Raw genomic sequence first — 57,671 nt, 5'->3', positions numbered from 1 at the left:
TTCCACTGGTCAAACTCACCGGCAGCCCCGCGGTGATGGGCGGCGACACCAACCATCGCGCCACGACTTGGGTTGGCTGGGTGGTCGCGGTGATGGTTAGTCTGCTCAACGTGATGCTGATCTATCTCACGGTGACCGGCTGAATGCCGGACCGCCGGCATCCCTACTTCGCCTACGGGTCCAACCTGTGCGCCCACCAGATGGCGTCGCGCTGTCCCGACGCCGGTGCTCCGCGGCCGGCAGTGCTCAGCGATCACAACTGGCTGATCAACCAGCGCGGCGTGGCCACCGTCGAACCCTTCGCCGGAAACAAGGTGCATGGCGTGCTATGGCAGCTCTCCGAGCGCGACCTGGTCAGGTTGGACAGCGCCGAAGGCGTGCCGGTGCGCTACCGGCGCGAACGGTTGACCGTGCACACCGACGACACAGCGTTGCCGGCCTGGGTCTACATTGACCACCGGGTGATGCCGGGCCGGCCGCGGCCGGGCTATCTACCGCGCGTCATCGACGGCGCTCGACACCACGGGCTGCCGCAACGCTGGATCGACTATCTGCACCGCTGGGACCCCGCGCGGTGGCCCCTGCCAGTGTTACCGTCATCGAGATCTGGGCCTGCGCCACAATCACTTTCGGAGTTGCTAAGCCAGCCCGGCGTCATCGAGACGAGCCAGCTGCGGTCCCGCTTCGGCTTCCTCGCCATCCACGGGGGCGGCCTGGAGCAGGCGACCGACCTGATCGCCGAACGCTCCGCCGAGGCTGCGGGCGCTTCGGTGTACCTGCTGCGTCATCCGGACAACTACCCGCACCACCTGCCGTCGGCCCGGTTCGACCCTGCGGAATCGGCGCGCCTCGCCGAATTCCTTGACCACGTTGACGTCGCCGTGTCGCTGCACGGCTACGACCGCATCGGGCGCAGCACCCAGCTGTTGGCCGGGGGCCGCAACCGCGCGCTTGCCGCCCATCTCGCGCGGCACATCCAGCTGCCCGGCTATCGGGTAGTCACCGATCTGGCCGCCATCCCGGAGGAGCTCCGCGGCCTGCATCCAGACAATCCGGTCAACCGGGTCCGCGACGGCGGGACCCAGCTGGAACTATCGATTCGGGTAAGGGGTCTGGGCCCACGCAGTACCCTCCCCGGCGTCGGCGGCATGTCACCGGTCACCGCTACCCTGGTACAGGGCCTGGTAACTGCGGCCCGTTCCTGGTAGCTGTCTGGCGATTTTGGACCGGAAGCGGCCGCACGCAGCTCGTCAACCATCTGCATGATGCCGCGGCCGCCAATGAGCGGCCGATCACCTGATCGATCTCGATCAAGTGAAGATGCGTGGGCGGCGCTGGCATCCCGACGACACCGTTGCCGTTGAGTGTGTTTTAGTTGCACTCTCATGCGGCGTCCCCTTGCGGGGTTTGGGTTTTGGCCTCGCCGCGTCCGGCCCTGCGTGGGCGGGGTCTTACGGATGCTCCGCCGGCGCCGGATGATCCGGTGTCCGCGCCATGGCCTGTACCAACCGTGGTGGTTGGCCCGGGTGCCGATGGGGCCGTGGTCCCGACTGGACCACGACTGGCGTTATCCGGCCAGTCACGGAGATTCAAAGCAGCGTTTCTGTCGCGGTCGACTACCTCGCCCGTTACAGGGCAGAGCAGGTGTTTGTCGATGCGGCCCTTGCCTTGCAGCCGGCACGGTGTGCCGTCGGGGCTGGTGCAGCCGTGGTGGATTTGGCTGGAGGCAAACCAGCGGTCCGCCACCGTCAGCACGCCGCTGCACTTGGCCGTTTTGTAAGCCAGCTGCGGCGCGACCAAACCCATTGCGGCATCGGAGACCGATCGGCGAAACGCCCGCCGGCGCATGCTGCGTTTCATCGCGGCCACGTCGAGGTCTTCGATCACGACCTGGCCATAGGTGCCCGCCAACTCGGTGGTGAGCTGGTGGGCTGCTTCCCGCCGTAGGTGCACGCACCGGCGATCCAGGCGGGCCAGCTTGGCTTTCACTGCCCGATGCCCATGGGAGCCGGGGATGCGGCGGGAAAGTTCTCGGCCGGCCCTGCGACGGGCGACGAGTGTCGCCTTGAGCGGGGCCGGGTTTGGGTATTCGATGATGGTCTGCTCGCCGGTGGCGGTGTCGAGGGTGGCGACCGTGGCCAGGGTCCGGACTCCCAGGTCCATTCCGGCGCGCACAGTCGGCTGGGTGAGCGGTGATCTGGTGGTCGGGGTGCGCAGCGCGTAGCAGACCGCCACGAATAACCGGCCCCACCGCTGCGACAAGGTCATGTTCAGGATCTGCGCGCGCCCGCTCACGAGGTGGCGTTGCACCCGGCGGGTGTTCTCCTTGGCCCGCAGCGGCCCGATCACCGGGACCGTGATCGTGCGCCGGTCATCCTCTATGCGCATGGTGCCGGTGGTGAACCGCACCCTGCCAGGATCACGCCGCCCGGATTTGAATCGCGGGAAGCCCACCCGCCGGCCTTTGCGGGTCCCGTTCTTGCCAGCTTTCCAATTAGCCAGGCCCTGGGCCAGATCGGCCAACCCCGACGAGTAGCACTCCTTGGAATTCTCGGCCCACCACGGCGCCACGTCATCTTTGGCTCGGTTCCACGCCCATCGCAGCGACTTCAAGTCCCAGTCCACCGACTCATGTGCCGGATCAGCGGCTTTGGCGTCGAGGTCGGCCTTCACCTGGGCCAGGCCCCAGTTGAAAGCTTTGCGGCGGGCGCCGAAATGTGAACGCACCAAACCCGCCCGCTGCGGGTCGGCGGGCCACTCGACCTCGAATTTCGCCGCCGTGACCATCCAGCCCGACGGCAGTTGGGCACCCGGCCCCCCGGTCGCGGCATAACTGTTGGCGTCGCCGTCATAAAGCTCGAACAGCACCGAAACCGACTCCACCACCGGCCGGTGCGCCTCAAAATCCACGCCGATCTCCACATACCGGGAGAACGTCGGTGTCCCATCGGGTTTCGGCTTGCCCGCCAGCTGCACACCACCGGTGGCCTCGGGCACCTTCGCGGCCTGAGCGCAGCTACGCATCCTGACGATCATCACCCCGCCCCCGGCTCACGCTTGGCCTCCGTGACCGCACGCATCGCCCGGTTGCGCGCACCGCGACGCCCGTACAGCCGCGCGCACATACCGGTCAAGACCTCGATCATGTCACACACCAGATCATCGGTCGTCTCACCAGGATCGGCGACCACAATCCGCCGGCCCTGAGCAGACAGCGCCGCCTCGAGGTGCTCCACCCCGAAACGCGCCAGCCGATCCCGATGCTTCACAACGATCACTCTCGCATCGGGGTCCGACAAGATGCGCCGCAGCTTGGGTCGCTTGCCGTTCAGGCCGGAACCGACCTCGCACACCACTTGCCCCACCCCCAAGTCACGCTCGGTGGCCCACGCGGTTAGACGCGCGACCTGCCGATCCAGATCCGAACGCCTATCATGGCTTGACACCCGCGCATACAGCACCACTCCCGCCGCTGCGGCCGACGCCGAGGCGGCCGTCTTGACCAGGATCAACCGGCCAACCCGCTCCGCGGGCACCGGCAACGTCCCCTCCCGAAACCAGCGATAAGCGGTATGTCGATTCACCCCCACCGACTCCGCCCAATCCGCCAGATTCACGCCGCCAATTAGAACACACTAACGCACACTAAAACACACTCAACACGCAACAGCTCTGAACCCCAGAGCGTTGGCCGACAAGCGCCCACCACACACGCCCGAGCGTCAGGTGGCCCTCGTTGCGCCCGCTACACTCACACCCGCCGCACCCCGACGACCGGACGCCACAAACACCGCCAACCCCCCCGCCGCCGGAGGGGTCTATCGCTGATTCGGTGTAAGTGGTTCTGACCGCCCCCGGCGTGGGGCAGAAGGAATCACTGCTATGACCAAACACACTCAAGGGCATGGATGCTGCTCAGGTGATAGAGCCGGCTCACGCCGGCCAGGACGTGGATGAGGCGGCCGTTGCGGCCCGTGAGCTCTCCGGTGCCGAGCGGGCGCTGGTGGGTGATCTGGTACGCCAGGCACGCGCTGAGGGGGTCGCATTGACCGGCCCTGACGGGTTGCTCAAGGCGCTGACCAAGACGGTGCTCGAAGCCGCCCTGCAAGAGGAGATGACCGAACACCTCGGCTACGACAGGCACGCCGCAGCCGGGCGTGGAAGTGGAAACTCACGCAACGGATCTCGTAACAAGAAGGTGATAACCGATGCGTGCGGACAGGTCGAGATTGCGGTGCCCCGTGACCGCAACGGCACCTTCGAGCCGGTGATCGTGGGCAAACGTAAGCGCCGGGTCACCGATGTGGACCGGGTGGTGTTGTCGCTGTACGCCAAAGGCCTGACCACCGGCGAGATCGCGGCTCACTTCGCCGACGTTTACGGGGTGTCGGTGTCCAAGGACACCATCTCGCGGATCACCGACCGGGTCATCGAGGAGATGCAGGCGTGGTGGTCCAGGCCGCTGGAGAAGGTCTACGCCGCGGTGTTCATCGACGCGATCATGGTCAAGATCCGCGACGGGCAGGTCCGCAACCGGCCGGTCTACGCCGCGATCGGCGTCGACCTCGACGGCCACAAGGACATCCTGGGGATGTGGGCCGGCGAAGGCGACGGTGAGTCAGCCAAATTTTGGCTGGCAGTGCTCACCGACCTGCGCAATCGTGGGGTCAAAGACATCTTCTTCCTGGTCTGCGACGGCCTCAAAGGGTTGCCCGACAGCGTGTCCGCGGCGTTCCCGTTGGCCACGGTGCAGACCTGCATCATCCATCTGATCCGCAACACTTTCCGGTATGCCTCCCGCAAGTACTGGGACAAGATCAGCGTCGACCTCAAGCCGATCTACACCGCAGCCAGTGCCGCTGAGGCCAGGTTGCGCTACGAGGAGTTCGCCGAGAAATGGGGTAAGCCTTACCCGGCGATCACACGGCTGTGGGACAGCGCGTGGGAAGAGTTCATTCCGTTCCTGGACTATGATGTCGAAATACGGCGAGTCCCGTGTTCTACCAACGCAATTGAAAGTCTCAATGCGCGCTACCGGCGGGCGGTGCGGGCACGTGGACACTTCCCGAACGAACAGTCAGCACTCAAGACGCTCTACCTGGTCACCCGCTCCCTGGATCCCAAGGGCACCGGGCAAACCAAGTGGGCCGTACGCTGGAAGCCAGCGCTCAACGCCCTGGCGATCACGTTCGCCGATCGCATGCCAGCCGCCGAAGAACGCTGACCGAAAGAAAAATCCCGAGAAACGCCACTTACACCGAATATCGGACAGTCCCGGCCGGCGCGGCGAACGGCTAGGTTTTAGTCAGGTATTCAAAGGCGTCCCCGCCCTCGTAGCTCAGGGGATAGAGCACGGCTCTCCTAAAGCCGGTGTCGCAGGTTCGAATCCTGCCGGGGGCACTCTGTGTTTGCGCAGTTCAGCCATGGTTTTCAGGTGTCAGCCGAGTGGTCGTGGCTTGTTCTGGTCGGTGCTGTGGTCGGTGATTGGTTGGTATCAGATGACGTAGCCTGGCTCTCGATAGTCAATCGCGTAGCATCAGTCGCCAATTAGCGCGCGAGCGTCTTTCATCAACAGCATTAGGTGCAGCGGATCGGTCGGCGAGATCTCGAAGTCGAAGTGGACGTAGAACGCGCGGGCCTCATCGTGCAACGCATGAACAAGAATCGCCCGCAGCCCGATCGAGTCCGCAGCCTGGACACAGCGACCGATCGCATCACGCAGCAGATGACTGCCCAGGCCCCTGCCCTGTTCTTTGCGATCAACCGCCAACCGCGACAGCAGGATCACCGGCACGGGGTCAGGCATATTGCGGCGCACCCGTCCCGGAGCATCAGCGTGTGCGACCGACCCTGACGCTAGCGCATAGAAGCCGACTACCCGACCGTCACGGCACGTCACGAAACAGCGCGACCCTCCCTGCACATGGTTGGCCAACGCCCGCTTGCGCAAGTAATCGTCCAGACTGGGCTCGCCGCTGCTGAAGCTCGTGACGTCATCGGCGTCGCTGATACGTCGCGGCGCGCTGTAGCCGCTCACCCCTCGGTGTCGAAAATGGACCGCGCGGCGAACAGCTTCTCCAACCGAGGCTTGTGTGAGACGGGCCGGTCCAGCGCGGCGAGGAACTCAGTCCACGCGGCATCGGTGAGTACGAAGAGCCGGCGGTCGGCCAGCACGTCGCGCGCGTGCGCCAACGCCGCTGTAACCGTGAAATTGGTGAGGTCAGTCCCCTCGGCCTCGGCAGCACGACGAATCAGCGCGTCCTGCTCAGGGGTCAGGCGCGCTGCAAGACGCTCGGTCTTCCGCTCAGGCTTGGTAGCCATGACATCAATTGTGTGCCTGATAGGCGTACAATTCAACGCTGGCAAGCCGCTACCACCCAGGCTCTGGCGATCCGCCTGCCGCCGCAGGCGCTGCTGCGTAGCCACCGGGATGACCGGCCGTGGCGCCATCCGAATGCCGCCCGCACGACACCACACGTTGGCCGTCACCGCCGCTCCCGCTCGGTGCAACTTGGGGCCGATTTGAGGATTTGCCGACCGAGCCTGCCGCGGACCAACGCGAGGGGCCAAGCTCCTCCGATAAGGACTTGATGTCGGGTCACGCCGTCGCGCGCCGCGCGACCTGTGCTATGGACGCGACCGTGGCGTGGTCGCCGGCCGCGGAGATCGACCCGGTCAGTGGCACACCAAAGGCCATCGGCTGACCAGCACCCTGGAGCATGACATCGTGCGCGACGATCCCGGCACCACCGTCGAGCTTCTCATGCCGCGGCGATTCATCCAGCGGTGCGCGTTTACCGGAAGTAGCCGGCTCCGGTCCAGGCAGCGGCGACCCGGCAGGTCGATAACACATCATCTCGATGATGTTGTGTTTCTTCGCGTTACGTGCCGATCAGACTCAAAAACATGATCGTCCAACGGATCTGGTGGTGCAGTGACGGTGAGAGCGCCGGTGTCGGGGTGGACTATATATGTGCCGCTATCGACATCACGGACGGCAATGAGCCCCGACAGCGTCGCCGAGATATCGTGGCGTCGCCGGTTTCCTGCCGCAACCACGTCAGGCACGGTGACGTGCAGCAGCCTAGGTGTGGCGGCCAGGTCGAAGTGGAACGCTTTGGTCATCGCATAGCACGCCACCACCATGACGATTGAGAACGGCAGGGCCGTGGCAATAGCGGCCGTCCGCAACGCGGTCAGTGACCCAGCACCTCCGATCAGGAGCAAAACGGCCGCGGCTACCCCCTCCAACACCGCCCAGTAGACCCTGGTCAGCTTGGGCGGGTCCAGCTCACCACCCGCTGACAAGATGTCGATGACCAACGAACCGGAGTCCGACGACGTAACGAAGAAGAACACGATCACCAGCACAGCAAGAACGCTGGTAATAGCCCCGATAGGCAAACCGTCCAGCAATCGGAAAAGCGATGTGTTGGTGTCTACCGCCCCGTTGACGAGCATGTCGCCGTTGTTGCGTTGCCGCAACAACGCCGAGTCACCGAAGATCGTAAACCATAGCGAGGCGATCACGGTGGGAACGAGCAGCACCGCCCCGATGAACTCCCGGATCGTCCGTCCCCGCGAAATCCGCGCGATGAACATCCCGACAAACGGAGCCCAGCTGATCCACCAACCCCAGTAGAAGATAGTCCAGTCGCCGAGCCAGCCGTCGTGCGAGAACGGCGCGGTGCGCAGCATGAATTGCGGAAGCGACTGGACGTAGCCTCCCAAATTTTGCACCCACGACTGCAGCAAGAAAAGTGTCGGCCCGAGCAACAACACGAACAGGGCCAATGCGGCGGCCAGCGCCATATTGATGTTCGACAGCCACTTCAAACCCTTGCTGACCCCACTGACCACCGACGCCGTCGCAGTGGCGGTGATGGCGGCGATCATGCCGACCATCCACCAGTTGTCCACCCGGATCCAGCCGAGATATTCCAGGCCGGAGGCGATCTGAGTGATACCGAAGCCCAGTGACGTGGCGACACCAAAGAGTGTTCCGACAATGGCGATGACGTCCACCGCGTGCCCCAAGGCGCCCTCTACACGGCCCCGACCCACGACCGGCTCCAGCAGCCAGCGCACCGACAAGGGGCGACCCCGCTGATAGGTCATGTACGCCATACCGAGGCCAACCACGACATAAATTGCCCAGGCGTGCAGGCCCCAGTGGAACACTGTCAGCGCCATCGCCTGGTTAGCCGCCGCATCAGTAAGCGCGGGCACGCCGCGTGACCGCGGTGGCCGCAGGTAGTGGCTGAGCGGCTCGGCCACCCCGTAGAAGACCAGGCCGATACCCATACCGGCACTAAACAGCATTGCCAGCCATGCCCAGAAGCTGAACTCGGGGAGCTCATCGTCGCGGCCCAGCCGGATAGTGCCAATCCGGGAAATGCCGCAGTACAGCGCGAATACCACAAACCCGGTGGCAACCAGGATGTACCACCACCCGACGCCGCCGGTGATCGCGGAGTTCAGCCGAACGAACGCATTCTCGGCGACGCTCGAGTACACCACGGAAACGACGATCATGGCGACGATGACCACTGAAGCCGGAATGAAGACTGCGGGCTGAATACTCCGCAGGGCGTCGACGACGGCGTTCTGGTCACCGCGTTCTTTCGCTGACATATCTTCAAGCTCCGTTTCTCACCGCGTCCTCATCACGGCCACCGCAACGCCAAATCACCATCAACCAGACAAGCACAGACCTGTGCACCATGCTGAGTAACTACCGTCTCGGACAGCAAATGGCCAGGTGGAGCCGCGTTTGCCTGATCCAGGCTCACGCGTGGCGAGCGTAACGCCACTGCGAACAATCGAGCCAAATCTCGCCACGGCGTTACGCTAGGCGACAAAGTTCGCAGGTCGTTCGGGAATGGCGAATCATGGTTGTCAGCACGGTTTTTCAGCTACCGCCGACACCCGCATCTCAGACGTTTACCCATGCCGTCGGTGCAGAGCAACGCCAGACAACACAAAGTAGTCTAATTCCGTTATAAAGCAGACATTTCCGTGGTTATGTAGAAGATGTCGACCGATCAGATGAAGCGATCCGCGTCAGGTGGTATCCGATGTCTTTTGTGACCATCCAGCCGGTGGTCTTGGCAGCCGCGACGGGGGACTTGCCGACGATCGGTACCGCCGTGAGTGCTCGGAACACAGCCGTCTGTGCCCCGACGACGGGGGTGTTACCCCCTGCTGCCAATGACGTGTCGGTCCTGACGGCGGCCCGGTTCACCGCGCACACCAAGCACTACCGAGTGGTGAGTAAGCCGGCCGCGCTGGTCCATGGCATGTTCGTGGCCCTCCCGGCGGCCACCGCCGATGCGTATGCGACCACCGAGGCCGTCAATGTGGTCGCGACCGGTTAAGGAGGTTGCTGGCAATGGATTTCGGGCTTTTACCTCCGGAAGTGAATTCAAGCCGAATGTATTCCGGTCCGGGGCCGGAGTCGATGCTAGCCGCCGCGGCCGCCTGGGACGGTGTGGCCGCGGAGTTGACTTCCGCCGCGGTCTCGTATGGATCGGTGGTGTCGACGCTGATCGTTGAGCCGTGGATGGGGCCGGCGGCGGCCGCGATGGCGGCCGCGGCAACGCCGTATGTGGGGTGGCTGGCCGCCACGGCGGCGCTGGCGAAGGAGACGGCCACACAGGCGAGGGCAGCGGCGGAAGCGTTTGGGACGGCGTTCGCGATGACGGTGCCACCATCCCTCGTCGCGGCCAACCGCAGCCGGTTGATGTCGCTGGTCGCGGCGAACATTCTGGGGCAAAACAGTGCGGCGATCGCGGCTACCCAGGCCGAGTATGCCGAAATGTGGGCCCAAGACGCTGCCGTGATGTACAGCTATGAGGGGGCATCTGCGGCCGCGTCGGCGTTGCCGCCGTTCACTCCACCCGTGCAAGGCACCGGCCCGGCCGGGCCCGCGGCCGCAGCCGCGGCGACCCAAGCCGCCGGTGCGGGCGCCGTTGCGGATGCACAGGCGACACTGGCCCAGCTGCCCCCGGGGATCCTGAGCGACATTCTGTCCGCATTGGCCGCCAACGCTGATCCGCTGACATCGGGACTGTTGGGGATCGCGTCGACCCTCAACCCGCAAGTCGGATCCGCTCAGCCGATAGTGATCCCCACCCCGATAGGGGAATTGGACGTGATCGCGCTCTACATTGCATCCATCGCGACCGGCAGCATTGCGCTCGCGATCACGAACACGGCCAGACCCTGGCACATCGGCCTATACGGGAACGCCGGCGGGCTGGGACCGACGCAGGGCCATCCACTGAGTTCGGCGACCGACGAGCCGGAGCCGCACTGGGGCCCCTTCGGGGGCGCGGCGCCGGTGTCCGCGGGCGTCGGCCACGCAGCATTAGTCGGAGCGTTGTCGGTGCCGCACAGCTGGACCACGGCCGCCCCGGAGATCCAGCTCGCCGTTCAGGCAACACCCACCTTCAGCTCCAGCGCCGGCGCCGACCCGACGGCCCTAAACGGGATGCCGGCAGGCCTGCTCAGCGGGATGGCTTTGGCGAGCCTGGCCGCACGCGGCACGACGGGCGGTGGCGGCACCCGTAGCGGCACCAGCACTGACGGCCAAGAGGACGGCCGCAAACCCCCGGTAGTTGTGATTAGAGAGCAGCCGCCGCCCGGAAACCCCCCGCGGTAAAAGTCCGGCAACCGTTCGTCGCCGCGCGGAAAATGCCTGGTGAGCGTGGCTATCCGACGGGCCGTTCACACCGCTTGTAGTAGCGTACGGCTATGGACGACGGTGTCTGGATTCTCGGCGGCTATCAGAGCGATTTTGCTCGCAACCTCAGCAAAGAGAACCGCGACTTCGCCGACCTGACTAGGGAGGTCGTCGACGGCACGCTCACCGCGGCCAAGGTGGACGCCGCCGACCTAGCCGCTGCGGGAGTCGTCCACGTCGCGAACGCCTTCGGCGAGATGTTCGCCCGTCAAGGCCACCTCGGCGCGATGCCGGCCACTGTCTGCGACGATCTCTGGGACACGCCGGCCACCCGGCACGAGGCCGCGTGCGCATCCGGCAGCGTGGCGACGCTCGCGGCGATGGCCGACCTGCGATCAGGCGCGTACCGTGTCGCGCTCGTCGTGGGCCTAGAGCTGGAGAAGACCGTGCCCGGCGACACCGCGGCCGAGCATCTGAGTGCCGCGGCCTGGACCGGGCACGAAGGAGCCGAGGCCCGCTACTTATGGCCGTCGATGTTCGCTCAGGTCGCCGACGAATACGACCGGCGATACGGTTTGGATGACACTCACCTGCGGGCCATCGCTCAACTCAACTTCGCCAACGCGCGCCGCAACCCCAACGCGCAGACCCGCGGCTGGACGATCCCCGACCCGATCACCGACGACGACGCGACCAACCCTCTTACCGAAGGCCGGCTGCGACGGTTTGATTGCAGCCAGATGACCGACGGCGGCGCGGGATTGGTCCTGGTCAGCGATGCCTATCTGCGCGACCATCGCGACGCGCGCCCGATCGGCCGCATCGACGGCTGGGGACATCGCACCGTCGGGTTGGGTCTGCGGCAGAAACTGGACCGCGTCGCCCAGGGCGACTCGGCCCCCTACCTACTGCCGCACGTGCGGGCCACAGTGCTGGACGCCCTGCGCCGCGCCCGGGTGACCCTCGACGATCTGGACGGGATCGAGGTGCACGACTGCTTCACCCCCAGCGAATACCTGGCCATCGATCACATCGGGTTGACCGGCCCCGGGGAATCTTGGAAGGCCATCGAGAACGGAGAGATCGAGATCGGCGGGCGGCTACCCATCAACCCCAGCGGAGGACTGATCGGTGGCGGACATCCGGTCGGGGCTTCCGGTGTGCGGATGCTGCTCGACGCGGCCAAACAGGTGAGCGGCATTGCCGGTGACTATCAGGTCGAGAACGCCGAAGCGTTCGGCACGCTGAATTTCGGTGGCAGCACGGCCACCACGGTCAGTTTCGTTGTCAGCACCACACGAGGATCGTGAAATGGACATCACGATTGTCGGCAAGTACTTGTCGACCCTTCCCGAAGACGACGACCACCCCTATCGCACCGGTCCGTGGCGACCACAGACCACCGAATGGGATGCCGACGACCTGACCACCGTGACAGGCGAAGTCCCCGCCGACCTGGACGGCATCTACCTGCGCAACACCGAGAACCCGCTACACCCGGCATTCGCGACCTACCACCCCTTCGATGGCGACGGCATGATCCATGTCGTCGGCTTCCGTGATGGAAAAGCCTTCTACCGCAACCGATTTATTCGCACCGATGGATTCTTGGCCGAGAACGAGGCCGGCGGGCCGCTGTGGCCGGGTCTGGCAGAACCGGTGCAACTGGCCAAGCGGGAACACGGCTGGGGCGCTCGTGGCCTCATGAAGGACGCGTCGAGCACCGACGTCATCGTCCACCGAGGTATCGCGCTGACTAGCTTCTACCAGTGCGGCGATCTGTATCGGATCGACCCGTACTCGGCCAATACGCTCGGCAAGGAGAGCTGGCACGGAAGGTTTCCGTTCGACTGGGGCGTGTCGGCACATCCGAAGGTAGACAACAAGACCGGCGAACTGTTGTTCTTCAACTACAGCAAGCAAGAGCCGTATATGCGCTACGGCGTTGTCGACCAGAACAATGAGCTTGTGCACTATGTCGATGTTCCGCTGCCCGGGCCGCGGCTACCGCATGACATGGCGTTCACCGAAAATTACGTAATCCTCAACGATTTTCCACTGTTCTGGGATCCCAGGCTGCTCGAGCGCGACGTGCACCTACCACGCTTCTATCCGGAGATTCCATCTCGGTTTGCGGTTGTTGCTCGCCGAGGCAACGACATTCGCTGGTTCGAAGCCGATCCAACGTTCGTGTTGCACTTCACCAACGCCTACGAGCAGGGCGACGAGATCGTGCTCGACGGCTTCTACGAAGGCGATCCGCAGCCACTTGACACCGGAGGAACGAAGTGGGAGAAGCTGTTTCGGTTCCTGGCTCTGGATCGGCTGCAGTCCCGGCTACATCGGTGGCGGCTCAATATGGTGACCGGGGCAGTCCACGAGGAGCAACTGTCCGAGTCCATCACCGAGTTCGGAACCATCAACGCCGATTACGCGGCCAGCAGCTACCGTTACACCTATGCCGCTACCGGCAAACCGAGTTGGTTCCTGTTCGACGGACTGGTTAAGCACGATCTGCTCACCGGCAACCACGAGTGTTACTCGTTCGGTGACGGCGTCTACGGAAGTGAGACCGCGATGGCTCCACGGGTGGGCAGCAGCGCCGAGGACGACGGCTATCTGGTCACCCTCACCACCGACATGAACGACGACGCATCGTATTGCCTGGTTTTCGACGCGGCGCGCCCCGGCGATGGCCCGATATGCAAGCTTGCACTGCCGGAACGTATTTCCAGCGGCACGCATTCGGCGTGGGTGCCGGGCGCCGAGTTGCGTCGCTGGGATCACGCAGAGTCGCCGGCGGCTGCCGTTGGGCTATGAATTGCACCGAGCCGGAAAATCCGCAGCAAAACTGCGAGTAGCGGCCTGCAGAAGTGCAGCCTCGGCGAAACGGAGTAGCGGTGGACAACGAAAAGCGCCGCCGAACAACGCACTGGCCCGAGGGATTGGCGTCAATCGGCCCCGCCCGTCGAACTTGGAAGAGACAGTGCGGTTCTACCGTGATCTGGTGGGAATGCTCGACCAGACCTTCGCCGAAAGCTACGGAAGCAACGGCGCGATATTCGGCCTTCCCAGCTCGAGCCTGACGCTGGAAATCGTCAAAACAGACCATCACGAACAGCTGTGCCGGTATTGCTCGGACAAGCGGGGGCAGCAAGCCGCACTTACTGGCCTGCAAGAGGTGGCGACCCAGCCGGTGGAACAACGCCCCCTTTGAGAAGCTACCGGAGCCGTCATCTATCGCGACCCGGATGGCCGCGAGGTTGTGTTTGCGCCTTTCGTGTACGGGGCTACCCAATCGGGAGCCAGCCCCGCACGGGGAAAACACGAGTTCCGCCGGGCTGAAATGTTCTACCGCACCACTTCACGATGGCGACGACGCCCAGGCGAAGCGGCCGACACCGCAGCCCACAACGAGCAACCCACCGCGCACACCCCGCCGGCGGCACCGAAGTACAGCCCGTATTCGGCTGACACGGGTGGGTTGACGTTGAGCTTGTAGTACCACACCGTGAGTGCCACGATGAGCAGCGAGACGACCAGCGCGGCAATCGAGGAAAGCTTCACCGACAGGCCGCGTCCCGCCATCGCGCCAACCACCAGCAGCGTCGAGGAAAGCAAGACGATGAGCTGACCCGGGCCGAACCCGTGCGGGAGCTCCAGGCTGCCGTGTGTGCCCCCAATGGCGTTGACCCAGCCTCCACCGCCGACGGTCGTCGTCAGCCAAGGCATCCAGGTGCTGGCCGCGATGACCGCGGCGGAAAGTGCCACGAGCCAACCAGGGCGCAGGCGGCGCGTCATGGTTGTGACACTAATACTGCGCATGGGCGGGTCGCCGCGCGCCACGCGGCAGCCCGATTCGCCATTACGCCTGCAGAGACGACAAATTGAAGACAACGCCCATCGGGTCGGCTGCCGCGGCCAATCGGCCATACGGGGTGTTCTCGGCGGCCCGCACCACACTTCCGCCGTTGTCGCAGATCACCCGCAACGTCTCGTCAACGTCCTCGGCACCAAAGAATATGGTCCAATTCGACGGAACGCCTTCGGGGAGACAGGAGCTGCCGTCCATCACACCGAGCAATTGCTGATCGTCGAACCATGCTGTGGTGTAGCAGAATTCGTCAGTGTCGGAAATCTGTTCGGTGCGCCACCCGAAGACCTGGCGGTAGAAGTCTATGACGGAACGGTAGTCGCGCGTCGTCAGCTGATGCCAGACGGGCGAGCCGGCTTCACCGATCACCTCGAAGCCGTGGTGCTGCAGCGGCTGCCACAGGCCGAAGGCCGCACCCGACGGATCGACCGCCAGGCTCATGAAGCCCTTGCCGGGTACTTCCATCGGGTCCAGGCACGACGAACCGCCCGCGGCAGCCAACTTGGCCACGGTCGCACCGATGTCGACGGTATGAAAGTAGGTGGCCCAGCCGTCGGGAGACTGAAACTCGGGCCGATTGGCCATCAGGCCGGCGACCGGGTGACCGCCCTTGGCGGCATTGATGTATCCGCCGTAGTCGGGTCCCGCGGACTCGAACGCCCAGCCGAACACCGTGCCGTAGAAATCTTGGGCACGGTCGACGTCCGAAGTCGTCAAGTCGATCCAGCAGGGTGCGCCCAGCGGCGCGCTACTACGAGTAGGCACGGATGACCTCCTAGTCTGTGTCGGGCCCTGGATCAGGGTTCACAGGTACCGACCGCCCCGGAGTCTGAAACTCATCGACACCGATCACGTTCGCCGGTCAGCCGGCAAACACCGTGACGAAGTTCTGCAGCGATTCGCGGATGTCGGCTCGCAATGCAGCGGCGACGATCATGCCGATCGGCCCGAGCAGGGCCGGGCCGCCGAGGTGCACATCGAAGCTGACGACGGAGCCGTGCTCTTTCGGCGCTACCTTAGCGATCAGCTTGACTTTGACACCACCCACACCGTCGCCGTTGAGCGTCATGCCCTCCGGGGGTTTGTACCGCACGATCGTCCACTTGATCCGGTTGGGCATGCCCTTGACCTCGACATACGACTCGACGACCGTGCCCTTCTCGAGCACTTCGGGCAACTTGCTGCGCCATACCTTGTGGATGGTCAGCCACTCTCGGTAACGAGTCAGATCGGAGGCGTGCATCCAGGCTTCCTCCGGTGGCAGCGGTACGTCGATGGATCCGGACAGTTTCGCCATGCGTGCTAGCTCTGCTGGTCGCTCATGCCGACGACGTTGCTGGCCGCGTCCTGCAGCTTGTGGATGGCGTCAGAATAATTGCCTTGCGTCTGCTCGTCGACGAATTCGCCCGCTTTGTTGATCACCGTCTCGACCTTGTCGGCGTTCTGCGACAGCAGGTTCTTTACCTTGTCCAGGATTCCCATGCGTACCGTTTCTTGCCACGAGCTTGGCCCCAGTATCCTCTGGTGAACCCTACTTGTCGCGGTGCGGTTGACTGCAACCAGCCCTTAGAGCCGGTCGGGAAAAGCCCGAAAGCTGGCTGCCGGTGTTACCCACCCGCGAGAGCGGCGTCGAGCAGTGTGGTGTCGCTGCCCAGCCTGAGGCCTAGGGGGATCTCACCGATGTTGATTTCCCGGACCATGATGGGAGTAATCGCGGAGTCGGTCGGTGCTGTGGTCTCGATCGACAGACCGACGATATGCACCACCAACCATCCAACAGCTCACGGGCGGTCACCGGGGCCGCGCGGAGATCCGCTCTACCGAGTACGACACACCCCGCGCACGCGCTACCCACCGCTCAACACACGGCAAAATGTGCTGGGGCTTCTCCCAGCGCCTGATCGCCGCCTACGCCCACCCCGACCGGCGCCGCGGCAAGACCAGCCCTACCGAAGCCATCAATGGCCGCCTGGATGCACTACGCCGCAACGCCCTCGGATTGCCCGAACTGCGGGCGCTAATGCGCGGCGATTCGCGGTTATCGCCACACTCTCGGTTTCACACCGAGCATCCTGCTTCGGATCCACCACATCGCCTCAATGGTCGCCGCACCCACCACGCCAACCGCCAGCGCGATTGACGTCGTCGCCAGGTTCGAGGCATCCAGCAGGAACTTCTCCCGCGCCAGCGGAAGGCTGAAGATCACCACATAGGCCAGTCCGGAGGCAAGCACCAGCGCCAGTCGCCACCACTGATAGGGGCGTGCGATCACCGCCAGCACCCATAACGCGGTCATCAACAACGTGATCAGCGCAGCGGTCGACGCCTGTTCCTGCTCCTGCCACGAGGCGTAGCGACCCTGGTAAGCGGCCAGATAGGTGACGAAAGTCGCGACACCGATGACTAGTCCGAACGGCACCGCAGACGTCATAACTCGCCGAACGAAGCCCGGATAGGCCCGCTCGTTGTTGGGCGCCAAGGACAGGATGAACGCTGGGATCCCGATAGTGAACCAGGCCGCGATGGTGACGTGGATCGGCTGGAACGGGAACAACAGCGGATCACGCCGCAGCGGTATGGCAATTAAGCACTCAATACCCACCAGCAGCGCCAGCAACACGGAATACACCGTCTTAGTCAGGAATAGATTGGCGACCCGTTCGATATTGCCGATGACCCGACGCCCCTCGCCGACCACATGGGGCAGCGTGGCAAACCGGTTGTTCAGCAACACGATCTGTGCCACCGCACGCGAGGCCGGGCTGCCCGAGCCCATCGCCACACCGATATCAGCGTCCTTGAGGGCAAGCACGTCGTTGACGCCGTCGCCGGTCATCGCCACGGTATGCCCGTGTGATTGCAGAGCATGCACGATCGCACGCTTCTGGTCCGGCCGCACACGGCCAAAACTGGTGTAAGAGTCCAGTGTGTCGGCCAGTTCTTCGCGGCCCGTCGGCAGCGCACGCGCATCCATCGCCTCGCCATGCAGCCCGAGCCGGTCGGCGACCGCACCAACCGACACCGCGTTGTCACCGGAGATCACCTTGACCGAAACATTCTGAACAGCAAAATAATCCAGCGTTTCACGGGCGTCGGGCCGCACCTTCTGCTCCAGCACAACCAGCGCTACCGGGGTGACCTGACCCGGCGCTTGGGCATGGTCGACGGCCACACTGCCAGCAGCCAGCAGCAGCACCCGCAATCCCTGCGCTCCGATCCGCTCGGCCTGTCTGGCCGCCACCGAAGCCGGATCGAGCAGCACGTCGGGCGCGCCGATCACCCAGTTACCGTGATCGCGAAAGGAGACGCCGCTCCACTTGGTGGCCGACTTGAAAGGCGCGTTCGCGGCCACGACCCAGCCCGGCGGCGAGTGAAAGGCCTCGGCGATTGCCTGCATGCTCGCGTTGGGACGGGCGTCGGCGGCGGCCAGGGCGGCCAGCACATCGGCGACACTTTCCTGTCGACCAGCCCCGTCGAGCTCTTCGACCTCGCAGACCCGCATGCCACTTTCGGTCAGTGTGCCGGTCTTGTCGGCGCAGACCACGTCCACCCGCGCCAACCCCTCGATGGCGGGCAACTCTTGCACCAGGCATTGACGCTGGCCGAGCCTGACCACCCCGACGGCGAAGGCGATCGAGGTCATCAGCACCAGGCCTTCGGGAACCATCGGCACCAGCGCGCCCACCATCCGCAACACGGATTCCCGCCATCCCACGTGTGTGGTGAACAACTGGGTGTAGATGGTCAGCAGGCCGGCCGGCACCAACAAGTAAGTGATGAACTGCAGAATCCTGTTGATGCCGTTGCGCAATTCGGATTTCACCAGGGTGAACTTGCTGGCCTCGGCGGCCAGTTTGGCTGCATATGCTTCGCTGCCGACCTTGGTGGCGCGGTAGGCGCCGGCACCGGAGACGACGAAACTGCCCGACATCACGGTATCGCCAGCGTCTTTGGCAATCGGGTCGGCCTCGCCGGTCAGCAATGATTCGTCGATCTCCAAGTTTTCCTCCTCGACGACCTCGCCGTCGACGACAACCTGGTCCCCGGGCCCAAGTTCGATGATGTCGTCCAGCACCACCTCGTTGGTCGACCGCGTGCGCGTTCCGGATTGCCTGCGCACCAACGGTTTCGCCTGTCCGATGATCGCGAGTTTGTCCAGCGTCTGCTTGGCACGGATCTCCTGGACCATGCCGATGACGCTGTTGGCGATGATGAGCAGGCCGAACATCCCGTTGATCAACGAGCCCGTCGCCAAGACGATGAGCAGCAAAACGCCCAGAATCGCGTTGATCCGCGTGAATACGTTGGCCCGGACGATCTGCCCGACGGTGCGGGTGACCCGTTCCGGGATATCGTTGCTCTTGCCTTCGGCGACCCGTTGCGCCACTTCGGCATCGGTCAAACCGGCTGTCGCCGAAGCCGAACGGGTCATCGGGTAAACGTTCCCAGCTTGTCGGCGTCGTAGTATTCCAGGTTTAACGTGTCGCCGGCGAAGGTGGCCTTGGAAATCGATCCGGGCAATGCGTTTTCGGTCGACAACGTGAACGTGAAAGTGTCGCCGTCCCAGTGCGTCAAATCGAACGTCTGGTTCTTCGGCCCCAGCGACAGGCGCAGTTGGCCGTCGTGGTAGGTCACGGTGGCGGGCCCCCAGTAGTCGTTGGCGTACACGCCGACGTAGTCGTTCAGCGGTCTGCTCGGCGCTGGGTTGGCCGGGGATTGCTTGCCGACCAGCGAGCCCGCGAGCTCGTTCAGCGGGGCAAATGCCTTCTTGTACAGGGCCGCCCAGTCCTCGCGTACCTGGCCGTACTGCACCAAGTCCATGAATTCGGCGGTCAGCGTCTCCGGCACGCCGATGGGCCCGGCGTTGGTCAGCGCGATGATGGCCAGGTCTTCGGAGGGCAGCACCACGAAATTCGCCGCGGCACCCAGCCCGAAGGCGCCGGAATGGCTGTACTCGGTGCGTCCCGAAGAGGTTACCCCCACGTTGAATCCGTAGCCATAGAAGCTGGCCCGCGCTCTCGGTGACACCGGGTGTCGAGAGATCACCTGCGGCGTGTAGACGGGGAGCAGGGCCTCCGGCGACGTGATCCGACGGCCGTTGTACACGCCGTCGGCCAGCACCATGGCCAGCCAGTGCGTCATGTCGTTAAGAGACGAACTCACCCCGCCCGCAGGTGATTGGGCGTCGGGATCGCGCTGGTAGCGCGCCTCCCATCGGTCTGCGACCTTGACGTGGTTGACCGCATGGTTGGGCCTGGCCAGAAAGTCGGTGAACCGGGAACTCGTAGACCCCATCCCCAACGGGCGGTAGAGCACCTCGTCGGACAGGTCCTCCCAGGACTGGCCGGCCGCGGCCGCGACCGCTTCGGCCGCCGCGGTCACACCAAAGTTGGTGTAGGCATAGCTGATTCGAAACGGTGCCAGCGGCAGGTATTTCAGCCGCTGCAGTACCTGTCGACGGTCATAACCCAAATCCTCCAACAGATCGCCCGCATGGTCGGGCAGGCCGGAGCGATGCGAGTAGAGGTCAGCAATGGTTACCTGGCCGGTGACGTAGGGATCGCGAAGGGCAAACCACGGCAGCTTCGATACGACGGGCGTATCCCAGGTCACGACGTTGTCGGTTACCGCATGCGCCACCACCGTGGCGCCGACCGATTTGGACACCGACGCCAACTGAAAGACGGTGTCGGCGTCCACCTTGTTGTCCGGACCACCACCTTTGCCCACGTCTCTGACACCGAACCCTTTGGCATACAACGTCTTTCCGCCATGGACTATCGCCACTGCCATTCCGGGTATGCCGGTATTCTGCATCAGCTCGCCGACCAGGCCGTCGACCTTTGCCACGGCATCGTCGATGCGGCCAGCGGGGATCTGTATCGCTGACCTCTCATTGGGAGAGGCATCGGGCAACCCGGACGGCGGGCCAAGTGCCTGGTGCGTGGATCCGCAACCCGTTAACGTCAGCAACATCACCATGGCGGCCGTTGCCGCTCGTTTGGTCATGGCCGCAGATAGTAGCCAACGCGGCCGGAACACTCGGTGGTTTGATCGCCTCGGCTCGCCCCCTAGCACCATTAGCCGGGCGCTGCGGGGAATTACAGCCGCCACCATGGGTGCAATCTCATGGGCCCGGTCGGGTCGACCCGCTGACCGGGTAGCGGCACGGCTACCGTGACGTGCTCGGGTTCAGCCGCCGCGAGCAGCCGCTCGACCGGCTCGCCCCACGGATGGGGGGCCAGCCGGAAGGTGCCCCAGTGCACCGGCACCAGCATTCCCGAGCCCGAATCGGTGACGTCCAGGTGCGCCCGGACCGCCTCCTCGGGGTTCATGTGGATGTCCGGCCACGCCGTGTTGTAGGCCCCGATGGGCAGCAGGGTCAGGTCGAACGGTCCGTGGTCCGCGCCGATCTGGGTGAAGCTCTTGGTGTATCCGGTATCACCGCCGAAGTAGGCGCGATGGTTCGGCCCAACAAACGCCCACGAGGCCCACAGTGTGGTGTTGCGGCTCAGGAACCGTCCCGAGAAGTGCCGTGCCGGCACGCAGACCACGGTGAGCTCATCGACCTGAGCGCTCTGGTTCCAGTCGAGCTCAACAATGCGATCCTGCGGAACACCCCACGACCGAAGGTGGGCGCCGACCCCGAGCGGCACAAGGAACGGGGCCCGTTACATGCCGACCAGCGCAACCACGGTGTCGATATCGAGATGGTCGTAGTGGTCGTGGCTGATGACCACGGCGTCGACGGCCGGGAGAGCTGCCAGTTGCACCGGCGGCGGATGCAGGCGCTGGGGGCCGACGACGTCGGACGGTGAGCACCGATCGCTCCACACCGGATCGGTAAGCACCCGGTAGCCGTCGATTTCCAGCAGCGCCGTCGAGTGACCGAACCAGCTGACGGCGAGCCGGCTGGCGTCACCCCGGTAGATATTCGGCGAGGCCAACGGGATCGGCGCCGCCGGCCGGCTCGCACTGTGTCTGGCCACTAACTCCCACACGATGAGCCGAAGCTCCTCGCGATCCAGGGTGAACATCGACGCGGGATCCAGGTTGACGAAGGCGCCGTCACGATAGTTCGGCGATTGCTCCGACACAGCCCTGATCGACGCCGCGTCGGCACCGAGCGCGGCCGGCGTGCCGTGCAGCGCACGCAACAGCCACGTGCCGGCGGCCAGCGAGGCGGTGCCGGCCGCCAGTCGTAGCGCTCGGCGCACCATGACGGTTAAGCCCCTTGGAACTTCGGCGGCCGCTTTTCCATCCGGGCAACCTGCGCTTCGATGACATCCTGGCTGCCCCAGGCTTTGTCGAAGAGTTCCTTATGGGCCGGCCACGCTTCCTCGATAGCGCCGTCGTCGTTGAGCACCCGCTTGGCGTGCTGGATAGCCAGTGGTGCCAGCCTGGCGATCTCGGCGGCCCAGGCCTGGGCGTCGGCCAAAGTGCCAATGCGATTCGCCATTCCGGTGTGCAGTGCGATCTCGGCGGTCAGCTTTTCCGCGCTGAGCAGCATCGCGCGGGCACGTCCGTGCCCAACCAACGACGACAGCCGGCGGATGCTCCAGTTATCCAGGGCCAGACCGTATTTCGACGTCGGAAACTGGAAGAAGGCATCGGGCGCGACAACCCGCAGGTCGCATTGCATGGCAAGCTGCAAGCCGGCGCCGATGGCGGGACCGTTGATCGCGCCGACCACTGGCATCGGGGAGGCGTCCATCGCCTTGTGCAGCTCGATGAGCCGGTCGGGATAATCGGCGGCGAATGCGTCTCCGCTCAGGTCCGCGCCAGCGCAGAACGCGGTGCCTTGGCCGGTCAGCACGATCGCCCGAGCCGATCCATCCCCGGCTTTCCGGATGGCCTGCGTAAGCTCCTCGACCAGCTGGGAATTTAAGGCGTTGCGGCGCTCCGGGCGTTGCAGCTCAATGGTCAGCACGGCTTCTGCCTGGGTGATACCGATCATTGGGTCAGCCTATATAGCCTCATCGCGTGAGTCGTATCACGACCGACCAACTGCGGCACGCGGTGCTAGACCGGGGATCTTTCGTCAGCTGGGATAGCGAGCCGCTGGCGGTGCCGGTAGCCGACTCCTATGCGCGGGAGCTGGCCGCCGCTCGGGCGGCCACCGGCGCGGACGAATCGGTGCAGACCGGTGAGGGACGCGTATTCGGGCGGCGGGTGGCCGTGGTGGCCTGTGAGTTCGACTTCCTGGGCGGCTCGATTGGGGTGGCAGCGGCCGAACGGATCACCGCCGCCGTCGAGCGGGCGACCGCCGAGCGGCTGCCGCTACTGGCGTCACCAAGCTCGGGAGGCACCCGCATGCAAGAAGGCACGGTCGCGTTTCTGCAGATGGTGAAGATCGCTGCGGCCATCCAGCTGCACAACCAGGCGCGCCTGCCCTACCTGGTCTATTTGCGCCATCCGACCACGGGTGGAGTTTTCGCGTCGTGGGGCTCGCTGGGGCATCTCACCGTCGCCGAGCCGGGCGCCCTGATCGGCTTTCTGGGACCACGGGTCTATGAGTTGCTCTATGGCGACCCCTTCCCATCCGGCGTCCAAACCGCCGAGAATCTACGGCGGCATGGGATCATCGACGGCGTCGTTGCACTGGACCGGCTACGACCGATGCTGGATCGTGCGTTGACGGTGCTCATCGACGCTCCCGAACCGCTTCCGGCACCGCAGACGCCCGCGCCCGTACCCGATGTGCCCACGTGGGACTCGGTGGTGGCATCGCGCCGGCCGGACCGGCCGGGCGTCAGGCAGCTACTGCGACACGGCGCCACCGACCGGGTGTTGTTGTCAGGAACCGATCAAGGCGAAGCGGCGACCACGCTGCTGGCGCTGGCCCGCTTTGGCGGCCAACCCACGGTGGTCCTCGGCCAGCAAAGGGCAGTAGGCGGCGGGGGAAGCACTGTCGGGCCCGCTGCGTTACGCGAAGCCCGACGCGGGATGGCGCTCGCCGCCGAGCTGTGCCTGCCGCTGGTGCTGGTCATTGACGCGGCCGGACCCGCGTTGTCGGCCGCAGCCGAACAGGGCGGGCTGGCCGGCCAGATCGCGCATTGCCTGGCCGAGCTCGTCACGCTGGATACCCCGACCGTGTCGATCCTGCTGGGCCAGGGCAGCGGCGGGCCGGCGCTGGCGATGTTGCCCGCCGACCGGGTGCTGGCCGCACTCCACGGCTGGCTGGCGCCCTTGCCTCCCGAAGGAGCCAGCGCGATCGTGTTCCGAGACACTGCTCATGCCGCCGAACTCGCTGCCGCCCAAGGCATCCGGTCGGCCGACCTACTGAAGTCGGGGATTGTCGACACCATCGTGCCGGAGTACCCCGACGCCGCAGACGAGCCGATCGAGTTCGCCCTACGACTGTCGAACGCCATCGCCGCCGAAGTGCACGCGTTACGGAAGATACCGGCCCCGGAACGCCTCGCGACTCGGTTGCAACGCTACCGCCGGATCGGGTTGCCCCGCGACTAACCCGCGCGCACCCCGCGAGCAGACACAGAGTCGCACAAAATCGGCGGTTTTGATGCGACTCTGTGTCTGCTCGCCCAGCACGCGACCCGGCGGCTCACCCTCCCACCCTGCTGGACGGTAATCAGGCAAAATGGGCGGCATGGACACTGGTGTGACCTCACCTCGGGTGTTGGTCGTCGACGACGACTCCGATGTGCTCGCCTCGCTGGAACGCGGCTTACGGCTGTCCGGATTCGAGGTAGCGACCGCGGTGGACGGCGCCGAGGCCTTGCGCAGCGCCACCGAGAACCGGCCGGACGCGATCGTGCTCGACATCAACATGCCAGTGCTCGATGGAGTCAGCGTCGTGACGGCACTACGCGCGATGGACAACGACGTCCCGGTCTGTGTGCTATCCGCACGCAGCTCTGTCGATGACCGAGTGGCCGGATTGGAGGCCGGCGCCGACGATTACCTGGTGAAACCGTTCGTGCTGGCCGAGCTGGTGGCACGGGTGAAGGCGCTGCTGCGCCGCCGCGGCTCCACTGCAACGTCGTCCTCGGAAACCATCACGGTGGGCCCGCTGGAGGTGGACATCCCCGGCCGGCGGGCCCGGGTCAACGGCGTCGACGTCGACCTGACCAAGCGCGAATTCGACCTGCTCGCGGTGCTGGCCGAGCACAAGACCGCGGTGCTCTCCCGAGCGCAACTCCTGGAATTGGTGTGGGGCTACGACTTCGCCGCCGACACCAACGTGGTGGACGTCTTCATCGGGTACCTGCGGCGCAAACTGGAGGCCGGCGGTGGCCCTAGGCTGCTGCATACCGTCCGCGGAGTCGGATTCGTGCTGCGTATGCAGTGACGGGGCATGCATGAATATTCTGTCGCGGATCTTCGCCCGTACGCCCTCGCTGCGAACCCGGGTGGTGGTCGCGACGGCGATCGGCGCCGCGATCCCGGTACTCATTGTCGGCACCGTCGTCTGGGTCGGGATCACCAACGACCGCAAGGAGCGGCTGGACCGCCGGCTCGACGAGGCCGCGGGTTTCGCGATCCCGTTCGTGCCGCGTGGCCTCGACGAGATCCCGCGCTCACCGAACGACCAGGACGCCCTCATCACGGTCCGCCGTGGCAACGTGATCAAGTCGAATTCCGACATCACGCTGCCCAAACTGCAAGACGACTACGCCGACACCTACGTCCGCGGGGTGCGCTACCGCGTGCGCACGGTGGAGATCCCCGGGCCCGAGCCGACGTCGGTGGCGGTGGGCGCGACGTATGACGCCACCGTAGCCGAGACCAACAACCTGCACCGCCGGGTGCTGCTGATCTGTACCTTCGCCATCGGCGCGGCGGCGGTGTTCGCCTGGCTGTTGGCCGCGTTCGCGGTACGCCCGTTCAAGCAGCTCGCCGAGCAGACCCGGTCCATCGACGCGGGCGACGAGGCGCCACGCGTGGAAGTACACGGCGCCAGCGAAGCCATCGAGATCGCCGAGGCGATGCGCGGCATGCTGCAGCGCATCTGGAACGAGCAGAACCGAACCAAGGAGGCGCTTGCGTCGGCGCGTGACTTCGCGGCGGTGTCCTCCCACGAGCTGCGCACTCCGCTGACCGCGATGCGCACCAACCTGGAGGTGCTGTCCACCCTGGATCTGCCCGACGACCAGCGCAAAGAAGTGCTCAACGACGTCATCCGCACCCAGTCGCGCATTGAGGCCACCCTGAGCGCGCTGGAGCGGTTGGCCCAGGGCGAACTGTCGACCTCGGACGATCACGTGCCGGTCGATATCACCGACCTGCTCGACCGCGCCGCCCACGACGCGGCCCGGATCTACCCCGATCTCGATGTATCGCTGGTGCCGTCGCCGACCTGCATCATCGTGGGTTTGCCGGCCGGGTTGCGCCTGGCCGTCGACAACGCCATCGCCAACGCGGTCAAGCACGGCGGCGCCACCCTGGTTCAACTCTCCGCGGTCAGCTCGCGGGCCGGCGTGGAGATCGCCATCGACGACAACGGCAGCGGAGTGCCCGAAGGTGAGCGCCAAGTGGTGTTCGAGCGGTTCTCCCGCGGGTCCACGGCATCTCATTCGGGGTCGGGTCTCGGGCTGGCGTTGGTGGCCCAACAGGCCCAGTTGCACGGCGGCACCGCGTCGCTGGAGAACAGCCCGCTGGGTGGCGCGCGCCTCGTGTTGCGCCTTCCCGGGCCCAGTTAGCCCTGCGGCCCTGACCTCATGTCCGCCGTGTGCTCTTGCGCCACGGCGTGAAAAACGCCCGCGCTGCCGACTCCTCGTCCTGGAACCAAACCTGGGCGACAGTAGGGTCGTACGTCGGATCTTCGGGAGTGTAGTAGAGCCTGGTGTCCGAGCGGCCCTTCACCAGCCACCCCTGCGGTCCGCTGCCATCGGCACCAGCGCGCGCCGAGCCCGGGCCGTACGGCGCGTACGGAACCACCGGAATACGCGCCGCCGGCTCGCCGGCGACCGGGATCGGCTCCGCCGCGGGCTCCCCGGCAACCGGGATCTGCTCCGCAGCAGACTCCGTTGCCACCTTGGTCTTCGCCGTCGGCGACTCCTCTCTCTTGGTGCCCGACTTGACGGCGGGTTTTCTCGCCGTTGGCGGCTTGGACTTAGCGCTTGACCCGCGGACCGATTTCTTTACCAGCACTTGATGTTCGACGGGCCGGACCATCAGCGTCGACGTCAGCACCATCCCGAGCGTGAACGCCAGGCCCGCCAGCCACCAGTGCACGTGTTCCATCACTGTGCGCCTGTCTCGGCTGCACTGGGCGCCTCCGCAGCACCCTCATCACGGCTGGCGCGCTTGATCGACAGAGTGACGACTACCCAGGCAACAGCCGAGCCCCCCAGGAACGCCAGCAGGTAGCACGACCACTGGATCACAAAATCCATGCTGGGTTCTCCTTAGTTGACCACGATCTCGACGCGACGATTCTTGGCGCGCCCCTCGGGTGTGGCGTTGCTGGCGATCGGATTCACCGAACCGAGACCCACGGTGGCAATGTGATCGCCGGCAACTCCGCGGGCAACCAGGTAGTCGGCGACTATCTTGGCTCGCTGAGCGCTCAACGGGATATTGATACCTTCGCTGCCGGTGTTGTCGGTGTAGCCGTTGATCGTCACCCGAGCGTCCGGACATGCCTTGAGCTTGTCGGCTACCCGGTTCAGGATTTCATAGTCGGCTGGGATCAGACTAGCCCCGTCGTTGCCAAACGCGATGGGTCCACCCGTCACGGCATTGATGGCTGATTGCAGGTCGGCACATGGGCCGGAGGCCGGGGGTCCTGGCGGTGCCTGCCCCGTAACCTCAATATTGTTAACGATTTTCATGTCAGGCCAGGTGCTGGTCGCCGCGCGCTTCACTGCGTCCTTGTGCTCGGATGAAGGGGCAGTTCCGGTCAAGGTGACGGTGTCCCTTTCGACTTTGAGGCCAAAATCAGGAATCGGCACGCTGGCGGTGAAAACTGGTTCCGCACTTGAGAAATCAAGTGATCGCACAACGGGATCGACGTGAATCTGGTCGATGACGTTCACGCCCGGAGCAAGCAAGCCGTTGAGCGCCGTCATCAAGGCCGCCTTGGCGGCCTCATCGGGGAAGTCACCGATCAGAGTAACGGTGTTGCCGCTGCGGCTAATTGACAGCAAAGACAAGGACAACGCAGAAGCGCCCCGGGTGCTGGTCGGTGTCAGTGTCGGCAACACACCGGTCGGTCCGGTAACGGACTGGGGCCGCTCGAATGCACCGTAACCGATTGCCGCTATCAGCAACGGAATAACCACCGCGCCAATCAGCCACGGACGGCCCGGCGAGCCCCGGTAGAATTTCTGAGTTCGTCGCGCGTCGGTGGTCGCGGGTGTTTGGCCCAAACCCGCCTTAGAAGCCACTACGCCACTCCCTCAGGTCGTCGAACGCGTCTCGTCCGTGCTGCAGGCGATATGCAGCCTACCGAGTCGGTGCCGGGACACCGCGTCAAATCGGGCACACTGGAGCCATGGGCAAGGGACGCAAACCGACAGACAGCGAGACCCTGGCACACATCCGTGACCTGGTGGCCGAGGAGAAGGCGTTGCGAGCGCAGCTGCGGCACGGTGGCATCAGCGAGTCCGAGGAGCAGCAGCAACTGCGCCGCATCGAGATCGAACTCGACCAGTGCTGGGACCTGCTCCGACAGCGACGGGCATTGCGCCAAACCGGTGGTGACCCGCGCGAAGCAGTCGTGCGTCCCGCCGACCAAGTCGAGGGGTACACCGGCTAGATCCGTCTCGATAGCCGCCGTCACTATGAGCGATCACGACAGGGACTTCGACGTTGTCGTGGTTGGCGGCGGTCACAACGGCTTGGTCGCGGCCGCCTGCCTGGCCCGGGCCGGGCTTCGAGTGCGACTGCTCGAGCGGCTGGCACAGACTGGGGGGGCCGCGGTGTCGATACAGGCCTTCGACGGTGTCGAGGTCGCGCTGTCACGCTACTCGTACCTGGTCAGCTTGCTGCCGTCGCGCATCGTCGCCGACCTCGGCGCTCCGGTGCGGTTGGCGCGGCGGCCATTTTCCTCATACACCCCTGCCCCAGCCACGGCCGGGCGCTCTGGCCTGCTCATCGGGCCCACCGGCGAACCACGCGCAGCGCACCTCGCGGCGATCGGCGCCGCGCCGGATGCGCACGGCTTCGCCGCGTTCTACCGGCGCTGCCGGCTGGTGACCGCACGGCTGTGGCCCACCCTGATCGAGCCGCTGCGCACCCGCGAGCAGGCCCGCCGCGACATTGTGGAATACGGCGGCCACGAGGCGGCCGCTGCCTGGCAAGCCATGGTCGACGAGCCGATCGGGCATGCCATCGCCGGCGCGGTGGCCAATGACCTGCTACGCGGGGTGATCGCCACCGACGCGCTGATCGGCACCTTCGCCCGCATGCACGAACCGTCGCTGATGCAGAACATCTGCTTCCTGTATCACCTGGTCGGTGGGGGCACCGGAGTCTGGCACGTCCCAATCGGCGGCATGGGGTCGGTGACCTCGGCCCTGGCCACGGCAGCTGCCCGCCACGGCGCCGAAATAGTCACCGGTGCAGACGTTTTCGCCCTTGATCCAGACGGTACGGTGCGCTACCACAGCGACGGTAGCGACGGTGCCGAGCATTTGGTCCGGGGCCGGTTCGTTCTGGTCGGGGTCACACCGGCGGTGCTGGCCAGCCTGCTCGGTGAACCGGTTGCGGCACTGGCCCCGGGCGCACAGGTCAAGGTCAACATGGTGGTGCGCCGACTCCCCCGGTTGCGCGACGACAGTGTCACACCGCAGCAAGCATTTGCCGGGACGTTCCACGTCAACGAGACATGGAGCCAATTGGATGCCGCGTACTCGCAAGCAGCCAGCGGGCGGTTGCCGGATCCCCTACCCTGCGAAGCCTACTGCCATTCGCTGACCGACCCGAGCATCCTGTCCGCCCGGTTGCGCGATGCCGGCGCTCAGACGCTGACGGTGTTCGGCTTGCACACACCGCACTCGGTGTTCGGCGACACCGAAGGCTTAGCCGAACGGCTGACGGCAGCCGTCCTAGCGTCGCTGAATTCCGTTCTGGCCGAACCGATTCAGGACGTGCTTTGGACCGATGCGCAGAGCAAGCCATGCATCGAGACGACGACCACCCTGGACCTGCAGCGGACGCTTGGGATGACCGGCGGCAACATCTTCCACGGTGCGTTGTCCTGGCCGTTCGCTGACAACGACGATCCGCTGGACACACCGGCACGGCAGTGGGGCGTAGCCACCGACCACGAGCGGATCATGCTGTGCGGCTCGGGTGCCCGTCGCGGCGGGGCGGTGTCGGGCATCGGCGGTCACAACGCCGCGATGGCAGTGCTGGCTTGCCTGGCGAGCAGACGCAAAAGCCCCTAATACCTGCCGGTTTAGGGGGCTTTTGCGTCTGCTCGCCGGCCTACCGCGCGTCTATGGTGACGTAGTCGCGCTCCGTGTAGCCGGTGTAGATCTGGCGGGGCCGGCCGATCTTGCTGTCGCCCTCGTCGTGCATCTCACGCCAGTGCGCGATCCAGCCGGGAAGCCTGCCCAGGGCAAACAACACGGTGAACATCCTGGTCGGGAAGCCGAGGGCCCGGTAGATCAGGCCGGTGTAGAAGTCGACGTTGGGGTAAAGCTTGCGTTCGATGAAGTAGTCGTCGGTCAGCGCCGCCTCTTCGAGCTCCTTGGCGATGCCCAGCAAGGAGTCATCGCCGCCGAGCTTGGCCAGGATCTTGTCGGCCTGTTCCTTGACGATGCGGGCCCGCGGATCGTAGTTCTTGTAGACACGATGACCGAAACCCATCAATTTGACCCCGGCCTCGCGGTTCTTGACCTTGCGTACAAACTCGCTGACGTCGTCGCCGCTGTCGCGAATGCCCTCGAGCATCTCCAGGACAGCCTGATTGGCGCCGCCATGAAGCGGACCCCATAGTGCGTTGATGCCACCCGAGATCGAGGTGAACAGGTTGGCTCGCGACGAGCCAACCAGCCGAACCGTCGACGTCGAGCAGTTCTGCTCGTGGTCGGCGTGCAAGATGAACAACATGTCCAGCGCCCGCACCACCTCGGGGTCGGCCTGGTAGGGCTCGGCGGGAAATCCGAACGTCAACCGTAGGAAGTTCTCCACCAGCGTCAGTGAGTTATCTGGGTAGAGGAAGGGCTGGCCGACCGATTTCTTGTAGGCGTACGCGGCGATGGTGGGCAGCTTGGCCAGCAGCCGAATGGTCGACAGCTCGACTTGACCGTTGTCCATGGGGTCCAGAGCATCCTGGTAGTACGCCGACAGCGCATTGACCACGCTGGACAACACCGGCATCGGGTGGGCATTGCGCGGAAAGCCGTCGAAGAACCGCTTGAGATCCTCGTGCAGCATGGTGTGGCGCTGGATCCGGCCGGTGAACTGGGCAAGCTGGTCGGTATCGGGCAGCTCGCCGTAAATCAACAGGTAGCAGACCTCGATGAAGGTTGACTTCTCCGCCAGTTGGTCGATCGGGTAGCCGCGATAACGCAGAATGCCGGCATCTCCGTCGATGTAGGTGATGGAGCTTTTAGCGGCGGCCGTGTTGGCGAAGCCGACGTCGAACGTGGTGTGCCCGGTTTTTGCCAGCAGCGGCCCGAGCGCAATGCCGTCGGCGCCTTCGGTGGCGTGCACGATCTGCAGGTCGATCTCGCCTCCCGGGTAACGGAGGGTTGCGGTGTCGTCGGTGTCGGCCACGAGAACCCCTTCGCGCTTTGGCTGATATGGCTGCCCCACTAAGTGCTTATAGCTGAAGGTAGTCGCTATCGGGATGACCCGCCTGCCCGGGGTGGGGTCTCTGGCACCATGGGCGGCCGCGCGTAAGGTAAGCCGCTGCGCGCTCGGCCGGGTGATGACTCGCGGCGTCCGTTTAACGGCGCCCTGCGATCCTTCGAAGTCTGGTCCCTGGGCCGGCTTCACTGACGCCAACGAGTAGCTCGAGTTCGTGGGCGAGCTGGTCGGTCAGGATGCTCAGCGCGGGGACGGCACGACGGCAGCCCGTCAAACCGAAAGTGATCTGCTCATTGGTGCCGCTACAGGTGATGTTCAACGCCGCGCCATCGACAGGTGCCGAGAGCAGGTAGAGCGCGTCCAGGCGAGCGCCGTTCCAGTACAGCGCGCCCTGCGGGCCCGGCACGTTGGAGATCGTCACATTTGGTGGGCGCAGCGGCGCGGGCACGCGCCCCAGGGCCATCGCAAGGGCGAGCGGGGCGGCGCCCAATGCGCTCATAGCCAGCGCCTGGTTTCGGCTTCGGCCGGCGATCGCGGCTTTGCCGTCGCGCATACTTGCCCGTATCGCCGACAGCCGTTCGACCGGACTGGCCAGGTGCGTCGCCAGCGAACACATCAACGTACCGATCTTGTTGCCTGGACCCTGGCCGAACACGTCGATAACTGCGGTATCGCGCAGCGAAACCGGCACCATCGCTATCAGCGGCGCACCCGGTAACGCTCCCCGGCTGATCAGGTACGCACGTAACGCCCCGCCGCACATGGCCAGCACGACATCGTTGATGGTGGCATCGGCGTGTTCGGCGACCTGTCGCAGCCGCTCGATCGGAAAGGAACAACCTGCCACGGACCGGGCCCCGGCGATCGGCTCGTTCAGCGGGGTGTGTGGTGCGGCCAGTGTCAGCGGCCCGCTGCGACATTGCGCTGCCCGCCACGTGGTATCGGCCACTACGCGCACCATGCCCGGGACGCCCCTGGCTTGACCCAGCACCCCCTTGGCCAACGTCAGTGGTCTCGACGAACCGCGCGGTGCCGTGTGTTTGGCCACCGACGCCTGCGCTGGCACCTCCCACAAGGTGGGCATCTGACGCTGATGCGGGTCCGCGGTGACGATCCGTTGTAAAAGCCGCATCACCGAGACTCCGTCCGCCAGCGCATGGTGGACCTTGACGTAGACCGCGCACCGCCCGCCAGGTAGACCCTCGATCAGGTCCACCTGCCATAGCGGGCGGGAGCGGTCCAGCATGCCGGCGTGTAGTTCAGAAACCAACGCCCACAGCTCGGCGGTACCGGCCCGTGGCGGCAATGCGCTAAGCCGCACGTGGTAATCCAGGTCCACCTCGGTCTCGGTGCGCCAAGACCACTGCCCGAGCGAGGTGAGCGACCGGTGCGGGCGTCGGCGCCACCACGGCGCCACCTGCTGACGGGCCACCGCGGCGGAGAACACCTTGCGCAGGTAACGCCCGGTCCCGTTGTCGGGCTGACTCAGCACGGCCAACGCGCCGACATGCAGCGGCCGCGTCGGCGTCTCGGCCCATAGGAATAAGGCATCGGCGGCTGCCATCGGAAGATCCATTGCACGGAACCTTTCCGGCACACATAGCAGCCCTGGCTTTCGACCCAGGGCAACGACGTCAGCCTCCTGTTGTTGGCGCACTTTGCTGCGGGTGTTCCTCTCGACTGCTATGGGTGGCGCGGTCAATTCCCACCGACGGTTAAGCTACGTTCACGCATCAGTACCGAACCCCGCCTGACCCAGCACGCACTACCTGGTTGGGTTGTTTGAGGTGCTTGCGGTAACGCGCAAGCACGGCGTCGGCCTCTCCCGACTCACTGAGCTTCTCCAACGCGTACTGACGCACCGAATACAGCAACCGGTATCCCGCTCGGCCCCTGTTGTTTTCGACGACGACAAATGCCTTGTCCACCAACTCGGCAAACCGGCCGAGTGTCTGGTAGCCCTCGAAGTCCTCGTCATTGGCACCGACCGCCTGGGCGCCGTCAAGGTCGAACCCGCCGGCGAAGACTGCCAACCGGTGCAACAACGCACGCTCAGGTCCACTCAACAGAGCATGCGACCATTGCACCGTGGCACACAGCGTCTGTTCGGGGCGCACCGCGTTGCCCGCAGCACCGGCCACCAGCCGGAATCGGTCATTTAGACCAGCAAGGATCTCCACCGGCGACAAGGTGTCCGTTCGCGCCGCGGCCAGCTCGATCGCCAGTGGCACACCGTCCAAGCGTCGGCAGATTTCCCCGACCGTCACCGCGGTATCGGCATTAATCGCAAAATCCGACCGCACTCGGCGTGCCCGGTCGACAAACAGCTCGATGGCATCGTTGGTCAGCGACAACGGGGGCACCCGCCAGGTCAGCTCGCCCGCCAACCCGATCGCTTCGGTACTTGTCGTCAGGATCGTCAATCTCGGACAGGAACGTAACAGCGAATCAATTATTGCGGCACACGCGTCCAGCAAATGCTCACAATGGTCCAACACCAGCAGCACCCGAGCATCATTGATGACACCGACGAGCGTGTCGATCGCAGACAAACCCGGCTGGACAGGCAAGCCCAAGGCATTCAGCATCGAGATGGACACGCAGTCTCGGTCAGTGACCGTAGCCAAGTCGCAATCCCAACGGCCATAAGTGAATTCGTGTGCAATCTGGGCGCCGATCTGCAGCGCGAGACGGGATTTCCCCATCCCATCCGGACCGGTAAGCGTCACCAGTCGTTTGTCGGACAGGAGCCGCCGCACGTCGTTCAGCTCAGCCTTGCGACCGACAAAGCTCGTCAAGTGGCGGCGAGTGGAATGTTGGACGGAGACGATCTTTGGCATCATGATCGGCCGGAATCCATTGTGGCAGAACGGATAACTGTCTGAGAATTCCTGGACCGTCGCCCTACTGGGCATCCACCGCCGGCATAAGCGAGCCCTCTCACGTCACGACCCCTCGCTTCGCGACGTTGTTATTGAAGACCGATCCTGGCACATAAATGGCACCATAGACCCGCCGCGGATCGCAAAACATCGGCGAATGCGCGTAGAAGTACCAAGTCCACCGCGCAGATATGTGTGCACGGCCGACTGCGCTGGGATACCGACAGCGGTGGGCGGACTGGAGCAACTAGAGTTCGATGAATGCGGACCGAGGACGATAGCTGGGATGTCACCACGAGTGTTGGTTCGACAGGACTATTGGTAGCCGCCGCAAGAGTATTGGAGACGCAGAAGGCCGATCCGCTGGCCATCGATCCCTATGCCGAGGTTTTCTGCCGTGCCGCAGGTGGTGAATGGGCCGACGTATTGGACGGCAAGCTGCCCGATCACTATCTGACAACCGGGGACTTCGGTGAGCATTTCGTCAACTTCCAAGGTGCCCGCACCAGGTATTTCGACGAGTATTTCTCCCGGGCAACGGCCGCCGGCATGAAGCAGGTGGTCATCTTGGCTGCAGGATTGGATTCCCGTGCATTCCGATTGCAATGGCCAATCGGGACAACAATCTTCGAGTTGGATCGACCTCAGGTCCTCGACTTCAAGAACGCGGTGCTCGCCGACTATCACATACGGCCGCGAGCCCAACGTCGGTCGGTTGCTGTCGATCTGCGCGATGAGTGGCAGATAGCCTTGTGTAACAACGGATTTGATGCCAACCGGCCGTCGGCTTGGATCGCCGAGGGCCTGCTGGTCTATCTCTCGGCCGAGGCCCAGCAGCGCCTGTTTATCGGCATCGACACCTTGGCTAGCCCCGGTAGCCACGTTGCTGTCGAGGAAGCAACTCCACTGGACCCTTGCGAATTCGCAGCGAAGCTCGAACGAGAACGCGCCGCGAACGCCCAAGGCGACCCGCGCAGGTTCTTTCAAATGGTCTACAACGAGCGGTGGGCGCGGGCCACGGAATGGTTCGATGAGCGAGGCTGGCGCGCGACCGCTACTCCATTGGCCGAGTATCTGCGCCGCGTCGGCCGAGCGGTGCCCGAAACCGATACCGAAGCTGCGCCAATGGTCACCGCTATAACCTTTGTCAGCGCCGTCAGAACGGGATTAGTGGCCGATCCCGCGCGAACGTCACCGTCCAGCACCTCGATAGGCTTCAAGCGCTTTGAGGCCGACTAGTTGCGCGCACCGCAGCATAGCGTCGCAGGTCGTATTCTTCGGGATGTAGGTTAGCGAGCATGGCGCGGTGTTTGGCCGGTGCAAATGGCCAAACCTCAGGAATACCGTCTTTGTTCAGGTACCAGCTGTCGCAGCCGGTGGTCCAGACGGTGTTCGGCATCGCGGCCCGCAACACCGTGTTATATGCTTCGGTAGCAGCTGACTTCGGTTCCATGGTGTCGAATTCACCATGGCGCCATCGCTTTATCCACTGCACTATGTGTTCAGCCTGAGATTCGGCGACCGCTGTCAGCGGGAAGTTTCCCACTGGGCTGTGTGGCCCCAACATCATAAAGAAGTTCGGAAATCCAGGTATTGCGACGGTTTGATGAGCATGCGGACCGTCTTGCCACACATCGTCGATCCTGATGCCGTCGCGACCGGTCAGCTGCATCGGCCGGAAAAATGCATGAGAGTCAAACCCCGTGGCAAGCACGATGACGTCCACCTCGTGCAACACACCATCATCGGTGACGATGCCCCGATGTTCGACGTGATCGATACCGGCGGTGACTAATTCGACGTCGTCACGCTGAATCGCCCGATAGAATCCGCCGGACATCACTAGCCGTTTGCACATCGGCTCGTAATCAGGCGTCAGTGCCCGACGCAGTCGGGGGTCACGCACCCGACGTAAGCTGGCGCGACACACGGCCCCTACCAGCTTTCGGTGCAAACCTGGATTGCTGAGCGCAACCGCGAACGTTTCGAAGGAAAGGCTATATGCCTTATAGGCCAGCGAACCCAGACACGGAAAAGCGCGGTGGAAAACACGCGCCAGCTTCGAGTATCGAGGGTTAGGCCACGGCAGCACCCATTGTGCGGTGCGCTGGAACATGGTGACTTTACCCGCGACCCCAGCCAGGCCGCAGACGAGTTGTACGCCCGTGGACCCGGTACCGATCACCGCGATTCGGCGTCCCAGCAGCGGAACCGTGTGATCCCAGCGAGCCGAGTGAAACACCGTCCCCCTGAAGTCGTCCAAACCAGCGATCGGCGGTATTCGGGGATGATGTAAAACGCCGGTGGCCGAAATCAAGAAGTCTACTGTCGACTCCGTTCCGGAATCGGTGCGCAACACCCACCGGCCGTCGTCGAATCGGGCGCTGACAACCGTGGCGCCAAACCGAATCCGGTGCCTCAGCCCGTAGCGCTCGGCGATCCCACGCAAGTAATCTTGGATTTCGCCTCCGCGTGAAAACATCTGGGTCCAGTTCGGATTCTTGGCAAAGCTGTACTGATAGAGCCGGGACGGCACATCACATGTCAGACCTGGATAGGTGTTATCGCGCCACGTTCCGCCAACATCGTCGGCCTTTTCATAGATGCAGACATCAGTAATCCCTGCGCTCAGCAACGTAATTGAGACGCACATTCCGGACATACCCGCTCCGACCACGGCAACCGTCGGACATCGCCCGGTCATCGCTCCGACCCCCCAGAACAGCCCAAAATCACCCTCCCACATGCGGTTAAGCAACGCATACTATACAGAGCAGCTACCGAGACAAACACGCGACGCTGTTCTATAGTCGACGCATCTCGCGTTCTAGGCAGGAGTGCTCCAGGAATCGGTAGCGCTTCGGGTAGCGCTGACGCTGCGGTGGGCTGTCGGTCGTGGGCCGCGGTAGCATCCCGCGGGCCGCCGCGAGCGCCCACCGTGCAGCGCCGAAGACAATCTCTTTGGGCGGTAATGAACATCGCTGCGAGAGGCCTGTTTCGAGGATGGGCCAGGTGTCTTCCCCGAACTGTAGTGTGCTTATTGGCTTCGCGGCGCCGCGAAGGTGTTGCGATGACGTGATAGCAGTGGTCAGACACGTATCGTGCTCTTCAACGCAGTTCATAACAGCCTTCCTCCCAACATCGACATCGACCATGCGATCCTGCGGGGCGAAGATCATCCGCCAACATGCGCAAAGTGCGTCGCCAGGGGTCGTATATCTGCGCTAGGATCGCTGGATCTCCGGTACCATTCGCTCCGCTGCTATGCGGCTCCACCAGATGTTGGCCGATGTGAGTTCGTTCCCCCACGCAGACGCGTCCTTATAGCCAACCAGGGATTAGACGTGAGCAGATTGCCGCCGACGGGCACGGTGACATTGCTCTTAGCCGACGTCGAGGAATCGACCCACCTATGGCAAATGTGCCCAGAGGACATGGCGACCGCCATCGCGCACTTGGATCACACTGTGTCGGAAGCTATCACGAATCACGGTGGGGTGCAGCCGGTCAAACGGTACGAGGGTGATAGCTTCGTTGCGGCTTTCACTCGCGCTAGCGATGCCGCTGCATGCGCGCTGGATCTGCAGCGGACCTCGCTCGCGCCGATCCGACTACGTATAGGTCTTCATACAGGCGAGGTACAGTTGCGCGACGAACTCTATGTCGGCCCCACTATCAACCGGACGGCGCGTCTCCGCGATTTGGCACACGGGGGTCAGGTTGTCCTGTCAGCTGCGACAGGTGATTTAGTGACTGGCCGGCTCCCAGCCGATGCATGGCTTGTCGATCTCGGCCGCCACCCGCTGCGCGGTCTACCTCGTCCCGAATGGGTCATGCAGTTGTGCCACCCCGACATTCGCGAAAAGTTTCCCCCACTGCGCACGGCCAAATCCAGCCCGACATCGATTCTCCCGGCGCAGTTCACCACATTTGTGGGCCGCCGTGCGCAAATAAGCTGAGGTGCGGGCACTGTTGGCGCAGAACCGGCTCGTGACGCTATGCGGAACCGGCGGTGTCGGCAAGACCCGTCTGGCAATCCAGATCGCGAGTGCATCCGAACTTCGCGACGGTTTGTGCTTTGTCGATCTGGCCCCGATCACTGAATCCGGGATCGTCGCAGCCACGGCTGCGCGCGCCGTGGGTCTGCCCGATCAGCCGGGCCGTTCAACCATGGATAGTCTTCGCCGATTCATCGGCAATCGCCGCATGCTCATGGTGTTGGACAACTGTGAACATCTTCTCGATGCGTGCGCAGCGTTGGTCGTTGAGCTATTGGGGGCCTGTCCGGAGCTGACGATCTTAGCGACTAGCCGGGAGCCGATCGGGATGGCCGGCGAGATCACCTGGCGCGTACCGTCGATGTCGATAACCGACGAAGCAGTCGAATTGTTTGCTGACCGAGCCAGCCGAGTTCAGCCCGGGTTCACCATCGCCAATCACAACGCCGCGGCCGTCGGCGAGATCTGCCGGCGGCTAGACGGCATACCGCTGGCGATCGAGTTCGCTGCCGCACGGGTGCGGTCGATGTCACCGCTCGAGATTGCCGACGGTCTGGACGACTGTTTCCGGCTGTTGGCCGGCGGTGTGCGGGGCGCGGTGCAGCGCCAGCAGACACTTCGCGCCTCGATCGATTGGTCGCATGCACTGCTGACCGAGACCGAGCAAATCTTGTTTCGGCGACTGGCGCCATTTGTCGGCGGGTTCGACCTCGCCGCGGTGCGGGCGGTCGCCGCCGGTAGCGACCTGGATCCGTTTTCGGTGCTTGATCAGCTGACCCTGCTGGTAGACAAGTCGCTGGTGGTGGCCGACGACTGCCAGGGCCGCACGCGGTACCGGCTGCTGGAAACGGTGCGTCGGTACGCGCTGGAAAAACTGGGCGACTCCGGCGAGGCCGATGTGCACGCACGTCACCGTGACTACTACACGGCGCTGGCCGCCTCACTCAACACTCCTGCGGACAACGATCACCAACGGCTTGTCGCCCGGGCTGAGACCGAGATCGACAACCTGCGCGCCGCGTTCGCCTGGAGCCGGGAAAATGGCCATATCACCGAAGCGTTACAGCTCGCATCTTCGCTGCAACCAATCTGGTTCGGGCGGGCGCACCTGCGCGAGGGGTTGTCCTGGTTCAACTCGATCCTGGAAGACCAAAGGTTCCACCGGCTCGCTGTGTCAACAGCAGTACGGGCGCGAGCGCTCGCTGACAAGGCAATGCTCAGTACCTGGCTGGCCACCAGTCCGGTAGGCGCCACCGACATCATCGCTCCCGCACAACAAGCGCTGGCGATGGCACGTGAGGTGGGCGACCCCGCCGCGTTGGTGCGGGCGCTCACCGCCTGCGGCTGTAGCAGTGGCTACAACGCGGAGGCCGCTGCGCCCTATTTCGCCGAAGCGACCGACCTGGCACGCGCTATTGACGACAAATGGACGCTGTGTCAAATCCTCTACTGGCGGGGGGTGGGGACCTGCATATCAGGTGACCCGAATGCTTTGCGAGCCGCGGCAGAAGAATGCCGCGACCTGGCCGACACCATCGGCGACCGGTTCGTCTCACGTCACTGCAGCTTGTGGCTTAGTTTGGCGCAGATGTGGGCTGGCAATCTGACCGAAGCCCTCGAGCTATCCAGGGAAATCACTGCCGAGGCCGAGGCATCCAACGATGTGCCGACAAAGGTTCTCGGCCTATATACCCAAGCCCAGGTGCTGGCGTATTGCGGCGCCAGCGCGGCCCACGCCATAGCCGGGGCGTGCATTGCAGCCGCGACGGAGTTAGGCGGTGTGTACCAAGGCATTGGTTATGCGGCGATGACGTACGCCGCGCTGGCCGCCGGTGATGTCACGGCAGCGCTCGAGGCCAGCGACGCGGCGCGGCCGATTCTTAGGGCCCAGCCCGACCAGGTGACCATGCACCAGGTCCTGATGGCGCAGTTAGCCCTGGCAGGAGGTGATGCGATCGCCGCACGACAGTTCGCCAACGACGCCGTCGATGCGACCAATGGGTGGCACCGAATGGTGGCGTTGACAATACGCGCGCGCGTAGCCACCGCACGGGGCGAACCAGAACTGGCGCGCGATGATGCTCATGCTGCGCTGGCGTGCGGCGCCGAGCTGCACATCTACCAGGGCATGCCAGATGCCATGGAACTCCTCGCCGGCCTGGCCGGCGAGGTCGGCAGTCACTCCGAAGGTGTCCGCCTTCTCGGTGCCGCAGCCGCCCTTCGGCAACAGACACGTCAGGTCCGCTTCAAGATTTGGGATGCCGGCTACCAGGCCTCGGTGACGGCGCTTCGTGAGGCGATGGGTGATGAGGATTTCGACCGCGCCTGGGCCGAGGGGGCCGCCTTGTCCACCGACGAGGCGATCGCATATGCACAACGCGGTCGCGGTGAACGCAAGCGACCGGCCCGCGGGTGGGGCTCGTTGACCCCGACCGAACGCGACGTCGTGCGGTTGGTCAGCGAGGGGTTATCCAACAAGGACATTGCAAAACGGCTTTTCGTCTCGCCGCGCACTGTGCAAACCCACCTCACCCACGTCTACGCCAAACTTGGCTTGGCCTCCCGAGTACAACTGGTAGACGAGGCGGCACGCCGCGGCTCACCCTCGTGACGATTCTCGCGGCACGCTCATCGCCGGCACCGTGATTGGCACCAGCCGGTAGCGTCGTTGCCGGGGCCAGGTGTGAGAATTCTCGTATGACAGTGGTCCCGGAGAATTTCGTCCCCGGCCTCGACGGCGTGGTGGCCTTTACGACCGAGATCGCCGAGCCGGACAAAGACGGCGGGGCCCTGCGCTACCGTGGCGTCGACATCGAAGACCTGGTAAGTCAGCGGGTCACCTTCGGCGATGTGTGGGCGCTGCTGGTGGACGGCAACTTCGGCAGCGGGCTGCCGCCGGCTGAACCGTTCCCGCTGCCGATTCACTCCGGCGATGTGCGCGTCGACGTCCAGGCCGGCCTGGCGATGCTGGCGCCCATCTGGGGATATGCGCCGCTGCTCGACATCGACGACGCCACCGCCCGCCAACAGCTGGCCCGGGCATCGGTGATGGCGCTGTCCTATGTCGCGCAATCCGCACGGGGCATCTACCAGCCGGCGGTCCCGCAGCGAATCATCGATGAATGCTCGACGGTCACAGCACGTTTCATGACGCGCTGGCAGGGCGAGCCAGACCCCAGACACATCGAGGCCATTGACGCCTACTGGGTGTCGGCCGCCGAGCACGGCATGAACGCTTCGACATTCACCGCGCGTGTGATCGCCTCAACTGGGGCGGATGTGGCAGCAGCGCTGTCGGGCGCAATCGGGGCGATGAGCGGACCGCTGCATGGTGGCGCGCCGGCGCGCGTCCTGCCGATGCTCGACGAGGTCGAACGCGCCGGCGATGCCCGCAGCGTGGTCAAGGGAATCCTGGACCGCGGCGAGAAACTGATGGGGTTCGGGCACCGGGTCTACCGCGCCGAGGACCCGCGGGCGCGGGTGCTGCGGGCGGCCGCCGAGCGGCTGGGCGCCCCCCGCTACGAGGTCGCGGTCGCGGTGGAGCAGGCTGCGCTGTCAGAACTGCGAGAGCGCCGTCCGGATCGGGCGATCGAGACCAATGTCGAATTCTGGGCCGCAGTGGTCCTGGACTTTGCCCGGGTACCGGCCAACATGATGCCAGCAATGTTCACCTGTGGGCGCACTGCCGGCTGGTGTGCCCACATTCTCGAGCAGAAGCGACTCGGCAAGCTGGTCCGCCCGTCGGCCATTTACGTGGGACCGGGCCCGCGCAGCCCGGAATCGGTCGACGGCTGGGAGCGGGTACTCACCACCGCCTGAGGCCGACGGCAAACCAGTTGGCGATCAACCGCTGTCACCGTACGGCCACGTTGTCCGCGACGTAGTGGAAGCCGACCACCGCCGGGCTGTGATCCGACAGTGGCTCACCCTTGGAATTGAAGAATTTCGGCGCCTCGTTGCCGTAGCTGACGGCCTGCAACGTCACTCCCTGGCCGCTTCGATAGAAGATCTTGTCGAGCAGCTCGCACTCGTTGCCGACCATGCAAGTGGGCGCGAACGGCGGTGTGGTGGGGCCGTGTTCTACCTGCACCCAGGCATCGGTGAGCCCGTTGACCTGCGCAAATTGCAACAGAGCGCTTTGGTCGTCGGAGTACCGCGCGTTGAAGTCGCCGGTGACGATGACCGCGCGGCCCGCCGAGTTCTGCTGGATGTAGTTGGCGACCTGCGCGAGGTTGGCGTTGGTGGTCGGCCCTCCACCGGTGTTGGTATGTAAGTTGTAGACGTCGACCGTGTCACCGCCGGGAAGCCGCATCTGGCTGTAGGTGAAGCCCTTCAAGGTGAGGCAGTTGTCGGATGTGCACTCATACCATGTCTGCCGGTCCAGCCGCTGCACCTTGAACTCCGAGAGGGTATTGAGCCCGTCGGAGAAGGGCACACCGATAGGCCACAGCAAGGTAGGCGGCTCCGGCGGGGTCTGGCTGGGCATCTTGGATTTCTTGATGAGGAATTGGTGGTAGGCGAAATCCTCCTGGACGTTCGCGACGTAGTAGGCGTTGAGCCGCTTCCCAATCTCTTTGGTGTAGAAGAACCGGGGCAGAATTGCGCTGGATAGCGGGAAGGGCAGCCCCGCGATGTTGTAGGTGAGCATGCTGAAGTCGCCGCTGATGGTGTCGGTCGGGGTGTTGCCGACGAACACGGTCACGGTGGCGACGTCGTCGTGCCCATGGAACGGACCCAGGTATCCCGCCAGACCGTGCACGTGCAGGCTGGTGTCATCGCTGACGTTCACACTGAAGGTATCGGTGCCAACGAAACCCGGATCGGCTGTGTAGATGAAGCTGGCCGTTCGTTGGTCGACGGTCACGATGCCATGCTGGGGTCCACCGGGTGCACCGCGCTCGCGCACCGCGAAGGTCATCCGGTTGCCATCGGGGTCGCAGGCGTCAAACCGGACCGGACCGACGGTGCCCCCCTCAGGGACGCTGACTTGTTGCGGATTCGCTACCGGAGTGCGGTTTTCGATGATGGGCACCAACCCGTTGCGTACCGCGGCCAGAAAGTCGATCAGGGCATTGAGCAAGTCATCGGGGATGCTTCCGGGGTCTACCTGTCGCACGCCGACCTGTGGCACACTGGCGCCCGGTATCGCAGCCAACGAACTGGCGGACCCACCCAACGGCGAGCACGCGTCGACCGGCGAATCGGTGCTCGAGGAGCTCGGATCCGTCGGCGCGGCAGAGCCGATCGCGTGGGTAGTCACCGCCGCCCCCACCCCCAGGACAACGGCTAACGCCCCAACCTGGCCGATGCGTTTGGCGTAATCCATCGATTCTCCTTGTGCGCCCAGCAGGTTCACCGCGTGAACGGTTCGTAGCACTGATACGTATGCTTGTCAGCGAGCAGATCAAGTCCAGTCCGACCAATGCCAGGAGATCATCGGCTAGGCTCACGGTTTCGCCTGGGACGAGACGGTATTGAGTTCTGGCGTTGGACGGTCCGTGGCGTGGTGGGAAGTCTGACGCGGCATCAGAACGGTTGTCAATACCAGTCTTTGGGGGATATGGCCTATTTGGTGTCGTCGGGCCGCTCCACCGGATCCCTTTTCGAACGTTGCGCAAGCGCGGTCCAGTTACGGCCTGTTCACTGCGCGCTGGCGTAGCTGCGCGGCCTCGATCGGTTTGAACGTCATCGCAATTCCCGCAGTGGGTGAGTACCTGACGCTCCTGTGGTTTTCCTCAGGTGAGGGCATCAAAGTTAGCGGGACGGTGGTGTGTCTCGACGCTCTGCACGACCTCGGCGTTGTTCGTCCGGGAATATTGGGTTAGGCCGCGCAACGTGCAATCAATGGGAATCGGGATGTTGCCAACGTTGCCGGCGAGCCGCACGCGAACCTATTGTGCACATGGGTGAGTAATGAGCGAACGCGCCATTGAATTCACCTACTAGCCAGGTAGAGCCGGTACAGCTGTCCGCGCGAGCGATCCAACATGTCGGCGGCAGAGCCTTCCTGGATATACATCGGCTCATGTAGCTGGCTGATATTGTAGCGATCCTGGTGAGCGCATTGAGATGACAGATGTTGTTGTCGTCTCGTCGGGTTCGGTCGCGGCCTGAAGTCGACTGCTCGCTTGTCGACAGTCTTTTGCTAGTGCGAATGGGAGGCAGGTTTCGCAGCGCGACCCGTACCGACAATCGCGCTTCGCTGGGCGTGTGCAGCTGGCGTTGCCGGGGGCGGTTGGCCTAGCCGCCAAGGCGCCACATACCGGCGCTTGAGCGGGTGGCGCGGACATGGTCGGCATGGGTTGCGTGCAGAAAGTTTCAACTTGCGCTGTAACGGAAGAGCATTCGTGTCGAGACCGAAAAGTGCGCTTGTCGACACAAAGCAGCAATCACGTTGTGACGGAAAAGTATTCATTGAACACACCTGCGGTTGAGATTCGGCTTGCTGGCCACACCGCTGGGCGGTGGCCACGTGTCCGGCGATTGAATGACGGCACCGCGATGATTTTCCATCGCGCCGGGAGTCAATATCCGTGAGCCTGTCCGGGCCCCGGATTGGCCGAGCACACCAACAACAAGGAGACACCATGGCGATCAACGTCGAACCCGCTCTGTCACCACACCTTGTCGTCGACGACGCTGCCTCGGCGATCGACTTCTACGTCAAGGCCTTTGACGCCGTCGAACTGGGGCGCGTCCCCGGTCCCGATGGCAAACTGATCCACGCCGCACTACGCATCAACGGCTTTACGGTGATGCTCAACGACGACGTCCCGCAGATGTGCGGCGGCAAGTCGATGACGCCCACCTCGCTGGGCGGAACACCGGTCACCATTCATTTGACCGTCACCGATGTCGACGCCAAGTTCCAGCGTGCCCTGAACGCGGGCGCCACGGTGGTGACCGCCTTGGAGGACCAGCTCTGGGGAGACCGCTACGGGGTGGTCGCCGACCCGTTCGGCCACCACTGGTCGCTGGGCCAGCCGGTGCGCGAGGTCAACATGGATGAGATCCAAGCCGCCATGTCATCACAAGGGGACGGTTAGCACGATCGGCTGCCCCAGGTCACGCAGCCGGGCCAGCACGCGCCGCCGAAGCGGTTCCTTAGGCGCGCTGGTTGCTGCCGCGAGCATCTCGGCGACGTCGGTGAACTTGTTGCGGACCCGGCCGTCGGCGCTGCCGCGCGCAATCTCGGCCGCGTCGATGGCCCGCCATCCCGCACAGCCGATGGCTTGGGGCTGGCGGGCCTGCACCAGCTGATCCAGCGCCGTCGGTGTAGCCACCGGATCGGTCAGCCGGCCGTCGTTGAAGTCGGCCACCAACGCCTGAACGGTCTGCATAGAGCAGGACTTGTTCGTGCCGATGAACCCGGTGGGCCCGCGCTTGATCCAACCCGCGACGTATGCGCCGGGCACCGGCTCGCCGGTGCCCGGGTCGATGACCCGTCCACCATCGTTGGGCACGAGCGCGGCCTGCTCGTCGAACGGCAGGTCGGGAATCGGCTTGCCGCGGTAGCCAATCGACGTCAGCACCAGGCCAGCATCCAGTTGGCGCAGCTCGTCGGTTCCGGTGACCGAGAACTGAACTCCGCCGGCCCGCCGCTGGCCGAGGACGCGCCGCGGCGTGAGCCGATAGGCCAGCCGGATCCGCGGGCGCCCGACTCGTCGCGCAGGCGCCGACCCGTCCCCCAGCGTGCTCAAGATCTCCAGCTTGTTCCTGGTCAACGGATCGGCAACGATTGCCAGATCATCGAGTACTCGCTGATGATCTCCCGGGTCAAGCACGACGTCGGCTCCGGCCGTGAGCCCGATCAGCTCGGGCAGGGTGAACGCCGAATGGGCAGGACCGCGGCGGGCGGCGACCACCACCTCACGGACCGCCGAGTTGCGTAACGCGGACAACGCGTGGTCGGCGATGTCGGTGGCGGCCAGCTCGTGCGGATCGGCCGCAAGCACGCGCGCCACGTCGAGCGCGACATTCCCGTTGCCGATGATCACCACGCGTTCGTGACTGAGATCGACTGGCAGATCGTTGAAGTCGGGATGTCCGTTGAGCCACGCGACCAGCTCCGTGGCGGTACCGGTGCCCGGCAGTCCCATCCCGTCAATCGTCAGCCGGCGGTCGTCGGGCGCTCCGACCGCGTACAGCACGGCGTGATGGTGGGCCAATAGCTCGGCATGGCCTAGATGCTTGCCGATCTCGACGTTGAGATAGAACCGGAAGCGGCGATGACCGGCGATCCGGTCAAATAGTCGCGTGACCCGCTTGGTGTTCTGGTGATCCGGCGCCACCCCGGAGCGCACCAGCCCGTAGGGTGTCGGCAGCTTCTCAAAGACGTTGACCTGCACTCCCTGCTGGACCAGCAGCTCATCGGCGGCATACATCGCCGCGGGCCCGGACCCGACGACGGCTACCGTCAGCGGCTGCCGGCGCACACGCACCTCGGCGGCCGGAGTCACCGGAGCCAGCTTCGACGTCGGCGCTAGCTTCACGCCGGCGGGCCGCTTCGGGTAATACGACGCATTGATTTCGACGAACGGCAGCTGCTCGAAGTCCAACCGGGTGTTCGGCGCGATCGCGCTGACCGGGCAGGCGGTTACGCAGGCACCACAGTCCACGCAGGCCACCGGATCGATATAGAGCATTTCCGAGGTCGCGAAGCCCGGCTCGTCCGGCGTCGGGTGGATGCAGTTCACCGGACATGCGAAGACGCAGGACGCGTCGTTGCAGCACGACTGAGTAATTACGTGCGGCATGCGTGCACTCGTAGCAAGCTATGCGGCCGGCGCGGCAGCCAAGTGCTGACGCTGCGGCTCGCTGCGGTAGCGCGACGGCTTGCCGTCGATCTTGCAGAGTCGCCACACTAGCCGAGCGATCGGGTTCATCAATCCGGTATCGTGGGCCAGCATGCGGGCGTCGGCAAACATGTCGCACAACCACTTTCGCGACTCCGGCGAGCCGAAGAACAACTCCTTCTTGACCTCGCGCGGGATGTCGAATTCCTCCCAGAATGCCTTGGGCGGCACCACGATCGCGTTGCACAACGACCGCATCGTCAGGGGGAAGTAGAGCGAGATCCAGAACCGCTGCATCCGGGTCAGGCGCGGCAGCCGCTTACGCAAGTACTCGTGGGCGAACGAGATGTGCCGCGCTTCCTCGGCCACGTGAATGGACATCACTCGTTCCATGATCGGATGCAGCGACTTGCCTTCGCGCAACACGTTCTTTTGCGTGTGGTCGATGGGCTCCTCCCCAGCGAGCACGCCGATGAAGAAGGCCACCGGCAATGGTCCGGCCACCAGCGGAACCAGCGGTGAAACCCACCGCAGCCGCCGTGGCAGCCCCGGAACGTCCGCGCCGACACGGTTGACCATCTCCTGGAACATCATGGTGTGGTTGCACTCTTCGACCGATTCGTGCAGGCAATACCGGTATTCCGGTGAGCCGTTGGGCATCCAGAACGTGTAGTTCATCAGGCCGCGAATCAGGATGGATTCGAAGTGCAGCCCGACCTTGGCCACGTTGGCCTGGCGCCACATCCCGATCTCGATCTGGCGTTCCCGCGACTGCGCCTGGTACCAGGGGTGGCGGCCCAACGGATCGGTCGCCGGGAGGATCCACCGGGGATCGTTGTCCGTGACGGCGAACTCCGGCGACTCCCAGTCGATATCGGTGTACGGGTTGAAATTCCGCCGCACAGACCCCTCGGACAGTGTGGCCAGCATTTCCACGTACTCGGCGTCGTCGGCCACGTCCATGTTGCGGCGCCACCGCCGAACTATGCGCGTCCTGTCCATTCGAAGCCTCCCCACCGAGGTGTGCGTCCGCACGGGTATCGAACACGGTACCGCTGGTACCGGGAATTATCCAGACCCTTGGCGACACTATGACCCAGCCACCAGCCAGGGCTTGCATGTGAGCTTGTTCACACTACGCGCCTGTGCCGGCAGGCTTTCGTTCCGCTCGAGTCGCCGCGGTTCGGTACCCCTCACTACCCTGATGGCATGGCCGACCAGCTCACCCCCCACCTGGAAATTCCCACCGCCATCAAACCCCGCGACGGCCGCTTTGGGTCGGGCCCGTCGAAGGTCCGGCTTGAGCAACTGCAAACGCTGACCACCACCGCAGCGGCATTGTTCGGCACGTCGCACCGACAGGCGCCGGTCAAGAATCTGGTGGGCAGGGTTCGGTCAGGCCTGGCCGAGCTGTTCTCGTTGCCGGACGGCTATGAGGTGATACTGGGCAATGGTGGTGCCACGGCGTTCTGGGATGCGGCCGCCTTCGGGCTGATTGACAAACGCTCACTGCACTTGACTTACGGCGAGTTCAGCGCGAAGTTCGCTTCCGCCGTTTCCAAGAACCCGTTCGTCGGCGAGCCGATCATCATCACGTCGGATCCCGGCAGTGCTCCGGAGCCGCAAACCGACCCGTCAGTCGATGTGATCGCCTGGGCCCACAACGAGACCTCGACCGGGGTCGCGGTTGCGGTGCGCCGTCCGGAGGGCTCCGATGACGCCTTGGTCGTCATCGACGCCACCTCCGGTGCTGGCGGCCTACCGGTCGACATCGCCGAGACCGACGCCTACTACTTCGCACCGCAGAAGAACTTCGCCAGCGACGGCGGCCTGTGGCTGGCCATCATGAGCCCGGCCGCCCTGAGCCGGATCGAGGCCATCGCCGCGACCGGTCGCTGGGTTCCTGATTTCCTGTCCCTGCCGATCGCGGTCGAGAACAGCTTGAAGAACCAGACATACAACACACCGGCCATCGCCACGCTGGCGCTGCTGGCCGAACAGATCGACTGGCTGGTGGGTAACGGTGGCTTGGACTGGGCGGTCAAACGCACCGCGGACTCGTCGCAGCGGTTGTACTCGTGGGCGCAAGAGCGGCCCTACACCACGCCATTTGTCACCGACCCCGGGTTGCGGTCGCAGGTGGTGGGCACGATCGACTTCGTCGACGACGTCGACGCCGGGACCGTCGCGAAGATCCTGCGGGCTAACGGCATCGTCGACACCGAGCCGTATCGCAAACTGGGCCGAAACCAGCTGCGGGTCGCGATGTTCCCCGCGGTCGAGCCGGACGACGTCAGCGCCCTCACCGAGTGCGTCGACTGGGTGGTCGAGCGGCTTTAGCGCTGCCTTAGTGCGGCTGTGACCGGGCATTCCGGTCACCAGCGCCATGCCGGCAAGACACCTCCGCGTGTCAACGAGGCTAACGGCGTTTACCGCACTAGAGTGCGCACGTAACAGGTCCGGCGTTGTCCTGCCCGGAGCCTGCGAGGAGAAGCCATGCGGGAACTCAAAGTCGTTGGGCTCGATGCCGACGGCAAAAACATCATCTGCCAGGGTGCCATCCCGTCCGAACAGTTCAAGCTGCCGGTCGACGACCGACTGCGGGCGGCGCTACGGGACGACTCCGTCCAGCCGGAGCAAGCCCAGCTGGACATCGAGGTCACCAACGTGCTGAGCCCCAAGGAGATTCAGGCCCGAATTCGGGCCGGCGCGTCTGTCGAACAGGTCGCTGCGGCATCGGGCTCCGACATCGCCCGTATCCGCCGGTTTGCCCACCCGGTACTGTTGGAACGCTCGCGCGCGGCCGAGCTGGCAACCGCGGCGCACCCGGTCCTGGCCGACGGCCCGGCGGTGCTGACCATGCAGGAGACCGTCGCCGCGGCCCTGGTGGCACGCGGCCTTAACCCCGACAGCCTCACCTGGGACGCGTGGCGCAACGAGGACAGTCGCTGGACGGTGCAGCTTGCCTGGAAGGCTGGCCGCTCCGACAACCTGGCGCATTTCCGCTTCACCCCCGGCGCCCACGGCGGAACCGCCACCGCGATCGACGACACGGCCCATGAGCTGATCAACCCCACCTTCAATCGCCCGCTACGGCCGTTGGCGCCGGTCGCCCATCTCGACTTCGATGAGCCCGAGCCCGCACAGCCGACGCTCACGGTGCCGTCCGCACAGCCGGTCAGCAACCGACGAGGCAAACCCGCCATACCTGCCTGGGAAGATGTGCTGCTCGGGGTGCGCTCAGGCGGGCGTCGCTAGCCGTCCCCCAACGTCAAGGCGAGCAGCGCCAACCACGCGCCCGCCACGCCCACTGCCGCGCCAAGCACGAACCAGCGCAGCACTGGGGTGCGGCGCCAGCCCCACAGCGTAGGGGCCAACCCGCTGACCGCCACAATGTTGAGACCGACGGCCAACAGCGGATGCACGCGGATCAGGCCGAGGCTCAGCACCACGACCGCAACCGCGATGACTGCGGCGACGAAGCCGGCGACCGCCAAACCCGTTGCCCAGGGCACGGCTTGGTCGCGCTGATCGTTCACGTGCCGGGCCCAATGTGATGGCCCGACCTAGTCCGCTCGTAGAAAGCCAATGCGGCCGCCGTCGCGACGTTGAGGGAGTCGGTCCCTCGGGACATCGGAATGCGCACCCGCACATCGCTAATCCGCAGTGCGGCCGCCGTTAGGCCCGGGCCCTCCGCGCCCACCAGTAGCGCAATCCGTTCGTGCGACACCGCGGCGATGGCCTCCGGTAGTTTGCACGCGTTGCCGTGTGGGGTCATCGCCAACAGTCGAAAGCCGCTCTCTTTCAACGTCATAAGTTCGGTGGGCCAGTCGGCCGCGCGTGCATATGGCACCAATAACGCGTGTCCCATGGATACCCGGACCGCACGACGGTAGAGCGGATCAGCGCAGCCGGTGCCGAACACTACCGCGTCCACGCTCAGCCCTGCCGCGTTGCGGAAGATCGAGCCCAGGTTCTCATGGTCGTTAACGCCTTCCAACACTGCGACGGTGCGCGCCCCGGCGACCACCTGAGCAACGCTCGGCTCCGGCACCCGGCGCGCGGCTGCCAACACCCCACGATTGAGATGGAAGCCGATCACCCGTGCCATGACATCAGCCGACGCTCGATAGTACGGCGCGCCGACACCGGCCAGATCATCCTTGAGCTCGGCCAGCCGGCGGTCGGTGCCGAACAGCGCCAGCGGCGTGAACCGTGAGGCCAGCATGCGCTGCACCACCAGCACACCCTCGGCGATCACCAACGCCTTGCCGGTCGGCAGATCGGGACGACGGTCGATGCTGTTCAGGTCACGGAAATCGTCGAGCCGTGGGTCGTCGGGATCGCAGACGTCCTGAACATCGAGGCCGTCGGGGTGCTGGGCACAACGGCCTTCGGTCACGGGCTTTCGTCGACCAGAGCCAGCATCAGATCGGCGGCGCTGCGCAGGATGTCACGCTCGCTGCGGTTCAGCGTCGCGAGCCGCTCAGCCAGCCACTCCTGCCGGGCCCGCCGTGCCGCCTTGACCAATTCGGCGCCCGATTCCGACACCGAGACCAGCACCTGCCGACCGTCGATGGGGTGTGGGGCGCGGTCTACAAAACCCATGTCGGCCAATGAGGCGATCACCCTGGTCATCGACGGTGGCCGGACCCGTTCACGAATCGCCAACGCACCCGGGGTCATCGCGCCCTCATTGGCCAGCGTCGTCAACGCTGAGAGCTGGGACAGCGAGACCGGCGATGACGGGTTCCGAAACCGCAGTTGGCGGGAGAGCCGCATGACCGCCAATGACAAGTCGCTGGCCAGCCGCGCATCGCTGTCAAGCACAGCTGAGGTTACAACGGAAGTTCAGACTAGGGCATCTGAAACGGCGAACGACGATTTCGGTTCCACCCATTGCCGGCCGACGACCCACCAGCAGGTGGTGGTACCTCCCGCTGGTGCGGAAGCCACCCACCCCGGGCCGTTCGCCGACGCATCATCGCCGCGCTATGTTGACTCGGGATGAGCGTCGAAAATAGTCAGATTCGCGAGCCGCCACCGCTACCACCCGTGCTGCTCGAGGTGTGGCCGGTGATCGCGGTCGGCGCGCTCGCCTGGCTGGTCGCCGCGGTGGCCGCATTCGTCGTGCCTGGCCTCGCAAGTTGGCGTCCGGTGACAGTGGCCGGGCTGGCAACAGGGTTGCTCGGCACGACCATCTTCGTCTGGCAGCTCGCCGCTGCCCGCCGTGGCGCACGCGGCGCACAAGCCGGACTCGAAACCTATCTCGACCCGAAATAGCCACGGCCGGTTGCCTGCCCGGGTGTTCAACGTCGACACCTAAACCACTGCGACACCCGGCTTCCCGGAACCCGGCTGTCGGGGTTGGCGACAGGATTTCGATGAAAACCCCGACAATGTGCCGCGATTGGACATACCGTCGTTTGCCAAGGTGCTCAAGTTGTCGAGCGATCGCGCCACTGTAGTCGACCGAGGCCCGCCGGCGCGGATCGCGGCAGCCGGGTCCCGCCGTCGTGGTGGCTAGGCCGGGGGTGGCCAGCTGAGAAGGGATGGCGTGATGAATTTCATGGTGCTGCCGCCGGAGGTTAATTCGGCGCGGATCTACGCCGGTGCGGGGCCGGCCCCGATGCTGGCGGCGGCGGTGGCCTGGGATGGGCTGGCCGCCGAGCTGGGGATGGCAGCGGCCTCGTTTTCGTTGCTGATCTCAGGCCTAACGGCTGGGCCGGGTTCGGCGTGGCAGGGTCCGGCGGCGGCCGCGATGGCGGCCGCGGCCGCACCGTATCTGAGTTGGCTGAACGCGGCGACGGCACGCGCTGAGGGGGCGGCTGCCGGGGCCAAGGCTGCGGCCGCAGTATATGAGGCCGCGCGGGCAGCGACCGCACATCCAGCATTGGTGGCGGCCAATCGCAACCAGTTGCTGTCGTTGGTGCTCTCGAATCTGTTTGGGCAGAATTTGCCAGCGATCGCAGCGACCGAGGCGTCCTATGAGCAGTTGTGGGCACAGGATGTGGCGGCGATGGTGGGTTATCACGGTGGAGCCTCGACGGTGGCTTCGCAGTTGACCCCGTGGCAGCAGCTGCTGAGTGTCTTGCCGCCCGTGGTGACCGCCGCGCCGGCCGGTGCGGTGGGGGTCCCAGCAGCGCTCGCGATCCCGGCCCTGGGCGTCGAGAACATCGGCGTGGGGAACTTCTTGGGCATCGGCAACATCGGCAACAACAACGTGGGCAGCGGCAACACCGGCGACTACAACTTCGGCATCGGGAATATCGGCAACGCCAACCTCGGCAACGGCAACATCGGCAATGCAAACCTGGGCAGCGGAAACGCCGGCTTCTTCAACTTCGGCAACGGAAACGACGGCAACACCAACTTCGGCAGCGGAAATGCCGGCTTCCTCAACATCGGCAGTGGAAACGAAGGTTCTGGAAACCTCGGCTTCGGAAACGCCGGCGACGACAACACGGGATGGGGTAATTCGGGCGACACCAACACGGGCGGCTTCAACTCGGGGGACCTGAACACCGGCATCGGCAGCCCGGTCACTCAAGGCGTCGCGAACTCGGGTTTCGGCAACACGGGCACCGGTCACTCGGGCTTCTTTAACTCCGGCAATAGTGGCTCCGGCTTCCAGAACTTGGGCAACGGCAGCTCCGGCTTCGGAAACGCGAGCGACACTAGCTCCGGCTTCCAGAATGCAGGCACCGCGTTAACTCGGGCTTCTTCAACGTGGGCAGATTCACCTCGGGCTTGGCCAATACGGGCACCCTCCAGACTTCAGGTGTGGCGAACTCGGGCGACAACAGCTCGGGAGTGTTCAATACGGGTGATAATCAGTCGGGTTTCTTCGACTGGTGCCCCCCCCAAAAAAAGTAGGGAACAGCGGGTGAGAGAAAACCTATGATTCAGCCGGCTTCTCGATGATGTCGAGCACACCGTCGTCGTACGGCTCATAAATGGGTGTGCTGCCACCGGCCGGCGCAGTGGTGTCGGAATGGGCGCCACAGCCGTATTGCCTATCGACAACATGCCCGTCAGCGGACAGTTCGTTACCACATACCCCGAACATTGCGCCCAGCGACCCGGCCAGCGGCAGGAAGAAACCGCAGTCGCGGCAGACGCGTTTCGTCGACCGCGCCATAGCAGAGCCGGGACCATAGTCGCCGTCGTGCCACCGTTGGGCCGACTGGGCGCGACCCCAGGCGCTCATCACCCAGCGCCGACCCAACCCGATCTCTGCGGCGGTCTCGTCAACCTGCGCATCACCACTGGCGGTGTAACCCGGAACCAGCCGCGGATCATCCTTCGCCGGCGCCAGCAGATCTCCGGGGCTCAAGTCTCCCGGCCGCACCCGTTGCTCCCACGGCACCCAATCCGGCGCCAGCAGTGCGGTAGGCCCCGGGACCAGCACCACCTCGCTGATCGTGGCATGGTCCGCACCGGAATAGCTCGCCACCACGACGGCCCATTGCCATCCCTGGTAGCCAGGCAGATGCGCGATGAACCGGTGGGTGGCGGCGTTGCCATCCTCGTAGCTGACGCCCAGGTAGTCTCCCACCGCCTCCGGGCCGCTGAACTCCACAACGGCGGCCCTGGCTTGGTCGGCCGCACCCCTGAGCACCGCCGCTAACCCCTCGGGCCAGTCGGCCACAGTCGCCACGGCAGACTCCTCGGTGGGCCCGGTCACGCTGTCCCCTCTCTGTAACGCGCTTCCAATAATGCCGGAAGACACGGCCGGCAAGCCACACCCGGTTGGCTACGCCAGGAGTCCGGATAGGACAGAATTGATTTGTGTCCGGACGGCGAGGTGATCATCCGGGCCGGATGGCCCCAACCCCGGGCCGCCGGACCCGAAACGGATCGGTCAACGGGCACCCTGGCATGGCCAACTACCCTCCCGACGACGCCAACTATCGCCGATCGCGTCGACCTCCGCCGATGCCCAGTGCCAACCGCTATCTCCCGCCGCTGGGCGAGCAGCCCGAACCTGAACGCAGCCGCGTACCGCCACGGACTACAAGGGCGGGCGAGCGGATCACCGTCACCCGCGCCGCGGCCATGCGCAGCCGCGAAATGGGTTCTCGGATGTACTTGCTGGTGCACCGGGCCGCTACCGCAGACGGCGCCGACAAGTCTGGACTGACGGCATTGACCTGGCCGGTAATGGCGAACTTCGCGGTCGACTCGGCAATGGCGGTAGCACTGGCAAACACACTATTCTTTGCGGCCGCCAGCGGGGAGAGCAAGTCCAGGGTCGCCTTGTACCTGTTGATCACCATCGCGCCGTTCGCCGTGATCGCTCCACTCATCGGTCCGGCACTCGACCGGCTGCAGCATGGCCGTCGCGTCGCCTTGGCGCTGTCATTCGGACTTCGGACCGCGTTGGCGGTGGTGCTGATCATGAACTACGACGGCGCCACCGGCAGCTTCCCGTCATGGGTGCTCTATCCCTGTGCGCTGGCCATGATGGTGTTCTCGAAGTCGTTCAGCGTGCTGCGCAGCGCAGTGACACCGAGGGTGATGCCGCCAACCATCGACTTGGTCCGGGTCAACTCACGGCTGACCGTGTTCGGCCTGCTCGGCGGCACCATCGCTGGTGGCGCGATTGCGGCCGGAGTCGAATTCGTCTGCACCCACCTGTTCCAGCTGCCGGGCGCGTTGTTCGTCGTCGTCGCGATCACCATCGCTGGCGCTTCGCTGTCGATGCGCATTCCGCGCTGGGTCGAGGTGACCAGCGGTGAGGTCCCGGCCACATTGAGCTACCACCGGGATAGGGGCAGACTACGGCGACGCTGGCCGGAGGAAGTCAAGAACCTCGGCGGAACACTCCGACAACCGTTGGGCCGCAACATCATTACCTCCCTGTGGGGTAACTGCACCATCAAGGTGATGGTCGGCTTTCTGTTCTTGTATCCGGCGTTTGTCGCCAAGGCGCACGAAGCCAACGGGTGGGTGCAATTGGGCATGCTGGGCCTGATCGGCGCGGCGGCCGCGGTCGGCAACTTCGCCGGCAATTTCACCAGCGCACGCCTGCAGCTAGGCAGGCCAGCTGTGCTGGTGGTGCGCTGCACCGTGCTAGTTACCGTGTTAGCCATCGCGGCCGCGGTGGCCGGCAGCCTGGCAGCGACAGCGATTGCCACCCTGATCACGGCAGGGTCCAGTGCCATTGCTAAAGCCTCGCTGGACGCCTCGTTGCAGCACGACCTGCCCGAGGAGTCGCGGGCATCGGGGTTTGGGCGTTCCGAGTCGACTCTTCAGCTGGCCTGGGTGCTGGGCGGCGCGGTGGGCGTGTTGGTGTACACCGAGCTGTGGGTGGGCTTCACTGCGGTGAGCGCGCTGCTGATCCTGGGTCTGGCTCAGACCATCGTCAGCTTCCGCGGCGATTCGCTGATCCCTGGCCTGGGCGGTAATCGGCCCGTGATGGCCGAGCAAGAAACCACCCGTCGTGGTGCGGCGGTGGCGCCGCAGTGAAGCGCGGTGTCGCAACGCTGCCGGTGATCCTGGTGATTCTGCTCTCGGTGGCGGCCGGGGCCGGTGCATGGCTGCTAGTACGCGGACACGGTCCGCAGCAACCCGAGATCAGCGCTTACTCGCACGGGCACCTGACCCGCGTGGGGCCCTATTTGTACTGCAACGTGGTCGACCTCGACGACTGTCAGACCCCGCAGGCGCAGGGCGAATTGCCGGTAAGCGAACGCTATCCCGTGCAGCTCTCGGTACCCGAAGTCATTTCCCGGGCGCCGTGGCGTTTGCTGCAGGTATACCAGGACCCCGCCAACACCACCAGCACCTTGTTTCGGCCGGACACCCGGTTGGCGGTCACCATCCCCACTGTCGACCCGCAGCGCGGGCGGCTGACCGGGATTGTCGTGCAGTTGCTGACGTTGGTGGTCGACCACTCGGGTGAACTACGCGACGTTCCGCACGCGGAATGGTCGGTGCGCCTTATCTTTTGACGAGGCCGCGGCTCGACGGCCGACCGCGCTTAAGCGCGGTCGGCGCCAACGGTCCGAAGAGCCGCCGACACCCGGGGCACATCGGCGCATCATGGAACTGTGCGGATCGGAGTCGGGGTTTGCACCACGCCCGACGCGCGGCAGGCCGCGGTGGAGGCTGCGGGCCAGGCGCGCGACGAGCTGGCGGGTGAGGCGCCGTCGCTGGCGGTGTTGCTTGGATCGCGTGCACACACCGACCGGGCTGCCGACGTCCTGAGCGCGGTGCTGCAGATGATCGATCCGCCCGCGCTTGTCGGTTGCATCGCCCAGGCCATCGTCGCCGGCCGCCACGAGATCGAGGACGAGCCCGCGGTGGTGGTGTGGCTGGCGTCCGGCTTGGCCGCCGAGACATTCCAGCTGGACTTTGTCCGTACCGGCTCGGGTGCCCTGATCACCGGTTATCGGTTCGACCGCACCGCCCGGGATCTGCATCTGCTGCTGCCGGACCCGTACACATTCCCGTCGAACCTGCTCATCGAGCACCCCAACACCGACCTGCCGGGCACCGCCGTCGTGGGCGGCGTGGTGAGCGGCGGGCGCCGGCGGGGCGACACCCGGCTGTTCCGCGATCACGACGTGCTCACCTCCGGCGTCGTCGGCGTGCGCCTGCCCGGGATGCGCGGTGTCCCGGTCGTGTCGCAGGGTTGCCGGCCGATCGGCTACCCATACATCGTCACCGGCGCGGACGGCATACTGATCACCGAGCTCGGCGGCCGTC

Annotated in this window: 50 protein-coding genes, 1 tRNA gene and 3 pseudogenes (2 of these 54 cut by a window edge); 25 read left to right on the top strand and 29 right to left on the bottom strand. The window is 64.8% G+C overall.

The genetic code is table 11. The annotated features are described in order from the left end of the window. Both FF952_RS04900 and FF952_RS04895 read left to right on the top strand, forming a co-directional pair. Positions 1–143: the 3' portion of an Nramp family divalent metal transporter gene (locus tag FF952_RS04900; RefSeq protein WP_003898649.1), read on the top strand. 1,144 nt of this gene lie to the left of the window's left edge; only the last 143 of its 1,287 coding nucleotides appear in the window; its start codon lies off the left edge, out of view; its stop codon occupies positions 141–143. Beyond that, positions 144–1,208 carry a poly-gamma-glutamate hydrolase family protein gene (locus FF952_RS04895; protein WP_003903233.1) on the top strand — a complete coding sequence of 355 codons (1,065 nt, stop codon included), beginning with the start codon at positions 144–146 and terminating at the stop codon, positions 1,206–1,208. It abuts the gene before it with no gap. 175 nt (positions 1,209–1,383) lie between these two features. Here the strand turns inward: FF952_RS04895 and tnpB are convergent, their stop codons facing one another. Together tnpB and FF952_RS04885 are read right to left on the bottom strand one after the other, a co-directional pair. Continuing rightward, positions 1,384–3,036, bottom strand: a complete 1,653-nt coding sequence (tnpB, locus tag FF952_RS04890; RefSeq protein WP_003903232.1) for an IS607 family element RNA-guided endonuclease TnpB — start codon at positions 3,034–3,036, stop codon at positions 1,384–1,386. Then, positions 3,036–3,617, bottom strand: coding sequence for an IS607-like element IS1535 family transposase (locus FF952_RS04885; RefSeq protein WP_003904507.1), 582 nt, complete (start codon positions 3,615–3,617; stop codon positions 3,036–3,038). The genes tnpB and FF952_RS04885 overlap by 1 nt, the downstream gene beginning before the upstream one ends. Before the next feature lie 287 nt (positions 3,618–3,904). Here FF952_RS04885 and FF952_RS04880 point away from each other — a divergent pair, with 287 nt between their 5' ends. Beyond that, positions 3,905–5,224 carry an IS256-like element IS1554 family transposase gene (locus FF952_RS04880; protein WP_003404757.1) on the top strand — a complete coding sequence of 440 codons (1,320 nt, stop codon included), beginning with the start codon at positions 3,905–3,907 and terminating at the stop codon, positions 5,222–5,224. A 103-nt stretch (positions 5,225–5,327) separates the two neighbouring features. Further along, positions 5,328–5,400: transfer RNA gene (locus tag FF952_RS04875), tRNA-Arg, on the top strand. Between the two features lie 136 nt (positions 5,401–5,536). Here FF952_RS04875 and FF952_RS04870 read toward each other — a convergent pair. The 4 genes from FF952_RS04870 to FF952_RS04855 form a co-directional block, all read right to left on the bottom strand. Continuing rightward, positions 5,537–6,037 carry a GNAT family N-acetyltransferase gene (locus tag FF952_RS04870; RefSeq protein WP_003404756.1) on the bottom strand — a complete coding sequence of 167 codons (501 nt, stop codon included), beginning with the start codon at positions 6,035–6,037 and terminating at the stop codon, positions 5,537–5,539. Continuing rightward, the gene (locus tag FF952_RS04865) at positions 6,034–6,510 is read right to left on the bottom strand and encodes a type II toxin-antitoxin system TacA family antitoxin (protein WP_003404754.1); all 477 of its coding nucleotides are present in this window, start codon (positions 6,508–6,510) and stop codon (positions 6,034–6,036) included. The genes FF952_RS04870 and FF952_RS04865 overlap by 4 nt, the downstream gene beginning before the upstream one ends. An 88-nt stretch (positions 6,511–6,598) precedes the next feature. Next, on the bottom strand, positions 6,599–6,856 hold the full coding sequence (locus tag FF952_RS04860) for a hypothetical protein (protein ID WP_003404750.1): 258 nt from the start codon (positions 6,854–6,856) through the stop codon (positions 6,599–6,601). Further along, positions 6,853–8,634 carry a BCCT family transporter gene (locus FF952_RS04855; RefSeq protein ID WP_003903231.1) on the bottom strand — a complete coding sequence of 594 codons (1,782 nt, stop codon included), beginning with the start codon at positions 8,632–8,634 and terminating at the stop codon, positions 6,853–6,855. The genes FF952_RS04860 and FF952_RS04855 overlap by 4 nt, the downstream gene beginning before the upstream one ends. Positions 8,635–9,077: 443 nt before the next feature. On the opposite strand from FF952_RS04855, the gene FF952_RS04850 reads away from it, so the two are divergent. From FF952_RS04850 to FF952_RS04830, 5 genes are all read left to right on the top strand, one after another. Beyond that, the gene (locus tag FF952_RS04850; protein ID WP_003404748.1) at positions 9,078–9,377 is read left to right on the top strand and encodes a PE family protein; all 300 of its coding nucleotides are present in this window, start codon (positions 9,078–9,080) and stop codon (positions 9,375–9,377) included. A 14-nt stretch (positions 9,378–9,391) separates the two neighbouring features. After that, on the top strand, positions 9,392–10,663 hold the full coding sequence (locus FF952_RS04845) for a PPE family protein (RefSeq protein ID WP_003404747.1): 1,272 nt from the start codon (positions 9,392–9,394) through the stop codon (positions 10,661–10,663). Positions 10,664–10,755: 92 nt separating this feature from the next. Beyond that, complete coding sequence (locus FF952_RS04840; protein ID WP_003404744.1) at positions 10,756–11,994, top strand: acetyl-CoA acetyltransferase; 1,239 nt, start codon at positions 10,756–10,758, stop codon at positions 11,992–11,994. 1 nt (position 11,995) lies between these two features. Continuing rightward, positions 11,996–13,504, top strand: a complete 1,509-nt coding sequence (locus FF952_RS04835; RefSeq protein ID WP_003404742.1) for a carotenoid oxygenase family protein — start codon at positions 11,996–11,998, stop codon at positions 13,502–13,504. A 166-nt stretch (positions 13,505–13,670) separates the two neighbouring features. Continuing rightward, on the top strand, positions 13,671–13,901 hold the full coding sequence (locus tag FF952_RS04830) for a hypothetical protein (protein WP_031656773.1): 231 nt from the start codon (positions 13,671–13,673) through the stop codon (positions 13,899–13,901). 134 nt (positions 13,902–14,035) lie between these two features. On the opposite strand, the gene FF952_RS04825 is transcribed toward FF952_RS04830, so the two are convergent. The 9 genes and pseudogenes from FF952_RS04825 to FF952_RS04785 all read right to left on the bottom strand — a co-directional run bounded on the left by FF952_RS04825 (position 14,036) and on the right by FF952_RS04785 (position 22,515). Then, on the bottom strand, positions 14,036–14,485 hold the full coding sequence (locus tag FF952_RS04825; RefSeq protein WP_003404738.1) for a hypothetical protein: 450 nt from the start codon (positions 14,483–14,485) through the stop codon (positions 14,036–14,038). Between the two features lie 64 nt (positions 14,486–14,549). Then, a complete protein-coding gene (locus tag FF952_RS04820; protein ID WP_003404735.1) occupies positions 14,550–15,323 on the bottom strand; it encodes a VOC family protein in 774 nt (257 codons plus the stop codon). 97 nt (positions 15,324–15,420) lie between these two features. Beyond that, positions 15,421–15,855 carry a type II toxin-antitoxin system Rv0910 family toxin gene (locus FF952_RS04815; RefSeq protein WP_003404726.1) on the bottom strand — a complete coding sequence of 145 codons (435 nt, stop codon included), beginning with the start codon at positions 15,853–15,855 and terminating at the stop codon, positions 15,421–15,423. A gap of 5 nt (positions 15,856–15,860) precedes the next feature. Then, on the bottom strand, positions 15,861–16,040 hold the full coding sequence (locus FF952_RS04810; protein ID WP_003404724.1) for an antitoxin: 180 nt from the start codon (positions 16,038–16,040) through the stop codon (positions 15,861–15,863). Positions 16,041–16,165: 125 nt separating this feature from the next. Continuing rightward, entirely contained in the window at positions 16,166–16,324 is a 159-nt protein-coding gene (locus FF952_RS04805; protein ID WP_003404720.1) for a hypothetical protein, read from the bottom strand. Between the two features lie 272 nt (positions 16,325–16,596). Then, on the bottom strand, positions 16,597–18,990 hold the full coding sequence (locus FF952_RS04800; protein WP_003898639.1) for a cation-translocating P-type ATPase: 2,394 nt from the start codon (positions 18,988–18,990) through the stop codon (positions 16,597–16,599). After that, positions 18,987–20,567, bottom strand: coding sequence for a serine hydrolase (locus FF952_RS04795; protein ID WP_003909313.1), 1,581 nt, complete (start codon positions 20,565–20,567; stop codon positions 18,987–18,989). The genes FF952_RS04800 and FF952_RS04795 overlap by 4 nt, the downstream gene beginning before the upstream one ends. Before the next feature lie 92 nt (positions 20,568–20,659). Then, positions 20,660–21,778 (bottom strand): annotated as a pseudogene (locus FF952_RS04790) (MBL fold metallo-hydrolase). 5 nt (positions 21,779–21,783) lie between these two features. Further along, on the bottom strand, positions 21,784–22,515 hold the full coding sequence (locus FF952_RS04785) for an enoyl-CoA hydratase (RefSeq protein WP_003404702.1): 732 nt from the start codon (positions 22,513–22,515) through the stop codon (positions 21,784–21,786). A gap of 26 nt (positions 22,516–22,541) precedes the next feature. Here FF952_RS04785 and FF952_RS04780 point away from each other — a divergent pair, with 26 nt between their 5' ends. The 3 genes from FF952_RS04780 (at position 22,542) to prrB (ending at position 26,221) form a co-directional block, all read left to right on the top strand. Beyond that, positions 22,542–24,029 (top strand): carboxyl transferase domain-containing protein, encoded by a 1,488-nt coding sequence (locus FF952_RS04780; RefSeq protein WP_003404691.1) that lies wholly within the window; start codon positions 22,542–22,544, stop codon positions 24,027–24,029. 130 nt (positions 24,030–24,159) lie between these two features. Then, complete coding sequence (prrA, locus tag FF952_RS04775; protein ID WP_003404690.1) at positions 24,160–24,870, top strand: two-component system response regulator PrrA; 711 nt, start codon at positions 24,160–24,162, stop codon at positions 24,868–24,870. Positions 24,871–24,880: 10 nt separating this feature from the next. Beyond that, the gene (gene prrB / locus FF952_RS04770) at positions 24,881–26,221 is read left to right on the top strand and encodes a two-component system sensor histidine kinase PrrB (protein WP_003404689.1); all 1,341 of its coding nucleotides are present in this window, start codon (positions 24,881–24,883) and stop codon (positions 26,219–26,221) included. Between the two features lie 16 nt (positions 26,222–26,237). Here the strand turns inward: prrB and arfC are convergent, their stop codons facing one another. The 3 genes from arfC to arfA are packed head-to-tail and all read right to left on the bottom strand — an operon-like array spanning position 26,238 to position 27,910. After that, positions 26,238–26,765: a channel accessory protein ArfC, sunset domain variant gene (gene arfC, locus FF952_RS04765; RefSeq protein ID WP_003404688.1), complete on the bottom strand. Its 528-nt coding sequence runs from the start codon at positions 26,763–26,765 to the stop codon at positions 26,238–26,240. Beyond that, the gene (arfB, locus tag FF952_RS04760; protein ID WP_003404687.1) at positions 26,765–26,917 is read right to left on the bottom strand and encodes a channel accessory protein ArfB; all 153 of its coding nucleotides are present in this window, start codon (positions 26,915–26,917) and stop codon (positions 26,765–26,767) included. The genes arfC and arfB overlap by 1 nt, the downstream gene beginning before the upstream one ends. A 12-nt stretch (positions 26,918–26,929) precedes the next feature. Further along, entirely contained in the window at positions 26,930–27,910 is a 981-nt protein-coding gene (arfA, locus tag FF952_RS04755; protein WP_003404684.1) for a channel-forming protein ArfA/OmpATb, read from the bottom strand. A gap of 107 nt (positions 27,911–28,017) precedes the next feature. Between arfA and FF952_RS04750 the strand changes: the two genes are divergently transcribed. Next, a complete protein-coding gene (locus FF952_RS04750; protein WP_003404673.1) occupies positions 28,018–28,281 on the top strand; it encodes a DUF2630 family protein in 264 nt (87 codons plus the stop codon). Positions 28,282–28,306: 25 nt separating this feature from the next. Beyond that, complete coding sequence (locus FF952_RS04745) at positions 28,307–29,914, top strand: phytoene desaturase family protein (protein WP_003904503.1); 1,608 nt, start codon at positions 28,307–28,309, stop codon at positions 29,912–29,914. 40 nt (positions 29,915–29,954) lie between these two features. Here the strand turns inward: FF952_RS04745 and FF952_RS04740 are convergent, their stop codons facing one another. From FF952_RS04740 to FF952_RS04730, 3 genes are all read right to left on the bottom strand, one after another. Continuing rightward, a complete protein-coding gene (locus FF952_RS04740) occupies positions 29,955–31,250 on the bottom strand; it encodes a citrate synthase (RefSeq protein WP_003901040.1) in 1,296 nt (431 codons plus the stop codon). 172 nt (positions 31,251–31,422) lie between these two features. Next, on the bottom strand, positions 31,423–32,859 hold the full coding sequence (locus FF952_RS04735) for a WS/DGAT/MGAT family O-acyltransferase (RefSeq protein ID WP_003898635.1): 1,437 nt from the start codon (positions 32,857–32,859) through the stop codon (positions 31,423–31,425). A gap of 157 nt (positions 32,860–33,016) precedes the next feature. After that, positions 33,017–34,198, bottom strand: coding sequence for an ATP-binding protein (locus FF952_RS04730; RefSeq protein ID WP_003404660.1), 1,182 nt, complete (start codon positions 34,196–34,198; stop codon positions 33,017–33,019). Positions 34,199–34,426: 228 nt separating this feature from the next. Between FF952_RS04730 and FF952_RS04725 the strand changes: the two genes are divergently transcribed. Then, positions 34,427–35,404, top strand: a complete 978-nt coding sequence (locus tag FF952_RS04725; protein WP_015631226.1) for a class I SAM-dependent methyltransferase — start codon at positions 34,427–34,429, stop codon at positions 35,402–35,404. Here the strand turns inward: FF952_RS04725 and FF952_RS04720 are convergent. Continuing rightward, entirely contained in the window at positions 35,382–36,869 is a 1,488-nt protein-coding gene (locus tag FF952_RS04720) for a flavin-containing monooxygenase (protein WP_031656771.1), read from the bottom strand. The two genes, FF952_RS04725 and FF952_RS04720, sit on opposite strands and share 23 nt — an antisense overlap. A 640-nt stretch (positions 36,870–37,509) precedes the next feature. On the opposite strand from FF952_RS04720, the pseudogene FF952_RS04715 reads away from it, so the two are divergent. Further along, a pseudogene (locus FF952_RS04715) lies at positions 37,510–40,774 on the top strand (LuxR C-terminal-related transcriptional regulator). Between the two features lie 86 nt (positions 40,775–40,860). Then, positions 40,861–41,982 carry a citrate synthase 2 gene (locus FF952_RS04710; RefSeq protein ID WP_003898633.1) on the top strand — a complete coding sequence of 374 codons (1,122 nt, stop codon included), beginning with the start codon at positions 40,861–40,863 and terminating at the stop codon, positions 41,980–41,982. A gap of 34 nt (positions 41,983–42,016) precedes the next feature. Here FF952_RS04710 and spmT read toward each other — a convergent pair whose 3' ends face one another. Then, positions 42,017–43,489, bottom strand: a complete 1,473-nt coding sequence (gene spmT / locus FF952_RS04705) for a sphingomyelinase (RefSeq protein WP_003901038.1) — start codon at positions 43,487–43,489, stop codon at positions 42,017–42,019. A gap of 1,261 nt (positions 43,490–44,750) precedes the next feature. Here spmT and FF952_RS04700 point away from each other — a divergent pair. Beyond that, a complete protein-coding gene (locus FF952_RS04700) occupies positions 44,751–45,209 on the top strand; it encodes a VOC family protein (RefSeq protein WP_003404633.1) in 459 nt (152 codons plus the stop codon). Here FF952_RS04700 and FF952_RS04695 read toward each other — a convergent pair. Together FF952_RS04695 and FF952_RS04690 are read right to left on the bottom strand one after the other, a co-directional pair. After that, on the bottom strand, positions 45,192–46,919 hold the full coding sequence (locus tag FF952_RS04695) for an FAD-dependent oxidoreductase (RefSeq protein WP_003404631.1): 1,728 nt from the start codon (positions 46,917–46,919) through the stop codon (positions 45,192–45,194). The genes FF952_RS04700 and FF952_RS04695 overlap by 18 nt on opposite strands. Before the next feature lie 18 nt (positions 46,920–46,937). Further along, positions 46,938–47,960 (bottom strand): AurF N-oxygenase family protein, encoded by a 1,023-nt coding sequence (locus tag FF952_RS04690; protein WP_003404627.1) that lies wholly within the window; start codon positions 47,958–47,960, stop codon positions 46,938–46,940. Between the two features lie 207 nt (positions 47,961–48,167). On the opposite strand from FF952_RS04690, the gene serC reads away from it, so the two are divergent. Both serC and sepH read left to right on the top strand, forming a co-directional pair. Next, positions 48,168–49,298 carry a phosphoserine transaminase gene (gene serC / locus FF952_RS04685; protein WP_003404623.1) on the top strand — a complete coding sequence of 377 codons (1,131 nt, stop codon included), beginning with the start codon at positions 48,168–48,170 and terminating at the stop codon, positions 49,296–49,298. Between the two features lie 156 nt (positions 49,299–49,454). After that, a complete protein-coding gene (sepH, locus tag FF952_RS04680; RefSeq protein WP_003404617.1) occupies positions 49,455–50,216 on the top strand; it encodes a septation protein SepH in 762 nt (253 codons plus the stop codon). Here the strand turns inward: sepH and FF952_RS04675 are convergent. Genes FF952_RS04675 through FF952_RS04665 form a run of 3 tightly spaced genes read right to left on the bottom strand, consistent with a single transcriptional unit; the run spans position 50,213 to position 51,788 of the window. Continuing rightward, on the bottom strand, positions 50,213–50,497 hold the full coding sequence (locus tag FF952_RS04675; protein ID WP_003404614.1) for a DUF2537 domain-containing protein: 285 nt from the start codon (positions 50,495–50,497) through the stop codon (positions 50,213–50,215). The genes sepH and FF952_RS04675 overlap by 4 nt on opposite strands. Beyond that, on the bottom strand, positions 50,494–51,360 hold the full coding sequence (locus FF952_RS04670) for a TrmH family RNA methyltransferase (protein WP_003404610.1): 867 nt from the start codon (positions 51,358–51,360) through the stop codon (positions 50,494–50,496). The genes FF952_RS04675 and FF952_RS04670 overlap by 4 nt, the downstream gene beginning before the upstream one ends. Further along, positions 51,357–51,788, bottom strand: coding sequence for an Rv0880 family HTH-type transcriptional regulator (locus FF952_RS04665; protein WP_003404606.1), 432 nt, complete (start codon positions 51,786–51,788; stop codon positions 51,357–51,359). The genes FF952_RS04670 and FF952_RS04665 overlap by 4 nt, the downstream gene beginning before the upstream one ends. 177 nt (positions 51,789–51,965) lie before the next feature. Between FF952_RS04665 and FF952_RS04660 the strand changes: the two genes are divergently transcribed. After that, positions 51,966–52,241: a DUF2530 domain-containing protein gene (locus FF952_RS04660; RefSeq protein ID WP_003404603.1), complete on the top strand. Its 276-nt coding sequence runs from the start codon at positions 51,966–51,968 to the stop codon at positions 52,239–52,241. 277 nt (positions 52,242–52,518) lie between these two features. Next, positions 52,519–53,848, top strand: a pseudogene (locus FF952_RS04655) (PPE family protein). Between the two features lie 8 nt (positions 53,849–53,856). On the opposite strand, the gene FF952_RS04650 reads toward FF952_RS04655, so the two are convergent. Then, positions 53,857–54,645 carry a DUF3027 domain-containing protein gene (locus FF952_RS04650; protein ID WP_003404596.1) on the bottom strand — a complete coding sequence of 263 codons (789 nt, stop codon included), beginning with the start codon at positions 54,643–54,645 and terminating at the stop codon, positions 53,857–53,859. Positions 54,646–54,782: 137 nt separating this feature from the next. On the opposite strand from FF952_RS04650, the gene FF952_RS04645 reads away from it, so the two are divergent. From FF952_RS04645 to FF952_RS04635, 3 genes are all read left to right on the top strand, one after another. Next, positions 54,783–56,429, top strand: coding sequence for an MFS transporter (locus FF952_RS04645; protein WP_003900225.1), 1,647 nt, complete (start codon positions 54,783–54,785; stop codon positions 56,427–56,429). Next, positions 56,426–56,914, top strand: coding sequence for a DUF2771 domain-containing protein (locus FF952_RS04640; RefSeq protein ID WP_003404591.1), 489 nt, complete (start codon positions 56,426–56,428; stop codon positions 56,912–56,914). The genes FF952_RS04645 and FF952_RS04640 overlap by 4 nt, the downstream gene beginning before the upstream one ends. A gap of 99 nt (positions 56,915–57,013) precedes the next feature. Continuing rightward, positions 57,014–57,671, top strand: the 5' portion of a protein-coding gene (locus tag FF952_RS04635; RefSeq protein ID WP_003404586.1) for an FIST signal transduction protein. 503 nt of this gene lie beyond the right edge of the window; 658 of the gene's 1,161 nt are visible here — the first part of the coding sequence; it begins with the start codon at positions 57,014–57,016; its stop codon lies off the right edge, out of view.

The sequence above is a fragment of the Mycobacterium tuberculosis complex sp. N0072 genome (assembly GCF_030323725.1).
Classification (GTDB): Bacteria; Actinomycetota; Actinomycetes; order Mycobacteriales; family Mycobacteriaceae; genus Mycobacterium; species Mycobacterium tuberculosis.
This window is presented reverse-complemented; position numbering and strand designations above follow the sequence as displayed.

What these genes read in the sequence shown, in the direction of transcription:
- FF952_RS04645 (WP_003900225.1), top strand. Translation starts at nt 54,783, where the DNA reads ATGGCCCCAACCCCGGGCCGCCGGACCCGAAACGGATCGGTCAACGGG.
- FF952_RS04815 (WP_003404726.1), bottom strand. Translation starts at nt 15,855, where the DNA reads ATGGCGAAACTGTCCGGATCCATCGACGTACCGCTGCCACCGGAGGAA.
- prrB (WP_003404689.1), top strand. Translation starts at nt 24,881, where the DNA reads ATGAATATTCTGTCGCGGATCTTCGCCCGTACGCCCTCGCTGCGAACC.
- FF952_RS04700 (WP_003404633.1), top strand. Translation starts at nt 44,751, where the DNA reads ATGGCGATCAACGTCGAACCCGCTCTGTCACCACACCTTGTCGTCGAC.
- FF952_RS04795 (WP_003909313.1), bottom strand. Translation starts at nt 20,567, where the DNA reads ATGACCAAACGAGCGGCAACGGCCGCCATGGTGATGTTGCTGACGTTA.
- FF952_RS04835 (WP_003404742.1), top strand. Translation starts at nt 11,996, where the DNA reads ATGGACATCACGATTGTCGGCAAGTACTTGTCGACCCTTCCCGAAGAC.
- FF952_RS04695 (WP_003404631.1), bottom strand. Translation starts at nt 46,919, where the DNA reads ATGCCGCACGTAATTACTCAGTCGTGCTGCAACGACGCGTCCTGCGTC.
- FF952_RS04825 (WP_003404738.1), bottom strand. Translation starts at nt 14,485, where the DNA reads ATGACGCGCCGCCTGCGCCCTGGTTGGCTCGTGGCACTTTCCGCCGCG.
- FF952_RS04895 (WP_003903233.1), top strand. Translation starts at nt 144, where the DNA reads ATGCCGGACCGCCGGCATCCCTACTTCGCCTACGGGTCCAACCTGTGC.
- FF952_RS04800 (WP_003898639.1), bottom strand. Translation starts at nt 18,990, where the DNA reads ATGACCCGTTCGGCTTCGGCGACAGCCGGTTTGACCGATGCCGAAGTG.
- arfB (WP_003404687.1), bottom strand. Translation starts at nt 26,917, where the DNA reads ATGGATTTTGTGATCCAGTGGTCGTGCTACCTGCTGGCGTTCCTGGGG.
- FF952_RS04845 (WP_003404747.1), top strand. Translation starts at nt 9,392, where the DNA reads ATGGATTTCGGGCTTTTACCTCCGGAAGTGAATTCAAGCCGAATGTAT.
- FF952_RS04880 (WP_003404757.1), top strand. Translation starts at nt 3,905, where the DNA reads ATGGATGCTGCTCAGGTGATAGAGCCGGCTCACGCCGGCCAGGACGTG.
- FF952_RS04730 (WP_003404660.1), bottom strand. Translation starts at nt 34,198, where the DNA reads ATGCCCAGTAGGGCGACGGTCCAGGAATTCTCAGACAGTTATCCGTTC.
- sepH (WP_003404617.1), top strand. Translation starts at nt 49,455, where the DNA reads ATGCGGGAACTCAAAGTCGTTGGGCTCGATGCCGACGGCAAAAACATC.
- FF952_RS04710 (WP_003898633.1), top strand. Translation starts at nt 40,861, where the DNA reads ATGACAGTGGTCCCGGAGAATTTCGTCCCCGGCCTCGACGGCGTGGTG.
- serC (WP_003404623.1), top strand. Translation starts at nt 48,168, where the DNA reads ATGGCCGACCAGCTCACCCCCCACCTGGAAATTCCCACCGCCATCAAA.
- FF952_RS04745 (WP_003904503.1), top strand. Translation starts at nt 28,307, where the DNA reads ATGAGCGATCACGACAGGGACTTCGACGTTGTCGTGGTTGGCGGCGGT.
- FF952_RS04860 (WP_003404750.1), bottom strand. Translation starts at nt 6,856, where the DNA reads ATGATGTGTTATCGACCTGCCGGGTCGCCGCTGCCTGGACCGGAGCCG.
- FF952_RS04735 (WP_003898635.1), bottom strand. Translation starts at nt 32,859, where the DNA reads ATGGATCTTCCGATGGCAGCCGCCGATGCCTTATTCCTATGGGCCGAG.
- FF952_RS04690 (WP_003404627.1), bottom strand. Translation starts at nt 47,960, where the DNA reads ATGGACAGGACGCGCATAGTTCGGCGGTGGCGCCGCAACATGGACGTG.
- prrA (WP_003404690.1), top strand. Translation starts at nt 24,160, where the DNA reads ATGGGCGGCATGGACACTGGTGTGACCTCACCTCGGGTGTTGGTCGTC.
- FF952_RS04855 (WP_003903231.1), bottom strand. Translation starts at nt 8,634, where the DNA reads ATGTCAGCGAAAGAACGCGGTGACCAGAACGCCGTCGTCGACGCCCTG.
- FF952_RS04750 (WP_003404673.1), top strand. Translation starts at nt 28,018, where the DNA reads ATGGGCAAGGGACGCAAACCGACAGACAGCGAGACCCTGGCACACATC.
- FF952_RS04850 (WP_003404748.1), top strand. Translation starts at nt 9,078, where the DNA reads ATGTCTTTTGTGACCATCCAGCCGGTGGTCTTGGCAGCCGCGACGGGG.
- FF952_RS04725 (WP_015631226.1), top strand. Translation starts at nt 34,427, where the DNA reads ATGCGGACCGAGGACGATAGCTGGGATGTCACCACGAGTGTTGGTTCG.
- FF952_RS04660 (WP_003404603.1), top strand. Translation starts at nt 51,966, where the DNA reads ATGAGCGTCGAAAATAGTCAGATTCGCGAGCCGCCACCGCTACCACCC.
- FF952_RS04720 (WP_031656771.1), bottom strand. Translation starts at nt 36,869, where the DNA reads ATGACCGGGCGATGTCCGACGGTTGCCGTGGTCGGAGCGGGTATGTCC.
- arfC (WP_003404688.1), bottom strand. Translation starts at nt 26,765, where the DNA reads ATGGAACACGTGCACTGGTGGCTGGCGGGCCTGGCGTTCACGCTCGGG.
- FF952_RS04840 (WP_003404744.1), top strand. Translation starts at nt 10,756, where the DNA reads ATGGACGACGGTGTCTGGATTCTCGGCGGCTATCAGAGCGATTTTGCT.
- FF952_RS04810 (WP_003404724.1), bottom strand. Translation starts at nt 16,040, where the DNA reads ATGGGAATCCTGGACAAGGTAAAGAACCTGCTGTCGCAGAACGCCGAC.
- tnpB (WP_003903232.1), bottom strand. Translation starts at nt 3,036, where the DNA reads ATGATCGTCAGGATGCGTAGCTGCGCTCAGGCCGCGAAGGTGCCCGAG.
- spmT (WP_003901038.1), bottom strand. Translation starts at nt 43,489, where the DNA reads ATGGATTACGCCAAACGCATCGGCCAGGTTGGGGCGTTAGCCGTTGTC.
- FF952_RS04785 (WP_003404702.1), bottom strand. Translation starts at nt 22,515, where the DNA reads ATGATCGGTATCACCCAGGCAGAAGCCGTGCTGACCATTGAGCTGCAA.